The organism is Floridaenema aerugineum BLCC-F46 (assembly GCF_041929345.1).
Lineage (GTDB): Bacteria > Cyanobacteriota > Cyanobacteriia > Cyanobacteriales > Aerosakkonemataceae > Floridanema > Floridanema aerugineum.
In genome coordinates, this window is the sequence record NZ_JBHFNQ010000145.1 from 1 (window position 1) to 40,906 (window position 40,906).

Here is a 40,906-nt window from a genome sequence, read left to right on the forward strand (position 1 = left end):
ATGGTACTAGTGGTTGCTTAGAGTCCCGGGACATTTCACCCTGATAACTCAGGTCATTGATTCTTGAGGGTTAAAGTAAAATAATTGTTAACTATTTTAGCTTATAAATGACTACAAATTAAGTGAAGTTTTACAATACCTGCGTCTGAAGGGCGACCTGGCCCAGGTGAAATCACTATTGCTTTATAGTGACCATCTTTCACTTTTTCTTTCACCTCTTCTACAGTAATTTGATCGTTACGAATAACATCAATTACAGGGTTAGCTGTTCCGAGTTTAAGAACGCTAAAACACTGAGAAACGTTGTAGGTAAAGCTGTCATAATTATCAATAAGTAAAATTCTAGCCATTGCACTACCTTTAGCTTACTAATAGTCCAGATAGAATAATTCCCGCTTGGATTTTGACTTGATCGGCTAGGGAAAGAGTTTTGATTGTGGTAATTTTGTCTATGCGATCGCAAGCGTTATTAAATGTTTCCTCATAGTATGAAATAGCTGACTGGATACACTCCGAATTTTCGCCAAATTCAGAGTAAAGTCGAAGCATCATAGCAGCTATTTCAGCTTCTAGCATCAAAGGTCGAATACGAACTTCGAGCAAGTCTTTGATTAAAGTCGGACATCCCCTGACTTTGTGGCAATCTTGGCGATCGCCTGCTATATTTCCTAGCAACCATTTAGTTTTTTCTTGGTAAAACTCCATCAGTGGTGAGGAAAAATTAGAGGCTGATAGACAAGAAAGCAAATTCATTCGTTGCTTGGCACTTTTTTCTTCAAAATAAACAAGTTTGCGTTTGAGGACTTCCCGATCGCAAGCCACAGGAATATAATCAGCCAAAGGAGTTAAATCATCGAGTCCCATCACTTGAAAGTAAGGTAGCTCAGATACTAAAGACATCGGACATTGACATTCGCTTTCAACTAATTGAAATGAGTTAAGCTTAAATTTCTTAATGCGTTCTGGATCTCCTCCTGCCAACATTTTTTCCCGCATCACTTCAAAGCGGGGAATCCCATAAAATCCAGGTTCGATAAATTCAAAACCATCCATACCATTATCGTTGTCTTCGTACAAAGATAAACTTTGTTGATGGGTAACTGCACCCAATGTTTCAGAAATAGCGGTTGGTGGTTTTTCACTGACTAAAAACATCGCTCCCGGAAAGATATTAGCTGAGTGGAGAGTAACGTAATAACTAATTTTTGGAAAGCGACGATAAAATTTAGCAATGGCTTCTGGTTCGGGACGGCATTCTTGTGCGGTTTCAGGAGTAGGAATACCATGCTCGACATCTTCCGAACGATTATCTCGATAGTAATGTCGCAGGTAGTCGCGGTAAGTAGGACGATCGAGTTTTAGCCATTCCCAATTTTTTAACGTACCATCGGGGTTAGCTTGTGGAATAAAGGCAAAAGAGTAATTTTCTAGGATGGGTTGAAAGTCAGGTTGGGATGCGATCGCTTCTGCTAGTCTTAGGATTGTAGTTGTGCCGATCGCTTCTTCAGCATGACAGTTACCTGTAGCAGCGATGATAGGTTTGTTATTTGTATCGCCTATCAGCAATGCGTAAAGAGGATGGCGATCGCGAGAATGACCGATTTCTTCAATGCGGATGCGATCGGGATTATGGTTACAAATTGTTTGTAATTGTGACAATATTTGGTCAGGATGACAGTGAGATACACCGTCACTGTTAACCAGTTGTAATAGTTCTAGAACTTCGTGACGAATTAGAATGTTAGACATAGTTACTACTTCTTTTATTAATTTTTACTTATTGAAGTTTTTTTTGCCGATCTCAAGTTGAAAAATACCGAAAATAATTAAGATCGCACCCATAATTCTAATCATCCATATTGAAATGGTAGGAAGTTCACCAAACAATCCCGGTTGAAGCCGATCGCCAATAATAGTAATCGGGTATGCCAGAATAACTTGGGCTGATAATATTAATAGAACTACAGATACTGCCTGAGTTCCCTTTAAGTAAAGTTTCAGCCCTATAGCAACAAAGACAAAAAACATAGTGGTAATAACCCAAGGTAGATGAATCATTCCCTGTTGAATCGTTGCTACAAGCAAACTAAAATATCCACGCGGCAAAGAAACTGCGATCGCAAGGATAGTGCCAGTTAGAGCAAGCCAGAAAAAACGCCAAATGAAAAGGTTGACACTATCGCTAGCACGAACTCCCTTTTGTTCAATTATTTCTGAAAATGCACCTAAACCATTAGAAACAACAACGACATAGAAAAGACCTATAGCTGTTACTGATAGCGACCCACTAAAACCAGCCATCATACCACCTGTAATGGTGACAATCGATGGCAGAAAAAGGTATTTCCAGTCTGCTTGTCCTGTGGATAGGTCGTACAAAATTGTGTAGACAATAGTAAGACTGGAAAGTGCTACTATGACGCTAGGATCGCCAAGTTGATTGCCTAGCAAAATAAAAAGTGTACTACCTGCTGATATACTCCCAGATATGAATGCAGACCAGTGCATCTGGCGGTTGTTAAAGACAATCTTTCTAAACTTATCATCGATGAGTTTTCTCCCTAAAATTAATGAGAAGAATGTTCCAGCTATTACACCAGTCCAACCGCCAATAATGAGGTAAGCAAATGCCGCAGTTAACTTATCGGGAGCAGTAATAAGATTATGTACGGTGAAGTTATCTAAACCTCTGAAAATAGCCGTACAAAATGCGGCAAGCAATCCAACAGCGAGGACGTTACTTCTTAAACCTCGCATAATTATAAACCTACACGCTGTTTTGCGATCGCCAAAGTCTGTTTAGCAATTGGCTCTACCCGCTCCCTACCTTTTTGCAAAACAACATCTACTAAACTGGGATTACTAGCCAACTCGTTGTATTTTTCTCGAATTGGTTTTAAATCCTCAACCAACAATTCTGTCAATTCCTTTTTCAGTGCTGCTGCACCCTTGCCTTCAAAGTTAGCTTCAACTGCTTCCTTTTCCTTACCGGATAAAACTTGATAGATACTTAACAGATTAAAAACTTCATGGCGATTTTCGTCAAAGCTTAATGTAGGATTCGGGTCGGTTTTCGCCCGTTTAATTTTGCGATTAATCTCATCTGGACTATCTAACAAGTAGATACAACTGTCTCGATTTTCATCTGACTTTGACATCTTCTTTGTGCCATCTGTCAGGCGTAACCAAAATCATAAGTAATTAATTTTGGCTTGTCAGATTCAGAGTCAAAACCTAAATCTGCCAGAATTTTTCGCAAGTCGTCTGGTCGAATTTCAATAGCAGCATTTCGTCCGACTGTTTGCAGATAGACAACATCTCGATCGAAAACCGACTCATCAAGAATTACTCTTTCTATATTCCCTTTGGCAACAAGGGAAAGAGCATCTACTACTCCACCAGGGTTGTATGTAACTGGCGATGATTCTAGTAACTTCTCTAGTACTGATAAATCCAGTAATGCTTCCTCAGATCCCAGGTTGTCTTCGCAGACAAAAATTAAGGCTCGGTGACTGCTTTCTAAAATAAACGTTCTAATCTGCTTGGAGCGATCGAATTCGTATACAACATTGTGAGAATAGTTTTTCTCTCTGAGTAGAGCGGCATCTGTCATATTTAAGAATACACAATAATTTGTTACATTTGGCTGTCTGAATTACTAGAGTAGCGTTGTCGTAAGCTAAAATAGTTAACCTTTTGGCTCACTATTTGGCGCAATCATTTAGCTCATTTGTCTCACTGTTTGGCTCTTCAAACTGATGTATAATTCAAATTGATCGCAATTGTGCTATGGGAATAAAATGGCTGGCTTACTCAGAGCATCTGAAGAGGGGCTAAAAATAATTGATATAGCCAGACGTAATCCGGGTTGGAACAAAACAGATCAAATGTGGTGTAAAGCTGCCTTGACTTCTAAAGCAACCTTAAAACGGTTTTGGGGGCGGAAACATATTAGGCGAGAAACATTTATTGATATTTGTAAAGCAGTAGGAATTAATAATTGGGAAGATATTATTGAACGTAGCGATATTCAGAAAACAGAATTACTACTAGCATCTGCGATCGCAGATTTACCCATACTTTGTGAAAAAAATACCAACTTCGCACTTCCAGAAAACCTACCCCCTGTGAGAAATTGGGTAGGTAGCACCAGAGAAATTGAAGCGATAAAAAAACACCTTTTCAATCCAAACATTATCGGAATTTCTATTGTTGGATTACCTGGAATCGGCAAAAGCACTCTTGCCAGTCAACTTGTTCGCCAATTGCAAGGAGAAACTACACCTTTTGTCGCCGCTGCATGGCAAACTTTACAAACAAGTGGTGATATACCCCCGAATTTTCTCGTATTTATAGATTCCCTCTTCAGTGTCCTTTCCGGTACAGATTCCACGATCGCTCTATCCCAACCAAATTATTGTCATCAAAAAATCGAGCAATTCATAAAACTGGTAAAAGAAAAACCTTGTCTGATTGTCTTTGATAGTGTCGAAACAATCTTAAAAACTGGTTTAGCACAAACGACTGGCTATTTTGATGAAACATACACAGAATATGCCTGGTTATTTAAACAACTATTAGACACCGAACATCAAAGCAAATTGTTATTCATCAGTCGGGAAAGCTTGGCAGAATTACCCCCAACTGTTACCCGTGAAATTGTGCTGACTGGATTAGATCGAGATACCGGAATTGCACTATTGCAATCTTTTAATCTAACTGACACACCGCAAGAATTAGAACCTAACCTCCCTAACTCTTTTCCTTCATCGAAAGGAGGAGAGGTTTCAGAATTAGCTGAACTTAGCGATCGCTATCAAGGACACCCTAAAGCGTTGCAACTCATTGCCAACTTAATTTGTAATAATGAGGAATATCAGGGAAACGTCGGCAAATTTTTGCAAGATAGAGACTGGTTGCTCATTCAAGAAATTGACAATTTCCTTGAGCAAATATTTCAGCGCCTCAGCGAGTTAGAAAGAAATTGTATTAGCCGACTTTCTGTTTACCGAACTTCAGAATTTAACCTAAACTATAATGCTATTGCGGCTCAAATGCCAGAGGTAAGCCGATATGAACTTAAAGAAAACATCCTCCGTGCCCTCAAACGTCGGCAATTACTTTATTATCACCCAGTAAAACAATGCTATCAAATTCATCCCATCATTCAAGAAAAAGCATATCGAATATTATCTCAAAACTACGAACATCTCCTTAAGGCTCATAGACAAGCCTACCATTACTTTTTAAAATTTCCTCTTAAACCAGAAACCGAATGGCAAAATATTGAAGATATTAAACCCCTAATTCAAGCACACTATCATGCTTGTCAAGCAGAAGACTGGGAAAAAGCAGCACAGATTGTTTCAGGTGTGTGTGAATATTTGCGCCAATGGGGTTATGAAGTAGATCAAAACGCTATTTGTTTTTTAGGTAATATTTCAGAAACACTGGTTAGCGATACCCAAACACAACAAATACTTGGCAGCAAACCATCGACATTGGACTAAATATGCAGTTTAACCGAGACTTACACTCTATCCCAATACTGCTCGGTTAAGTATTTTTTGCCTTTGTAGGGGCGAAGCATTCGGGCAAAAAATCTAGGTTTCTACCCATAAATTTTGACCCGAATGCTTCGCCCCTACCCAAAACTCTATCCAAAAAGGATTTCATATCATGTCCGTTGAATTACCCACAATAAAAACTCACCACGTTGTTGCGTAGGGACACGGCATCATAAATATTTTGGACAAACAGATAAAGTTAATTATGCCGTGTCCCTACTCCTAATTATGGGTAATAAAACGGACATGATATCATCGTAATTCCGCACGAAGTCTATTTTCCTGATGATTCTTTCTGTTTCTAAGTAGTTTGCTCGATTTCAGTTACTAATTTTTGCCCAACTTTCGGTTCAGTTCCCGCAATTATTCGTTGAATATTGCTGCGGTGTCGCCAAATTACATACACACCTCCAGCTAAGGAAAATATTAAATATGGCAGTGGTTGTTTAAACAAAATCATGAATAGGGAAACTGCGATCGCACCCGCAATCGAACTAATAGAAACGATGCGAGTAATTGCCACCACAAAAGCAAAAACCCCCAAAGTTGCTAACCCTACTTGCCAGGACATTGCTAACAGAATGCCCAAACTTGTCGCCACTGATTTCCCACCTTTAAACTTCAACCAAACGGGTAAACTGTGACCGATGACAGCGAATAATCCGGCTAAAGTAACTAACCAAGGTAAAGGTAAACTTTCGTTGTTAGTAAAAGGATAAATCCAGTTGGCTAGATCGATCGCCAAAGCACCCTTCAACGCATCCACTAACAATACAACAATTGCAGGCCCTTTCCCCAAAGTTCGCAGCACATTTGTTGCCCCAATAGAACCGGAACCTTCCTCACGAATATCAATGCCTTTCAACAATTTAGCAGCTAAAAAACCAGTGGGAAAAGAACCCAACAAATAAGCCACTAACAACAACCCAATACTAATAGTTATCCCCACCACAATCACCTTTTTTAAAATCACAAATTTTCATACTTATTGGGTAAAGGCAACTTTATTCCCTTACCCAATCCCTAATCCCTAGTCCCCAGTTATCATCCTTCGGGTGCGTCAGACTGTAAAATTTGGGCAAGTCACAGGAATTTTTAGTTCTGACGCACCCTACAAACCTTACCCAATCCCTAATCCCCAATCCCCAGTCCCTAACTAATACCGATCGGAAGAATAGCTAGGAGATTGTGGATCGGGTGCAAAAGCTAACCAAAGGGGAAATTGCAGCACAGAAAGATTAATTTTATCTTCTGTTTCGTCAATAATAATTAACGGCAAATCTCCTTCTTTAACTATCCTTTCTGCTTTGATTGCCAGAGGTTCTGGCGCTTCAAATAATACCAAACCTTGATCGGGCCCAAAATCGCCGCGAGAGATGCCTAAACAGTCTTGTAAACCGCGTCGCCATTCTCCTAAACGTTCGGGACTATTTGCCAAAATTAAAGTGCGGAGGCGATCGTCATACAGATCTGTTAAAACCGAAACGATCGACGAAGCAACCAAGATATTTTGTAAGCGAGTTCCTAGCGATCGCAACGCACCTTTTCCACCTTGAGTAAAGAACCATTGAGAAGCTCTTTCTGCATGAACTGGTTCAAAAGTGCGGCGCAATTGCCAAGGTGGGCCATAATAATCTGGACGAGTGCGATACTGATCTAATAATTGGCGAATTCTCCTTGCTTGATCCTCAAAACCTTGTTCCGCAAATTGAAGATTTACAGAGGTGCTTTTTGCAGGTTTCGCCTCTTTAACTTCCACCATTTCTGATTCATCAGTTTGGGGAACTAAATCTAATTGTTCCGCCGCCGTTGCTAAATCTTGTAAACTCCCGACTAAATAATCTTTAAAACCTTGAACGCGAATTGCTAAATCTTGGGAAACACCTGCAAAAGTCGTTTTCATTTCATTGCGAATGCGTTCTTGGCGGCGTTCCAATTGTTCTACTGCTAATTGTAAAGTTTGTCGTCGTTGTTCTAAATCTCGCAAACTTTCTTGCACTACCCGACTCATAGCAGTTTGCATTTCTGCTATTTGTTGCGTATAGTCACCTTGCAAACTAGCAATCTGTTGTTTGAGCATCCGTTCTTGCTGCTGCAATTGAGCTACTCTTTGTTCCCAGGTATTTACTTCATTTTCTGGTGATGAGTTATTCAATATTACCACTGGATTCAAATCAGTTGTGGGAATTTGCAATGGTGTGGGAATAGCTTCTACTGTGGTAGTTTCCTTTGGGGCATCTGCCCAAGGATCGATATTCGCTTCTGAGTCTGATTTTTGCAAAGGGGATGAGTCTGAATTCATTTAAAGTAATAACAAATAACAACTAATTCCGGGGACAGCGCTGTTCTAAACAGGTTTGTAGCATTTGAGGATCGAAAATAATCGGCAAAAAGTGAATGCTTTTAACTTCTTTAAAGTAGAACAAAATTGGTACAGGAGGCCAAAATATCCGCCAATTTTGCCATTCGGAGTAAGGAAAGTTGCGAATCAATTTTTGAGAGCGATATACTTCTAAAGCTGTTGGGGTAAATTTTAGCCGAATGGTGACAGTTTGGAACAAAAGGAACAAGCCAAAAATCGCAATTACCAAACTCAGCCAAGGTAGCACGACGATCAATGGTATTGCGCCCAAAACTAAAACTAAAGGTATGGTGTAGCTGGGAGCTAATTCAACTGTTTGTTGCGATCCGATCGGAGTAGCCGTAGTCACCGTCTTTCCTTCCTAACTTACAAACACAAACCACTACTATTTTAAATCGTCAGTATCTCACAAACCGCACTGCCTGTTCCTTGGAACTTTCCCAGTCGTAGGGGCAATTCATGAATTGCCCCTACCCTAGTCCCCTGACTCACAAACCTTGTAAAACCGCACTGCCTGTTCCTTGGAACATTACCCAACTCAAAAAGAAATTGCTAATAAAGATTGCTAGCAAAGCAGTTACTACAGCAGTTGTGGTTGATTGTCCCACACCTTTTGCACCCCCGGAAGTAGTTAAACCCCAACTACAACCGATCACGGCAATTAAAGCGCCAAAGCAAAAAGCTTTAATCTCGGCACTACAAACATCCCAAACGGAGAGGAAGTTCCGCACTGAATCTAAAAATACTGATTGCGAGATCCCATATATACTACTAGAAATGATTAACCCGCCTAACAAGCCAGTGATTAAACTCATCAGCGTTAAAACTGGCAACATTAAGCAACAGGCGATCGCACGGGGAATCACTAAATAGTCGATCGGATCGGTTTTCAACATATACAGAGCGTCAATTTGCTCTGTGACTCTCATTGTGCCAATTTCCGCCGCAAAAGCTGAACCAATTCTCCCTGCTAATACTACAGCAGTCAGAATCGGCGCGAGTTCCCGGGCTAAGGCTAATGCTAATACTCCGCCGACGGTGTTACCTGCGCCCAAACTGATGAACTCTCGCGCCACCTGCACTGTAAACACCATCCCCACAAAAGCAGCTGTGATCAAGGCAATTAATAATGATTCTGGCCCAACTGTTGCCATTTGTTCTAAGGTGTTGCGCCGATGAATTTTACCCTTGAGTAAATGGACTATAACTTGTCCACCCAGGAAAATCGCCGCTACTAAACGCCGCCCCCATCTCTCTAAATCTGAATTAGAACTTGTTTCGCTCACTATATTCTTCTCTGTTCCGCTTTAAAGCAATAGCCCAAATATTGTCGGTCTGATCCCCCCTAACCCCCCGAACCCAAGGGGGGAAACCAATTCACAGTTCTCCTTACCCAAGAGGGAAAACCGATTCACAGTCCTCCTTACCCAAGGGAAAAACCGTTTCAAAGTCCCCCTTAGTAAGGGGGATAATGGGGGATCGAAAATGTTTAAGCTCATAACTAGCAACTGGCTTTATTACAAAACTTGTGATTTACCCTACGATTTCTTAAGGAAGATTTAAGATTTTTAAACTTTGGGTGCAAATCTGGGTATAGCGCTTATTGTATATATTGGCAAGGTAAATCAATCAACTTGCCCTGACCCAGTTCATTTGCAGTGTTATTTCAGAGCATGAGTATTTTACCGAAGTTCTTTCGCTTGCTGCTGACGACTGCTTTCAGCTTTGTTGCTCCAGTATTTCTGATTGGTGCAATCTTAGTTGGTCTGTCTTTGGTGGGTTTCGTTCCCGGTTTTGAGATTCTTTGTCAGTCTGGGATAGAGGGACTGGCGAGGTTTCTGGAAATTTTTGGTGATGGTTCTCCGATGGATGGCGTTTTGGCGATCGGGTTTGCTTTCGCTGTCGTAGGGGCAATTTTTGATACCTACGCTTCCTACAGGTATCAAACACTGCGAGGAAATTAAACAGTCCTCAGCTTTACCCTGAGCAAATTCCAGACTCGGTGATTTTTGGTGGGATTAACACCTGTGGAATTTTACGCGAAATTTGTTTTTCATTATGCCAGTTCTTTATCTCACACAACTTCCTCAATCCCCAATCCCCTCCTCCCCAAAACAGCTATTCCAAAGTAGTTTCTTGTCCAGCTAATTCTTTAGCGGCTTCTTTCACTTGCACAAGATCTAAATGCAATTCTTGAGCAATTCTCTCCACGCTCAATCCTAATTCTAATAACAGAGGAACCGTTTCTAATTTCCCTTCTGTCTTAGCTTCTTGATAAAGTTTGCTTTGTTTTAAGTTGCTTAATTCAAACATTTTCGTTAACTCCTGAATTCCCAATAGTGGGAATTTATATGCTAAAATTGTTGTCAATAAATCCGCCAAGTTTGCTTGTTCTTTACTGGGATTTAGTTGCTGGATTTGATGAATTAAATACTCGGCTCTCTGTTGGGCTTTAGCTTCATCTTCCACCAGTAATTTTAACATTCCCAAACCCAAAGATTGATTAGCAATCAGTCCTAATTCATCTAAGTACAAACGCTTGATATGGTCACTTTCTACTAACCATTGATAAGGTCTTGGGACTACTGATTCAATCAGGCGACGGGGATAAACCGCCACAGCAAACCAATCTCTGTTAGATTTATTCTGTTCTAAATAAAGAAAGATTTGCGTAAAAAATCGATAATAAAAATCTTCATCGAATTGAGATTGTACGCCAACAAAATAAATTGGTTGACGGGTGCGTTTAGCGGGAATAAATATGCCATCAATTCTTTGATTTGTATCTTTAATTTCCACAGATTGAAACTCATAGCCGCTGGTTTCTATTTGCGGATGTCCAATCAGTTCAAAAAAGACACTAGGAAAATTTTGCAATAGGTGATAAAAGAGGCTGTTTGTTTTCATGGACTTTTATTTTCGCAGATCGAGAGTCGATCGCGCCATCTCAACTTCGACAAGTTATTTGTACCCTTAACCAACAGTAACAGCAGTAGGTTCCAATTGAGCAACCAATTTCAAGCTGTATTCAGCTTCAAAAGAATCCTTCTTATAATTTAAACTCCAAAGTTCTAAGGCGCAATCATCATCAGGGAAAGTCGGGAAAAGTTTTAAGCGAAATTCTGCCAAATATGGAATATACTCACACTCCAAGCGACTAATAGCACCAATTTGTCTTCTATCTAATGCTACCGATATTCGCAGGAAAGCACTTAACTGACTCACCATTAGGCGATATTCTTTTGTCGGTAAATTCCGAAAGTTTTCATGTTTTTTCTTCGGGGCGCTTTTTCGGTGATACCGAGCTAAATTAGCAATTAGTTCGATTTCAGTTTCCGTGTAACCAAGTAACTCACTATAGCGAATTAAATAGTATGAATGCTTGTGGTGTGCTGAATGACTAACATAATGTCCGCTATTATGTAAAATCGCAGCAGCCCAAAGTAATTCTCTTTCTAATTCTCCCCAATTATGTAATTTACCTTTGGTTTGAGCGAAGATACTGAGCGCAAATTCTGCAACTCTTTGACTATGTGTTAAATCAACTCGATATTTTTGAGCAGATTGGAAAACGCTGCGTTCTCTAACTGAACTTTGATAGCGCAACCGATCTTCAATTAAACCATGAGTGAGCATCCAATCAACTATGACACCTTCCCGCAAACTTCGCTCACAAATAGTAATACTTTCTGCGCCTAATAAAGACATAGCTTCTTGTAAAATTAAAGCGCCCGCTAAAATAATTTCCGATCGCCGATCGGACATTCCCGGTATAGCTGCGCGTTCTGTATTATTCATTTTGCGGAGGCGATTTACAGTTTCTTGTAAATCTTTTAAACTGAATTGATAACCATTTAACGGATTAGGAATCATGCCCAATTTTTCGCGGGCGTGAATCATGGCTAAAGTTTCGATTGTTCCTGAAGTGCCTACTAAACGGGGAGATTCACCAGGTTTTAAATTAGCTTTTAAATCATCCACTGCTCTTTCTAACATTACCCGAATGTAAGCTTGCAGGTAATAAAATTCCGAGTTACTAATCGGATCGGTGCTAATAAATTCGGCGCTAAGTCTGACAGCACCAACTTTGGTACTACTAAGCGATCGCGGTTCCTGACTATCTCCTAAAATTAATTCAGTAGAACCGCCCCCAATATCAATAATAATGTGAGGTTGGTTATTAAATTCCATCCCCGACAAAACGCCTAAATAAATCCTTCTCGCTTCTTCTTGTCCAGAAATTAGATCAACAACTAACCCAGTTTCCGTTTCTACTTGCTTGAGAAAATCTCGCCCATTAGGTGCTTCGCGTACCGCACTAGTCGCCACAGCAATAATTTGTTCTGCATTCAAAGTTTTGGCAAGTTCTCGACAACGATGTAAAGTCGAAATTGCCCTTTCCATAGCTTCCGGTTTTAAGTTGTGGGTATCGGGATCGCGATCGCCTAACCTTACTGTATCTTTTTCCCGTTCAATAATCATAAAAGCTGGTAGTTCCGGGATAATTCGCACCACTACCATGTGAATCGAATTTGTCCCAATATCAATAGCAGCGAGAATGCGATTTTTTGCCCCAGTAGCACTAGGAACATTTACCTGATTTTCCATCACAGGATTTCCCATAAAAATTGTATTTAGGGTGACAGCCTTCACCCCCTCCCTTCAGGAATAATATCAGCTTTTCTTGTCCTTTCCCGGCAATGGATAAAAGCCTTATAAATTCCTTTAGGACTTGCTAATCAATTGGTCATACTCTGCGTGTGTCCCAATCCAAAACCAAGAAATGCCGTTCGCTGTACACTTTTAGGTAAAGCATTGTAACATTGCCAAAACCGTCGAGTTGTGTACTGCATCAAATTTCTCGGCAATGTCCAGCTTCAAACTCTGCGATCGCCTCTTGCGCTAATGCCTCTAATTTACCCTCTGCAATGTCCTGCTCTAGCTGTTCGTCCCAGCGTTCATAATCTAAGTCGAACAACCATTTTTTCAGCTGCTCAAATTCATTAGATGGCAGTGAGAGAATTGCCGCTTTAGTTTGTTCTAGGTTTGACATAGCCAATTTTACCGTCTCTGCTTTTGATCGAATTATAGCTACCAAATATTTTCGGAAATGAAAGTAATAAATAAAGTAATGAAGATAGGGGATTTTCATTGCTCCAAAATTCTATATTGTGCGATATATAACGCCATTTTTTTTTAATATCGTCAACAAGTATAACAACAACAACATAACAGAAAGAGGTATATATCTTGTATAATTGAGTTAGAAAAATAACAGGTAAAGTATTGATATCGTAGTCAAACTATGCTCACTCAAGACACACAGCAAACCTTTCCCGGCGCTACCATAATTCGACTACTGAGATGGGATAAACCAGCGGGACGTTTAATTTTAATGATACCTGCACTGTGGGCAGTATTTTTAGCAGCTAGGGGCACACCACCAGCGCCACTCGTCGGCGTAATAGTCTTAGGGAGTTTAGCTACAAGTGCAGCTGGTTGTGTTGTGAATGATTTGTGGGATCGTGATATCGATCCGCAAGTGGAAAGAACTAAAGAACGTCCCTTAGCTTCTCGTGCTTTATCAATTCGCACTGGAATTGCGATCGTCATTATCGCTTTATGTTGTGCAGGTGTGTTAGCACTTTATCTAAATCCTTTAAGTTTTTGGTTATGCGTCGCCGCAATTCCCGTAATTATTTTTTACCCTACAGCTAAACGAGTGTTTCCGATTCCCCAATTAGTGTTATCAATTGCTTGGGGTTTTGCCGTATTAATTAGTTGGAGTGCAGCACTAGGAAGTTTAGAATTTGATACTTGGTTGCTTTGGGGTGCAACAGTGTTTTGGACATTGGGATTTGATACGGTTTATGCCATGAGTGACAAAGAAGACGATCGCCGAATCGGTATTAATTCCAGTGCGTTGTTTTTTGGTCAATTTGCACCAGAAGCAGTGGGAATTTTCTTTTTTGGCACTGCTTTTTTGCTAGCTTGGTTAGGGATAGATATGCAGCTGCATTTCAGCTTTTGGCTAGCTTTTGTCGCCGCCGTAGTTGGCTGGATTTGGCATTATTCCCAATTACGCAACGCCGATTTACCAAAACCCGTTTATGGGCAAATCTTTCGCCAAAACGTCTGGATTGGGTTTGGATTACTTGCCGGAATGATTGGCGGATTGATTTTTAATATTTAACTCAGATCTTGCTTTACTTTTGGAGGTAGAACCTCCCTCTCCCTCGTTCCCCGGTTCTACCTGGGAACGAGAAACTCCAGGCTCCGCTCAGGAGTGCTCTTATCTCAGTTTAATGTAAGTTGCTAGTTATGACTTTAGGACTTACGCACGAAGAGGTCAGAAACCGGTTTCTTCGTAAATTTTTTGTTACCAAACCCTTGATTTTCCATAGAAATCGGGTTTCTGGGCTACAGTTCATAAAACTGCAATATGCGGCAAATTCCGAGTGACTAAATGCAACTCGTTAATAGTAAAGCCATAACCATTATTTTCTGGTACATATAAGGTGATTCTGCTAATATTAGCGGTTTTACTCAGGACACCGATAAATGGTGCTGAGTCATTACCAGGATTGTCACTGTTACCGCAAACACTGAATTTGCCTAAACTTTTACCACTGCGATCGAAAGCTTCAATTACTCCGGTGAAAGCCCCAAAAAATGCCCTTTGAATTTGCGTACCCACACCAAAAATAGGGGTAGCAAAATCAATTGTAATCGCACTGTCAGAAAACTCTAAAAACAGTAATTTGTCTCCTGATGGAAATTTTCCTTTGATTCCGCTACCTTCGTCAAGGCGCAGAAAATTTCCGCTAGAACTTACTTTTAGTTGGACTCCATTGCGAGAATGAACCCGCAAAGGACTGGAAAGAAAATCAAATTCTTTACCGAATTCTTGCCAATCTACTATATCGTTTGCTCTTAATTTGGCACGAGTTGTAACTAACTTTATTGCCGAATTTTTTGCCATTAATTCTTTATAACTATTCCTCTTATTTATTCGATTATTTGCTGTAATGGTTTCTATGGTATTACTCATATACATTTTACTGATTCCCCTAGAGTTAAGCGTTTGATTGAGTAGATGTTAACGGAGTACGATCGCCAACATTTAGGCTAGTAGGAGCTACTCAGGCAATTTGTAACTCGAACAGACCGAACAAGAGCGAAAAAATTACTGAGTAATTCTACTCTGATTTTTGTTGCTTATACTTAACTTACGTAAGTTTATCTATAAACTCAAGCACTTCTCCGTAATTTTACATAAACTTTATAACTATCTCATCTGAGATGTTTAACTTGCGATCTACCAAAAGATAAACTAGACAAGGTTTCCAGCCAATTCCCCCGGGCAGGGGCTGTTTAAAGTTTATGTAAATACACGCAGCCCTTAGTTAACTGTACGGACAAAGAATAATAGTAAAAGTAACTAACACAGTGTAGCATAAATAACTGTGTGGTGAAAAAAAAGCTGGTTAGGTAGGAGCCTGATGCCTTGGATTTCTCTTGTACTGAAGTAAAAATTATTCTTTAGGTGATTCTACGGAATCTTTGGCTCTGACTTCCTGAATTTGTTCAACTTGAAACACGAGAGTAAAAGGTCTGCCCATTTCTTTAGAAAGGAAATTTTCTACCAGGTGAACTTGGTTGGGAGAAATCTGGTTGTTACTTCGCACTGTCAAGTAAACTCTTGGTGGCTGGGCTGACCAGTCAACGTTGGTGTGTTTCAGTTCCACCATTTGACCCACCGTAATAGTACGGTTAAGGAGAATCGACTTGATCGTGTGGTGAAGTTGGGCTTGTCTGAGGAGTTGAAAAAAACTGATTCCCAAAGGGATCAGTAAAATGCTAGCCATACCTAAAGTCCAATTGAAAGCATGGTTGTACTTAGCATAACCAGCACCGATAAACACCAACATACAAGCAAGGACGATGCCCAAAAGATTGGTGAGATAAAGTAAGAAAGCGCCCCAACTATAATTCCAAATTCCTTGAGATAAACTTAAGCCAACTACACAGATGGGGGGCATTAAGGCAACGGCGATCGCAGTTCCGGCGAAAGCATCACTAATTTTTGGTCTTACCTTAGCAAAACCACTGATCGCACCAGCGGTTACAGCCACTCCCAAATCCAGTAAAGTGGGTTCAGTGCGAGCCAAAACTTCCGAGCCAAATTCAGGCAAAGCAATTACACGCCCGATCGACCATGAGACTAGGGTAGAAAATAAAGTGGCAATGGCGATCGATTTAATCGCTTCGCCCAATAACTGTGGATCTCCTTCCAACGCGCCAAAAGCTGCTCCCCGCAACGGCATCATTAATGGTGCAACAATCATCGCCCCAATAATTACAGCTGCACTATTGCTAACTAAGCCAAAGGTAGCGATCAAACAAGCACCTATGGTCAGAATCATAAAGTTAAAATTTAGTTGGGAATCTTCCAGCAACTCCTGCCGCATTTGTTTGACAGTATCTATAGATATTTTTGCCATTTGAAAAACTTAGAGATTGTGATGAGAAAAACTATTATTGGTGTCATGGGCCCAGGCAATAACGCCACAAACCTTGATTTAGAAAATGCTTATCAGCTAGGAAAATTAATTGCCCAAGCTGGATGGGTATTGCTCACAGGGGGAAGAAATGAAGGTGTAATGGATGCTGCCAGTAAAGGTGCAAAAGCCGCCAATGGTTTAACCGTCGGTATTCTTCCTTCCTCTGATATTACCACTGCTTCTCTTGCTGTAGATATTGCTATTGTTACCGATTTAGGAAATGCGCGAAATAATATTAATGTGCTTTCCAGCGATGTGATTATTGCTTGTGGTATGGGTGCTGGAACTGCTTCCGAAATTGCTTTAGCTTTGAAAGCAAATAAAAAAGTAATTTTGTTAAATAATGATGAGAATAGTCAAGATTTTTTTCAAAGTTTAGCTAAAAATCAAGTGGCGATCGCGCAAAATCCGGCTTCAGCTATTGAGTTAGTAACTCAGTTCTTGGCAGATGCTTCTATTTAAAAACCAGGCTCTTCCCTAGTTTGGATTTATGCCAAGTAACTTAGAAACCCGGTTTCGCAGAAGTTACCGGGTTTCTATAATGCAATGCAAGAAGTTTAGTAATTACCAACCAGCTTGAGGGCCCGCCCAAGCTTGTTTGACGGTGCTGCCAAAAACGATCGGCTGATCTTCAAGTTTAGCTGCGATCGTCTTACCCTGAATATTAACTGCCCATAATTGACGTTTTTCGTCGCCTAATTCCCCGGCTTGGAAAATCACATCTTTTGGGTTAGCTTTACTCCAACCTAGCAAAATTGCTTGACCATACTCGGCAGCATTGCTAGGAGAAATTGTATTACTCCTACCAGTATTGCGATCCCAAACTACTGCATAGTCAGAAGCATCACTGGCGCTGAGGCTACCTTCAAACTGACGCGCCAAAAGTCGATCGCCACTTGCCGACCAAGAAACCGGAATTAAAATAGTCACAATCCCAGGCATATCCCCAGCTTCTTTGGCTTTGTTCGGATTGTTCGCTAAAGGAGAACTAGCCGTCACCACTCGCAACTGTTTAGTTTGTAAATTCTCCACAAACATCACACTGCTAACATGACTCTGATAGAGTTCCGGCTTGACTCGCAGTTGCACCCGACTGTAAGCTGCATACTTACCATCTGGCGAAATCACTGAGGGAGTGCGGTAGAAGCGAACTCCCGAACCTTTAGTAGAACTCACCTGTTCGTGAGTTGACATCACCCAATTCCAAGGTACAGGATAGGGACTTTCCAAAGGATCGACCTGAGCTTGAGATGGTTCTGTTACTGGCACAGTTGGGCGAACTGCGGGAACAGTTTTTTGATTAGGTACTTGCTCGGTAACAGCTTTTACTTGTACTACCCTTTTAGCAGAAGCCGATAAATTTCCCGCAACTAAAGCGGAAGCGATAACTAGCACAGTTGTCAGGGTCAACTGGCGTGGTTTGATTAGATACAGACCGATATTCAGTGGACGTTTAAACATTGATAATTCTCTTGAGAGCGCTTCTAGTGTAAGGAGGAACGGCCAAAGGAACGGTTGAGCATATTCTATACATATCTGGACAAATTGCTAGAGTAGGTGGGAATTTATTTATGGTTTTTCAGATACCTTCCCTGGTTGTTTTACGGGTTAAATAGAACTTACTTCTTTAGGTCACTTGACAAAAAAGGCTCAACAGGAGTAAGTTTTTTTGGCTCCCGATAAACTTATGAAAATCAATATGGGGCGATTTTTCTTAGTTTTTCTGTTTAGACTTTTATTGTTGGTGGTAGGAGGTGGTTTCGCTGCCCTGTTGGGTGTGGCATTAGCTACTGTTTATCCTGCATCAACGCCGCAAAAACCTTTGGTAGCTAAAGTACCGGAATTAATTCCAGGGATGGATACTGATGAGAGTAGTAATAATCCTAACCTTGCTGCTCAACCCCAGACAAAGGCGCAATTGACAAAGGCGCAAAGGAAGCAACTGGAAACAGAGTTACAACTCTTGGAAAGACAGTTAAAGACGACGAGCGATCGCGCTAAACTAGAACCCAGAATTAAAGCAATTCGGCAACAATTGCGGGTAAACTTAGCTCAACTCCCAAGCGCTAGTCAATTAGCTTTATCTACCCAACCGCTGATTAATCGAGAGACTCTGGTGGGAAAATTTCCTGCGGATGTTTTGTTTGAAGATAACCAAAGTTTTCTATTAACTGAGGGAAAACCAGTTTTGGATAAGTTGGTTGATGAGTTAAAAAATTATTCAGGGGCAACGGTTGCGATCGGCGTGCATACTGATAGTGTGGGTGAACCTAGTAACAATCTGGCGTTATCCTTTCGCCAAGCGGAAGCGATCGTGCAATATCTCGACTCTACCTTGGATAAATCCTATACCTGGATACCTGTAGGTTACGGCGAAACTAATCCTTTAATTAACGATGAAAATCAAACAAATCTGCAATTTAACCGACGGGTAGAAATTAAAGTATCCCCCAAATAAGTTTGAGATTTTCGATTTCCTTTTGTCCCTGTTCCCTGTTCCCTTTACTTATTAATGAAAATCATCTTTTTTGGCACACCTGAATTCGCGGTTCCAACTCTGGAAAAACTGTTAAATCATCCAGAGTTTGAAGTTTTAGCTGTAGTTACTCAACCGGATAAACGTCGCGGTAGAGGTAATCAATTAATACCTTCTCCGGTGAAAGAGTTAGCTTTAACTCATCAATTACCAGTTTGGCAACCAGCCAGAATTAAAAAAGATGAAGAAACTCTGGCTTTATTGCAAGAAACAGCAGCCGATGTTTTCGTGGTGGTAGCTTACGGGCAAATACTTTCTGTGCAAATTTTAGATATGCCCAAAATTGGTTGTGTAAATGTTCACGGTTCCATTTTGCCTAAATATCGAGGTGCTGCCCCAATTCAATGGTGTCTGTATCATGGGGAAAAGGAAACGGGTATTACTACCATGTTGATGGATGCGGGGATGGATACTGGTGCCATGTTGTTAAAAGCAAAGACACCGATCGCATTATTAGATAATTCCCTAGATTTAGCTAAAACTTTATCTCAAATCGGGGCAGATTTACTAATAGAAACTCTGTTAAAATTGCAGCGTCAAGAGATTGAACCGATTCCTCAAGATGATTCCATAGCTACTTATGCTTCGTTGATTAAAAAGCCGGATTATGCGATCGATTGGTCTAGGCAAGCGATCGCATTACACAACCAAATTAGAGGATTTTATCCTGATTGTGTAGCAACTTTACGGGGAAATTCGCTCAAAATTACAGCTACTGCACCTCTTGGCTCCGAGTATTGGGCAGATTTACCCCCATCCTTGGAAGTGTTAGAAAAAGATTGGGATAATTTATCTTCATATCTTGGTAAGCCGGGGGAAGTCGTAAGTCTTGCCAAGGGAATTGGCCCCATCATTCAAACTGGAGAAGGACTTTTGCTACTTCGAGAAGTTCAAATGGCTGGCAAACGTCCCCAGTCAGGATGGGATTTTGTGAACGGAACTCGTTTAACAGTGGGAGAGGTGTTAGAAAATGGTCAGTGATGGAACTTTATTGAGTAGCGGGGAATGATTCATAATGGCGACAGCGATCGCATGGCCCCTCTGGATTAACTGCACAACGCATAATTTCCGAATGTGCGTTAAACCGACAACTAGCGTCTCCCACTACCCAGCGACCTTTGTACAAACTTCTATCAGCCGTACTTGGCGCTGATTGGACATAAAGGGCAATTTTATGGAGTTCATAGCCACCTAGTTTATATTGGTAGCGGTGACTGCGTTCTAAAACAGCGTAAGTTTGACCTTCTAAATTGAGATAGTTTCCGGGTTGAGGTGTCCAGTCGAGGTTAATTTTACCCAGAGAACGACGTGGATACGTCAGAATCACCTCAGTTGGTAATGAATCTGGTTCCATAACTGAGTTCAGATGTGTTTTGTACTACATCTGTGATGTTATCGCATATCTTTACTAATCGTGAAGCGTAAAGCCCCCGTTTTGTAAACGGGGGATATGAGCGAATGGCTGAATTTATTCAGCCGTAAAATAGTACAATTGATATCATGAAAACTCTGAACGAGACAGGTAAAATTGCTGGATTTGATTTCGGTTTGAAGACATTCCTCACTTTGTTTGACGGGTCAAAGTTTGAAAAAATTTCCTCACCTGAATTCTTTAAGTGTTCGCTTAAAAGGAATTGCTCTTAAACTGTAGTTGATTCTACGCGCAGACCGATCGCACAATTTCTACCAGCTTGCTTTGCTTGATAAAGGGCTTTGTCTGCTGCTTCAATTAACTTTGCAGGCCAATATCGATGATTGGGAACTATGGTAGTAATTCCGATACTGATAGTAACATACTGACTAATTGGGGAACTTCCATGAGAAAGCTTTAACCCGATGACGTTTTTCCTGATAGTTTCTGCTACATGATATGCGCCATCAAGGGGAGTACGAGGTAGAACGATCGCAAATTCTTCGCCTCCGTAACGTGCGACTAAATCTGCTGGTCTTCTTACTGCTTTACGAATGGCGATCGCTACTTCTTGTAAACAAAAATCTCCGGCTTGATGTCCATAAGTATCATTATATTTTTTGAAAAAATCCACGTCGCAGAGAATCAAAGATAAAGGCGCTTGTTCTCTTTCTAGTCTGCGCCATTCCTTAGCTAAATATTCATCAAATCGCCGCCGATTTGCCAATTCAGTTAAACTATCTGATGAAGCTAACCGAGATAATTCTTGGTTTGCTGCTTGCAATTTTTGGTAAAGTTCTGCTTGTTGAATGGCGATCGTTAATTGATTAGCTAATTCTTTGATTAAATCTACTTCTAATGATTGCCATTTTCTAGTTGATTGGCAATAATGCACCATCAGAACACCCCATAACTTTTTCCCTTGGCGAATCGGCACTTCTAAGCAAGATTTTACTTGCCACTTTTGCAGTAATACTTGATGAGAACAGCAAGAATCTCCCGTACACCAATTATCTATTTTTCTAATTCCATCCTGTTGATATAAACAGCAACAATCCTGATTTAAATAAGAAATTGGCATCTTTAATCCCAAGATACTTTGGCAATCATCTGCTCTTGATTCTACGGTAATTATTCCTGAATTAAGATTTTGATTTTCTTCATCACTATTATATTGAACTCGACAAACGATCGCTCGATCTGCTTGCAAAAAATGGCGTACTTCTGTTACCGCCGTGTGGAGAACTTCATTTAAGTTTAAAGAACTGCGAATCTGTTGCGTAATTCCCGCCATTAACCTTTCTTTTTCTATCTGTAAATGCAAAGCTAATTCGGCTTTTTTTCCTTCGCTAATATCTTGCCCTGTTCCCAAAATTTGTTGGGGTTTTCCCTCAGATGTTCTGGTAAAAATTACTTCTCGACAATGAAACCAGCGCCATTCTCCCGAATTATGACTTATCCGATAATCAATTTCAATTATATCTCCTTCTTGCGCCCGATCGAATTTGGCAAAGTGTGCTGGAAACTGCTCTAAATCTTCTGGGTGAATCAATTGGGCAAATTTATTTACATCTATTGCTTGAATTTCTTCAATACTATATCCCAACAATATATTGACTTGTTCATTAACATAAAATATTTGTTGATTAACTAAATCATATATATATAAAATATAGGGAGCAGTATCAGCTACTTTTTGAATAAAATGTTGGCTTATAAGCAGTTCTTCTTCTACCTTTTTGCGCTCGCTAATTTCTTCTAAAGCGCGATCGCGCATAGTCCGATACTCTTGGATGCGTTGGGTTAAATCAGTGACATCTTCGATGACAAATAAGGCATAAAATGGTTTTTTAAGAGGGCGATCGCCAATTTCTTCACTCTGTTTCTCCTGAGCATTTACCGCTGGTACAGGTGTTACCGTAGTATGCTGAATTCGCCACCTACCATCTGATAACTGACAAGGAATAATTGATTTATGTAATTGGGAAGAAAAGATCGTCGGTGGACCTCCAGAGAAAATTTCTTGGAGTCTAAAAATGTATTTTGGTTGATCTAAATGGGGAAAATAAATACTAATATTTTTTCCTAAAATCTCACGGCGAGGAATTCCCGTCCAATTTTCTAAACAGCGGTTCCAAAACACGACGTTGAAATCTTCTCGCAGAATGCAAACTCCTTCGGGAACGCGATCGAGAATCCCAAATTCTTTTTGAACTAATTCTAGCTCGTTCATAATATTTCCCCAAAATTTAGATCGATCGCTTTGAGTAGAGTATCTAAAGAACCGACGGTAAACATTAAAATAATGTCTCCAGAAATCTGTAATTGCTCAATTATAAAACAGGTATGGGCTAACAGAATTTTCGTATTTTCATCAATATCTGCAAAAATGGGAAAGTTATTTACTTTATTTTCACTATAAGCAGGTAAAGAATAATCCAAATGCTCTATTAACGCATTACTTAAAGAACCCATTATCCCATTGAGAACAATATTGCCCACTTCCAGCAAAGCTCCAATTTTCACCACATCCAAATCAGGAGTTCCGGGAGCTTCTCCTGTCAGAACTGATACTAAATGAGCCGCACTTTCTGAGGGAAACACTAATTCAGCCGTACCACTAAATGAGCCAGAAAAACTTAACTGTACTGTCGCCAATAAACTATTATCAAATTGGCTTTTCAATTCTACTTTTAACTCTTCAGGAGATAGCAATCTCACCTCTGGAATATGTAGGCGAATGGGAGAATCGAGCATATCATTTAATACCCCAGCTGCTCGACCTACACCAATATTAACTAATTCCTGTAAAGCGTCTATATGACTAAGTGTTAGTTTCATAACTCTCTTGTTGGGGTGAAATTTCCAATGCTTTCTTAATCCAATGGCGCAGTTCGTCTGGCTTGACCATTTTATGTATAACTGTCATTGCTCCTAGTTCCAAACATTCTACTCGCGTAGTTTCTTGAATATCAGCGGTAATCACAATTGTGGGAATCTTAAATTCTTGCTGACGCATTACTTTCAGAAATTCCACTCCTCCCATTTGAGGCATTAAAATATCTACTAAAATGCAGTCTGGTCGCTGTTGCTGTTTCAGAAGTATTTCCAACCCTTCGAACCCATTTTTAGCTTCCCAGATTGTATGACCTTCAGGTTGTAAAATTCTCCGAAGCACTTGACGGCTCAGTGCTGCGTCTTCGATCACTAGTATTGTTGCCACTCCCGATTCTCCCCAATTCTCTTTTCTACTTTAAATTTTAGTTTTTATTAGCCAAAAGATTACATTTTTTTCCCAAGCTTAAAGAATAAATAACAATTAATTTTCCTAGAGTTACTTTATGTTATTGTTACAGACTACATGAGCCTACCTCAAGTTAATTAAAAATATATTATAGGGACAAATAATAAAATTCTGGTAAAAATGTAACTATTTCCCCGATTTTTTTTATATTTACTGATGAGTCAAACAAAAAATTAACAGAGGGACAAAGCAATTAGAGAAACTGTTTTGTCCCTGAATTATGGATTTTGGTAGTTAATCTTTACTTTGATGATCTTTGGCATTACCAGTCAGATCGGGAAATACTTCTTTTACTGCTGGATGTACTAACTGGTGATTTTGGACATTTAAGCCTTTAGCCAAAAAAGGATCGGTTTCCAAAGCTTTTAAGCCTTGATTAGCTAGTTTGAGGACGTAGGGTAAGGTACTATTGTTCAGGGCTTGAGTAGCAGTCCAAGGAACGGCTCCGGGCATATTGGGTACGCCGTAATGGACTACGCCTTCTTCTAGGTAGGTAGGTTGGGTGTGGGAAGTGGGATGTAAGGTTTCCACACAACCGCCTTGATCGACTGCGACATCGACGATGACTGAGCCGTGACGCATTTGTTTTACGAAGTTACGGGAGACAAGAATGGGGGCGCGTTTCCCTGTAACTAAAACTGCACCGATGAGTAAGTCTGTATCGATGACATTTTTCTCGATCGTACTAGGACTACTGTAAATGTATTCGACTCTGGAGCCATATAAAGTTTCTAAATAAGCTAAACGTTCTACATTCACGTCAAAAATTTGCACTCGCGCACCCATTCCTACGGCGATGCGTGCTGCTTCTGTACCGACTACGCCACCGCCTAAAATCATTACTTTTCCAGGTCTAACGCCGGGAACGCCACCTAAGAGAACGCCTCGTCCTCCTTGTTGGCGTTCGAGATATCTGGCTCCGAATTGTACTGCTAAACGTCCGGCGATAATGCTCATGGGTGTGAGCAGGGGAAGTTTACCGTTGGGTAATTCTACTGTTTCGTAAGCGATCGCACTAATCCCACTATCAATTAATGCTTCGGTTAAAGTGCGATCGGCTGCTAAATGTAGATAAGTAAACAATAATTGTTCTTTTTGCAAAAATTGATACTCACTCGCAAGTGGCTCTTTAACTTTAACTACCAGTTCTCGATCCCAAGCTTCTTTTGCTGTATCAACAATCAAAGCTCCAGCTTGAATGTATTTTTCATCCTCAAAACCCGCACCCGCACCCGCTTGTGTCTCTACAAAAATGAAGTGTCCTGCTTCATGCAGCACTCGCACGCTACTCGGACTTAAACCAACTCGAAATTCCTGATCTTTTGTTTCTTTGGGAACGCCGATTTCCATTTGTTACCTCTATACTTGCCCATGCTTTTAGCTTATAGCTAAGCCACAAGAAACGGGAAAATCACAAATCTCAAATTTGTTTGCCAAACCTGGATTATTATATAAATGTAAAGATTTATTACTAAGTGAGAGAAGGTTTGACAGATTATGGGTAGAGGCTTTGAACCAACAGTGACACAACCGCAACCAACCACAACTCCTAAACTAGAGGAGCCAAAATTTGGGTTTAATGAATATGCAGAACGCTTGAATGGTAGAGCCGCAATGATTGGTTTTGCTCTGACTTTGCTGATTGAGTATGTTACGGGTCAAGGGTTATTATCCTGGTTAGGGCTGTATTAAAGTCGCAATTGTAGTTTTTTCGGAAATTTTCCTGAAAAATATGCCTTCAGGAAGCAAATGTCATAGAAGATGAAGTAGGGGTGTAGGGAAGGTAAATTTTTGCTACTCCCCGACTTCATGCAAGTGAGGGATAGGAACCTGAATGGTAAAACGCTAAGATTGAAGCAAAAGTAGATTACATAGTTGACTGATTACTTATGATGAATGCTGCTTATGTTAGGTATTTGAGGTCAGCCTACCGTAGAGAACCGATTGTTAGTTTTATGATTACTATTGGGGCGGTGGATGCTGTGATTGGTGGAGTTGGCGATCGGGTATCGTTGCTCACGTTTGGTATGGGTACGATAGCATTGGCGATCGCCTTACGTTGGTTAATGTTTCAGCGTCGTCCAGCAGAAATTCCCACCGAAGCACCCCAAATTTATCTCCCACCCACACCTTCCCAATCTCAGTTACCTAACTTAAATGTGACAAACAAAAAACGTCCGCCACGCTCTTAAGCTGCTAATTTAAAGTTGCTAGTTGAGGAAGCAGGGTTGAAGACGGAAATAGAGAATTTCTCCTGCTTACGAATCGCTGAATCTAATGACCTAAAATCATGACGAAAACTATTTTAGGCAAACTGCACAAAATTGGAGAAGTAGCGTCTTTTACTGGATTACCAGTAAAAACAATTCGTTATTACGAAGAACTTGGTTTACTATCGCCAGTAGTGACACGCGCTTCATCGGGATATCGATTGTTTGATTCTCAAGTACTCAAGCGACTGGACTTTATTAAACGTGCTCAGTCTTTGGGGATGAGTTTAAAAGAGATTCAGGAATTTTTGGAAATTCACGATCGCGGGGAGTTACCCTGTCACGAAGTTAAACAACATATTCAATCGAAACTAAAAGCGATCGATCGACAAATTGCAGCGTTGGAGACTTTGCGCTCGGAATTACTTGAGCTTCTCTCTGACTGGAAAGAACCAAAATCTGATGATGTAGATGAGATAATCTGCCCTAATATTCAATCACATTTGGATGAAACTTCCGAACATTGTCACTAAACTCTTGCAAGTAGGATGTGCAGTTTTAGCTAGTCTTAGCTGCTACACAATTTTTCTAGATAAAACTGGGGCAAACATTAATACCATTGCCGAAAAACTGCCTCCCCCTCCTGCTCCACTAATTCCTAATCCTCCTTTGCCAAACACAGAAAGTCCTTGGCAAAGAGTGAGAATTATACATAATATTAAAGCTCATTGGGGGCCTATTTACGCTCTTACTTTCAGTCCAGATGGCACATATCTTGCTAGTGGCGGAACTGATATTGATACCAAAATTCGCTTGTGGAATCCGATAAAGGGTAATAAAATTCGCACAATTAATGCTCATAGTAACCGAGTTTTGGCATTAGCAATTACTCCCGATAACCTTACCATTGCTAGCGGTAGTGAAGATGCTACTCTGAATATTTGGAGCTTAAAGAATGGCAAATTAAGCCGGAGTTTAACTCATGAATTTAACAATATTCTATCTTTAGCAATTACTCCCGATGGACAAACTTTAGTCACAGGTGGATTGGATGGAATCAAATTAATTGATTTAAAAACCGAAAGGTTACTTTATAATCGCGTACCTTTATCACAACCAATAGTTTACGCTGTGGCACTTAGCCCGAATGGACAAATTTTAGCAACTGGAGGTAGGGATAAAACAATTCAATTGTGGAATATTCAAACTAGTCAATTTCTGGGTACTATACCCGGACATCAAGGCGCGATTACTTCTTTAGCTTTTTCACCAGATGGTAATACTTTGGTGAGTAGCAGTTATGACCATACAGTTAAAGTTTGGAACCTCGTAAATCGTAGGTCTTTTACACTTGTTGGTCATCAAAATATCGTTAATTCTGTTGCGGTGCATCCTGATGGGAGGACTGTAGCTAGTGCGGGTAGGGATGGGGTAAGAATTTGGGATTTACAAAGCGGACGGCAGATTCGATCGATCATGATAGACACAGACTGGGTACAAACTGTCGCTTTTAGTCCTGATGGCAATTTCCTGGCAACTGGCGCATTTGATGGCAAACTCAAGATTTGGGAGCGGATTAATCAGAATTTTCCTGTAGAATTGGGACAAAAAAAAGCGGGAGGAAATTAATTTCTCCTCCCTGAGCATTTTTCTGATTTGATTTTTGTTTTTGATTTGGTTTTTGGTCTTCGGACTGTTCTTTGAGTTTCTTGCGTAACATTTGTTGTTGCTTCTTCAGTTGTCTCGCTCTGGCAGAACCGCCTCTACCTTTGTCGTTTCTTCCCTCTTTTCGGGGAGATTCCCAACGCTTGAGTTGTCGAGCCATTGTTGTTGCCTTTGATTTAGTTTTCTTTCCTTTACTTATTATAGCAATTCTTTGTGTTTGATGGTGCGTTACGCTTCGCAGCGATCGCATTATTGGTAAACAAACGATTTTAAGCTTTTCGATCGGGTTTGCAATCGACAAAGCCGATCGCATGAGGATCAAGATAGCCTGCGATCGCCATTTCAATCACCGCTTCAACGGGATAATCAATTTCAACAGCACGCGCAACGATCGCATTTCTGATCCGGTCTGGTAACTGCTCTAAAATAATTTGTCCAGCCTTGGGTGAAAGTTGCTCGTACTCCTTCGTTTCTTGCATCATCCATCTACTCCATCGGGATCTGAGCATTGTAGGGCGGTTCTGTCGCTCTCAGGAGCGCAGCCTCTATTTCCGATAATAAAGCTGGATTCCCCCAACGATCCAGTATGTAAAAAGTAATTCTCACATCAGTTGGTGGATAACGATCGAGCCATGCCCAGAAAAAGGCTTTATGTCCACCGTTAAAACGAGTTGCTAAGTTATTTGTCTTGCCAATATACAAAACGCCTTCAATGCGGTGACGAACTGCATAAACTCCAGGACGCTTTGGCAATGAATCAAACTCACGAGTCATTTCAATCCCTTGCTCAAAGTCTGAAAAAGCAAGATAGTTCAAGATTTCGGTTGCATTCATTGCCGGACGATCGCTCCTCGCTGTGGGTTGATTTGAAGTATGAAACGCAACAATTAGTCACCAATCTCCTTAATTTTCTGTCAATTCGTAAATTTCATCGAAGCAGAAACGACGCACTAAGTCGGTTAATCCTTCGATTAATAATTGATGAGATGAGGGTATTTGGGTAATTAGTTGGTTAATTTTTTCGGCATCTACTTCTAGGGATGCTTGGTGCAGTTCTGCTAGCCATTCTGATGGCATAATTGATAAGTCTGAGGGTTTAAGATCTTTGCCGCTGATAGTTTCTTCGGGAGTTTGATTTTCTGATTCTTCGGCGTAAATGAAGCGAACTCCGATGTGTTCTGTGAGTTTATCAAAAATTACTTGTTCCCGGAAAGGTTTGCTGACAAAATCATCGCAACCTGCGGCTAAAATGGTGGTTCTTTGTTCTTCAAAGGCGCTTGCAGTTAGGGCAATAATTTTAGTAAAAGTAGTGCTACTATTGGCTTTTTTTCTAATTTGCCGAGTGGCTTCGTAACCATCCATAATCGGCATTCGCATATCCATCCAAATTAGGTGAGGTTGCCAGTTTTCCCAAATTGCGATCGCTTCTTGTCCATTGTTAGCGGTGCGAACTTCAAAACCTATACTTCCTAATAGTTGAGCAATTATATCTCGGTTTTCTGCGCGATCGTCTACGACTAAAATCCGATAAAGGGGTTGATTTGGTGCTATCTTAAGTACTCGTCTATTAGTTAATAATGGTGCTACTTCTGAGGGGTCTGCTAAAGTAATTTTAATGTCAAAGCTGAAGATTGAACCTACTCCTAAAATACTATTAACCTGAATATCACCTCCCATTAAACGAATGAATTGACGGCTAATAGTTAACCCTAAACCTGTACCTTCTCTAGCTTGAGTTCCACTAGTCGTTTGGACAAAAGGTTGAAATAAACTTTCTATTTCTTCTGGGGCAATGCCTCTACCTGTGTCTTGCACTTCAAAGTAAACAGTAAATTGTTCTGGGTTGTTTTTTGTTGATAATTCTTGGTTTGTTATATTTGCAGAAGCGCGGAGAGTTACTTCTCCTTTTTCGGTAAATTTGACGGCATTACTTAATAAGTTGATCAGCACTTGTCGGAGCTTACCTTCGTCTGTGAAAACGTACTGAGGTAAATTTTCAGCAATATCAAATTGGAGAGACAATTGCTTGGCTTCGGCACGAACTAGGAACATTTGTTGCAAGGTTTGTAGCAACCGATGTAAATCGAAAGCTAGGGAATTTAAAACAGTTCTTCCCGCTTCAATTTTGGACATTTCTAACACATCATTAATTAAGGTTAGTAAATGTTCGCCACTGCGGTTAATTGTGGCGAGAGATGCTTTTTGACGTGCAGTTAAAGCGGCATCTCTTTCCATTAATTGAGCAAATCCTAAAATTGCATTTAACGGGGTACGCAGTTCATGACTCATATTTGCTAAAAAAGTGCTTTTAGCATTGTTAGCAGCTTCAGCGGCTTCTTTAGCAACTCTTAAAGCTTCTTCGGCTTTATGTCTAGCGATCCCAATAGCTGTAATTTCTCCGACTAATTTGAGCAAACTAATATCATCTTCGCTCCAATTTTTGGCATAGTTAACTACATCTGCACCTAAAAATCCGATGACTTTACTAGAGTGAACTAAGGGGGCAACTATTAAAGATTGAATTAATTGAGTTTGCAACATTGCTTTTTCTGCTGTTGCTTCGGGAGGAAGGTCTGAAATTGAGGAAATTTGAACTACTTGACCGTGAAAAATTTTGCTAGAAAACCAAGGCAAAGTATTAGGATTTGACGATCTGAGATAACTAGCTAATGGTTGAATTCCCTCTGCATACCATTCACCGATTAGGGAAATTTGTTTTTGATTTTCTGATAATTCAAAGATGCAACTACGTTCTACTTCTAGGAATTTGGCGATCGCTTTTAATGTAAAATTAAGTGCTGTGTTCACATCTTGGTCGATAAACTGACGAGAAATACAACTAACTAAACTTTCTCTTTTCGCCCGACTTTCTATTGCTTCTTCTGCTTGTTTGCGCTCTAATTCTGCACCAGCACGGGCGGCAAAAATTCGTAAAATTAGCTCTCTTCCAGGGTCATTTTCCATTGGTTTAACATCCATTACTGCTAAATGACCCAAGATTTCACCTGATGAATTAGTTAAGGGAATTCCTAAGTAACTTTCAGCGCCAATAGTAGCTAAATCTCGATCGTTAGGAAACAATTTTTTTATATTTTGTGGATAGTAGCAAGTTTGTCCTAATAAAATACTCTCACAAGGCGTTCCCCGCCAGTTATATTCAAAGTTTTCTTTTAATCTGTTTTCTGCCCAAATTGCTAAAGTACGAACTTTAGTTTTAGTTTCATTGGCAAATTCAGTTACTAAGGAGTAACGAACTCTTAATACAGAAGCGAGATAACGCACACAGGAATTAAAGAAATCGCCGCCTGTTTTTGCCGCTGTTCCTTCAACAATTAATCGTAAAGCTTGTTCTCTATGTTTGCGATCGGTAATATCTTCGGAAATACATAATAAGTGAGTAATCCGGTTTTGACTATCAAACAGCGGGAATTTTAAAATTCTGCTTAAAATTTTCTCTTGATTAGCAGTAGTAATTTCCATTTCTGGATCTTCTAATAATGTACCTTGTTCTACTACTGTTAAATCCTGTTGCCGGAAAAAGTCTGCTGATTTTTGGGGAATTAATTCATGATCGTTAAAACCAAGTCCTTGTTCTTTGGTAAAGCCTAAAATCTTTTCGGCGTTTTTGTTAATTAATACGTAGCGAAAATCATTATTATTATCTTTGGCAAATAGCCCTAAAGGAATGTTATTAATAATGGTATCTAAAAATTGTTGAGATTGTTTTACTTCTTCTTCTAATCGTTTGCGATCGCTAATATCCACAATCATAAACTCTAAGCAAGATTCTTCAGCATTAATTCGTGCTGAAAATAAGCCCCAACTAATTCCTCCATCTTGGCGATATAATTGAATTTCAAAATTGCGAAGTTCGCCATTTTGTTCCATTTGGGATATCATCCAAGTACGATCGTTGGGATTAACATGAAATTCCCCAGCACGACGTTTACCAATTAATTCTTTTGCCGACTTATAACCGATAATTTCCGCACAGGGTTGATTAGCATCCAAAAACAATCCATCTGATAACCGAGAACGTCCAATTCCTACTAATGAATTCTCAAAAATATGGCGATATTTTAGTTCGCTACGTCGCAATGCTTCTTCTGATTGTTTGCGATCGGTAATATCCGTTACTACACCTTCTAAACAATTTTCTTCTACATTTAACCGGACAGAACATAATAACCAAAGTATTGTACCATCGCGACGGCGAAATTGAACTTCATAGTTGTGCAATTGACCGTTTTGTAATACTTGATTGACAGCGAATTGGCGATCGCCTTCATGAATATAAAAATCCCTAGTATATTTCTTTTTAATTACCTGATCGGGAGAATCATATCCTGTTAGTTCAATAAACTTTTGATTAGCATCTAAAATTAATCCATCTTCAATTCTGGTTAAAAGAATTCCTACTTGAGAGTTTTCAAACAACCGCCGAAATCTTAATTCACTGCGGCGCAATGCTGCTTCTGCTTGTTTACGTTCGGTGATATTTTTAGAAAAGCTGAAATCTAATCCTTTGCCATCAAATTCTAAATAATAAGCAGAGACTTCTATTGGAATTAAATCTCCCGTCTTGGAACGGATAATAGATTCAAAAGTTAGACTTCCTTTCTCTTTAAGTTCTTGCCAATGTTCGGGCCAAATTTCTTTAGGATAGTTAGGATCGATATCATGAACTGTTAATCCCAGTAATTCTTCTCTAGGAAATCCCAATAACCGACAAGAAGCTTGATTAACATAATAAATCCTTCCCTCTTCATCGCAACAACCAACATTATCAGAAATTTGATCTAAAGCAAACTGACTAAACCTTAATCTTTCTTCAGTTTTCTTCTGTTCTGTAATGTCGCGAAAACTCCAAACTCGACCAATAATTTCCTGATCTTTCCATTGCGGTTGAGAATAACGTTCAAAAATTCGATCGTCTTTAAACTCGACAAAATCTAAAGCTACTGCTTCTGGATGATTAATAAATAAATCCCAAATCTTCGCAATAAAATCTTCGGGATCTTTGGTTTGTTGCGCTAAAAATTGCAATCTTTCATCTTCTCTTCCCGGTAGTAATAACTCTTCTGGCATTCCCCACATTTGTAAAAATTTCTGATTATAAATTGGGGCATTGCGGGAACGATTTACTACTAAAATTCCATCAGCAGTTGATTCTAAAGTCGCTTGTAATAAAGATAAATATTCTTGCTGTTCTTGTGACTGATTGGTTGACTGAGTTTGGGGAGTGACATCTTCAATTACTAAAATAACCGCCGGAATATTATTGCTTACTTCTACTAAATTACCGGAGATTTTTAAATTTAATTTATTATCATTTTGGATGAATTCATATACTGTGGTTTCATATTCCCCATTGATAATTTTTCTATCTGGATAAGCATCAGAAGTTAGGGGGTTTTCCGCTTGTTGTAAAGGTAATAATTCGCAGAAATTACTACCAACAATTGAAGCACTTGCTTTGATGAGGCGAGTAAAAGCAGAATTACACCATTCTATTTGGTGATTTTGGTCTAAAAAAACAACTGCATCTGCGATCGCATTTAGCGCCACTTCCATTTTACTAATAGTTGCTTGCAGTTGATTTGGCGACTTTGACTTTCTGTTGCCCATATTTTAGGTTCCCCATTAAAAAGTCAATCGATATTAGATCTTAGACTTTAGATTTTAAAATGGCAAATCTCAAATAATTACACTTTATCCCAATATAAAGGTAGGGACACGGCATGATTAAAATTTTACTTTACACCAAGATATTTATGATGCCGTGTCCCTACTGGCAACTTGATAAAGGGATTGCAGCGTCATTCCCTCAGTCGGATATTCTACAATTGCAAAATTACAACTTACTTGAAAACGACTACCATCCGGTGCAGTGAACACTTGTTGTCGCAGAGTAGTTAAAATATCAGTTAGGCGATCGCCAACTTCCGACTTACTTAAACCAGGCATTCCCACCACAAATTCCCCATTTCCCCAATAACCTAAAACCTCATCACCGCGAAAAGTAGATTGAAACAATTGCCCCCATCTTTGTAACACCTGATTTCCCATATTATGCCCATACTGGATATTAATTTGGCGCAGTTGAGAAACACTAAAAATTGCCAAACAAACGGCATATTTATTTACCTCTGCTTGCTTGAGCAAAGTTGACAAATCTCGACTAGATTTTATCTGATTTAAAACCCCAGTTTGCGGATCTTTAGTCGAAAGAGTTTGTAGTAAACGATTACGTTCCAAACGATTAGTAATTCTGGTTAATAATTCCACCGCCACTACAGGTTTAACCAAATAATCATCTGCACCAGCAGCAAACACTTGTTGAATAATATTTACATCTCGATGAGCAGTCAAAAACAAAATTGGTAACTCTTGCCAATTTGGATCGCTACGCACCGCCTGACAAAGTTCAATCCCACTAATATTCGGCATCTCCACATCTAAAATTAGTAAATTTGGAGAAACATCTTTTAACACTTCCCAAAATTTTAGAGGATCGTCTAAACCCGTGATTCGCATTCCCCAAGGTGACAACATCGGCGGTAAAGTTGCCAGAAAAATTGGGTCGTCATCTACTACTAATAAATTAACAGTTTGACGACGACTTTGCTGTAATATTTGCGAAGCTAAATCCCAAATTTGACTAGCTGTTACAGGTTTTGTTAAAAATCCTTTGCCTCCAGAACGCGCCACTGTGATTCTGTCTACCAAACAATCTCCAGCAGCAAGGACAATTACAGGAACTACTGGCGTGCGTTGCGCCAAATCTGTTAATAACTCCAAGCTTTTCTTCCGTTTTCCTACCTCATCAATACTCAACACTACTAAGTCAGGAGATCTTTTTTGTAACCAATCTTTAGCTGCTTCTAAAGTTGTTACTTGTAACCAATTTTCCCCGGTTGATTGCGTTATTTCTCGCAAACTTTCACCGAGTTCCGGGTTAGGATCGATTAATAATAATCGCGTATCGGTTGAGGGAGTTTTCAGAGAAGCAGGAGGTTTTAGTTGCGAAACTTCTGCTTTGCTTTGTCCTTGTCCCCTGTCTTTAATCCCATTACCTAAATCTTCAATCAGTGACAAAACTTTGGTTTCGAGAAGTAACCGATCGGACTCCAAAATTTGTTCTATTTCTTTAGCAATTTTGGTTCCAGATTCCCATTCAAACATTCCCAAAACGCCAGCTAATTTATGCGCTTCTTTGCTTGCTGCAAGGCGCAAATCATCAGCTATTTGTCCGGTTTTAATAGCTGTTGCTGCTGTTTGTAAAACCTCTAAGCGTTCTGCCATTAACCCCTGATATTTTTGCCACATTACCTCCATCGCTTGATTAAATTGTTCTTCTACCGATGGGGAAGTATTTATTTTTGAATCGGCAGTTTTAGATTTGGAATTTTCAATGTTTGCCTGTTCTGGGTTGAGGCGATATCCTAAACCATAAACGTTTTCAATCCAATTTCCTGCGCCTGTATTTCGCATTTTTTGGCGCAATCCTTTAATATGTGCTTTAACGCTTTCTTCTAGTGGTGGATCGTCGAATGACCAAAGATGTTCGACAATATTGGCGCGACTGAATACTCGTGAGGGATTTCTTAAAAATAACTCTAAAAGGTTGTATTCTTTTGGGGTTAATGCTAAAACTTTTTCTTGAAAAGTTACCTGGCAACTACTAGGATCTAACTTGAGTTCTCCTACTTGTAAAACTGGTGTGTGGGGAACTTCTCCTCGCCGCAATAATGCTCTGACTCTGGCGTGGAGTTCGGCTAAATCTAAGGGTTTAATTAAGTAGTCGTCTGCACCTGCGTCTAACCCACGAATCCGATCGCTATTAGCATCCTTAGCCGTCATTAATAAAATCGGAGTGCTGCAACCAGAAGCACGCAATTTACTACATAAACTAATACCATCTAATTTCGGCAATCCCACATCCATTAAAATTAAATTATATGGCGTACTTTGGACATATTCCCAGCCTAATTCTCCATCTGCGATCGCATCTACCAAATAGTGCTGACTGGTGAGAGAATCTAAAAGCACATTTGTTAGCATTTCGTCATCTTCAATCAACAAAATTCTCATTAGTGGTTAAGGGAAAATACAATTAACAATTAACACTGAAAAATACAAGGTTTATCTATTCCAATGATCAAATTGTGCCAAATTCCTGCCCCTTTGCAACCCGGAGATTTACTACAAGTAATCGCGCCTAGTGGTGCATTGCGCGAAATGTCAGCGTTTGAAAAAGGTGTAGAAATTTGGCGAAAGCAGGGCTACCAAGTCCAAATCTGCGACGGCATCACCGAACGTTGGGGATACTTAGCTGGTCAAGACCAACATCGCCGCTATCAATTAAAAGAAGCATGGTTTAACCCAAATGTCAAGGGTATTCTCTGCGCTAGAGGCGGTTTTGGCAGCACTCGGTTGCTGGAGGATTGGAGTTGGGGAGATGGGGAAAATATTCCCTCCACCTCCCAGTCCCGTAGGACAGGCATCTTGCCTGTCATCCCCAGTCCCGTAGGACAGGCATCTTGCCTGTCATCCCCAATCAAATGGTTAATCGGATTTTCTGATGTGACGGCGCTACTTTGGAGTTTGGGAAAAGTGGGGATTTCTGGCGTACATGGGCCGATGTTAACTACGATCGCTTCTGAGCCAGAATGGTCAATTGAAAGGTTGTTTGATTGGGTAGAAGGACGTTGCCTCAAACCCTTATCCGGTGTAGGTTGGGGGGGAGGGAAAGTTAGCGGGGTTTTACTTCCTGCTAATTTAACAGTTGCGACTCATTTGTTAGGTACACCGCTGCAACCGGAATTCGACGGGGTAATTTTAGCTTTGGAAGATGTCACCGAATTTCCCTACCGCATTGACCGACAATTAACTCAATGGCGGATGAGTGGAATTTTCCAAAAAGTCAAAGGCATTGCTTTAGGCAGATTCAGCCGTTGTGAAGCGCCACCCAATATTCCCAGTTTAGCGATCGAAGAAGTATTGCGCGATCGTCTCTCTGACCTCGGCATCCCCATTGTTTCCGATCTACCCTTCGGTCATGACGGCCCCAATGCTACCTTACCTGTAGGAATTTTAGCTCAACTAGACGCAGATAAAGGAGTTTTGAGTTTTGGGGACTGGGGTGTTGGCAATTCATGAATTGCCCCAACGACTGGAGACAAGGGGACTTTTGGGACAACCCGTTACAGCGTAGGGGTAATTCATGAATTACCCCTACGCTCTAACCGCGGAGTATGTCAATTCTCTTGAACAATGAGGACAGAACAGGGAGAATGGTGAACTACGTAATTGCTGATGCTGCCCATGAGTAATTCGCCCAAGCCGGAAAGACCGCGACGACCCATAATAATTAAATCGGCATCCCAATTTTTTGCTAAGTGGCAAATTACTCGACCGGGGCCACCATAATTAAGAGTATATTCAGTCGGAACTCCGGCATCAGCGGCTTCTTTAGCCCAGGATTCTAATAAAGTTAAGTATTTTTTGCGAGAAAGCTCTTTTTCTTTCAGGTAACTTTCTACTTGCTCCACCATTGCAGCGTGATATTCTAAGGCAGAAATTTGTTGTGAGGCAATTTCTGCCAGACCAATTTCTTCGTCTGTGAGGACGTGCAGCAGCATTAAGGTAGCGTTATTCTGTTTTCCTAGAGACAGTGCTGAATTAAATACTTTTTGGCTAATTTCTGAACTGTCCATTGCTACCAGAATTTTCTTATACATATAAACTCCTTTTAGTTTGTAAACTTTTTAGGACTTATGCAACTGGCACAATTAGTAGGGTGCGTCAGAGGCGGAAATCCTCATTATGTCGAGCTATAACTTCCTCTGACGCACCCTACAAGTTTATTTGGATGTGACTTATACATATAAACTCCTTTTAGTTTGTAAACTTTGTTATCGAGGGGAATTTTCTCAAACCAAAGCTTTTTGCTTTGAGTTTCCAGATTTAGCTATTTTTAGTGGCTCAAATTTTAACATTGAAAAGCTTTATCTGATAGATATTGAATTTGCATATTTTAATTTTAATAGATGAGGTGTGGGGGAAAGGTTTGTAAATCTAGAAGAAACAAAAAGAAATGCGAATAAATGTGTTGATGAATGATAAGCTAACGAATGCACTTAAAAAACTAATATAGGACGAATTTAGATGGCTGGGTCAACCCAGGTTCCTTATCTGTTGCGGGCGGCGCGGGGCGAAGTGTTGTCACGTCCGCCTGTGTGGATGATGCGACAAGCTGGACGCTATATGAAAGCTTATCGCGAGTTACGAGATAAGTATCCCTCGTTTCGCGATCGCTCAGAAAATGTAGATTTAGCAGTGGAAATTTCCCTGCAACCTTTCCGTGCTTTCCAACCCGATGGAGTAATTTTATTTTCGGATATTTTAACTCCACTGCCCGGAATTGGCATACCTTTCGATATCATAGAAAGCCGAGGGCCAGTAATCGATCCTCCGGTTCGCAGCTTAGAACAGGTGAAAAACCTCAAACCCTTAGAACCAGAAGTTTCTTTGCCGTTTATTCGGGAAATTTTACAGATTTTACGGCAAGAAGTGGGTAATCAGGCGACGGTTTTGGGTTTTGTCGGTGCGCCTTGGACTTTGGCGGCTTATGCTATTGAGGGCAAGTCTTCCAAGGATTACACAATTATTAAGAGTATGGCTTTTACTGAGCCAAGCTTGTTACATGAATTCTTGGGTAAATTGGCAGATGCGATCGCCATTTATGTAAGATATCAGATTGACAGCGGTGCCCAAGTTGTGCAAATGTTTGATTCTTGGGCTGGGCAATTAAGTCCCCAGGATTATGAAACTTTTGCCATGCCTTATCAACGGCGTGTGGTAGAACAAGTTAAGGCGACACACCCCGATACGCCAATGATTCTTTATATTAATGGCAGTGCGGGAATTCTCGATCGCATGAGCAAGTCTGGTGTAGATATCGTCAGTGTAGACTGGACGGTGGATATGGCAGAAGCAAGAGCAAGATTGGGCGAAAATATCGGAGTGCAGGGCAATATTGACCCTTGCGTTTTGTATGGTTCTCAGGACTTTATCCGCGATCGAATCTTAGATACAATTCGCAAAGCTGGTAAAAAAGGTCATATCCTTAATTTGGGTCACGGCGTTTTACCAACTACTCCCGAAGAAAATGTCGCTTTCTTCTTTGAAACTGCCAAGCAAGCTGATAAATTGCTCACCATTCATGCCTGAAGTTCTGCATTAAAATTGGGGCATTGATATAGAAGATAGAATTTCAGAGGTGATAGGTGATAGGTGATTCTCTAGCAGGAGAGACTAACAACCCAGACAAACAGGAAAACCTAGAGTTGAATTCTCCTGAAATTTCTGTAGCAGAATCTAATGTCTCAAAAGCATCTGAGGCAATAACTTCAGATGCTAGTTTAGAGAGTTTAGTAACTGAGGAAATTCAGGAAACAGGAGAGTCAATTTCTCCCGACATCCTGGTAGTCCAATCAAAGTCGATCGAAATTCAATCAGCCCCAGAGTTGACATTTTATGCAACTTCCGAAACCGGGGAAATTCAGGAAACAGGAGAGTCAAATTATCCCGAAATTCCGGTAGTCGAATCGGAGTCGATCGAAATTCAAGAAGCCCCAGATTTGACTTCTGCTGAAACAAACGAAACTGTGGAAATTCAAGAAACCGGAGAGTCAAGTGATCCCGAAATTCCGCAGGTTGAATCGGAGGCGATCGAAATTCAAGAAGCCCCAGATTTGACTGATTCTGCAACTTCCCAAACAGGGGAAATTCAAGAAACCGGAGAGTCAAGTGATCCCGAAATTCCGCAGGCTGAATTTGAAACAAGAGAAATTCAGGAAAAACCGGAATTGAAAGTTGCCCCAACAGCTAAAGTGGCTGAGGCAATTAACTCTTCTGTTGGATCGCCTTTGCCTCTCACCTCTGAAACTGCACCAACTAAACCAAATAAAGATTGTTTACGAATTTTAATTACTGGTGCTAGCGGCTGCATTGGTCAATATATTGCCGAAACACTAATTAAAGAAACAAATCACGAATTGTTTCTCTTGGTAAGAGATCCCAAAAAATTAATAATTGACTGCAATTATCGATCGGGGATAAATATTGTCCAAGGGGATATGAAATATATTTCTCGCTTGGCAAAATTGATAAAAACAATGGATTGTGCAATTTTAACCGCAGCCGCTTGGGGTGGTCAGCAAGAAGCGTTAGATGTTAATGTTTTTAAAACCCTACAATTGCTGAATTACCTCGATCCCAAAGTTTGCCAACAGGTAATTTATTTCTCCACAGCTAGCCTTTTGGATAGACACAATCACTTACTTAAAGAAGCTAGGGAATTAGGCACTGAGTATATCCGTTCCAAGTACGAAGGATTAACGAGAATATCAAAATTACCAATTGCCGATCGCGTTACCACCCTATTTCCTACCCTAGTTTTAGGAGGAGATGAAAGACATCCTTATTCGCATATTTCCTCTGGTTTACCTGGGTTGAAAAAATGGATTAATTCCATCAGATTTTTCAAAGCTGACGGCAGTTTCCACTTCATTCATGCTCAAGATATTGCCCAAGTAGTTTTCTACTTGGTGAAAAATCCCCCAAGTCGAGAACAAAAAAACTGGTTTGTGTTAGGAAATCAACCAACAACTGTCAATCAAGCAGTGGAAGAAGCTTGTGAATATCTGCGAAAACCTATTTTCTTCCGGCTAAATTTATCTCCTTGGTTGGCTGATATTTTGATTTGGTTGTTTCGCATTCAAATGGCAGCTTGGGATAGATTTTGTTTGGAATATCGCCATTTTACCTACACAAATCCGATTAATCCAGCTACCTTTGGTTTACCAGTGTATTGTTCCACTATTAAAGATGTGCTAAAAACCAGCGGCATTGGTGAACCCCGTAAAATTGCACCTAACTCAGTGAACTATAACTCAGACAAAACTGTGGAAAACCGACTAAAAGATTACAGACAAGCGTTTGAGGATAAAGAGCAATAAAGCTATTTTGTAGTAACTACTAACGCAAGTTGCTAGTTATAATAATTGAGATTAAGATTAGTACGTTGTTGGGGGGTTTGGGGGGTGTAATAAGGGAAATAGAAGCAAAGAACCACAAACAAAATCTTTGTTTTTATCCTTTTTAAAAAAAAAAAAACAATATAAAAATACGCCCACCATTTTTTGGGGTGGGCTTTCTCGTTTTTTTATTCTTTTTTACCCCCCAATCCCCCCCCACAACGTACTAATCTTAATCTCAATT

At 40.2% G+C, this 40,906-nt stretch carries 38 protein-coding genes and 1 pseudogene; 13 read left to right on the top strand and 26 right to left on the bottom strand.

Translation table 11 applies throughout. The features are described from left to right. Positions 1-134: 134 nt before the first annotated feature. The 5 genes and pseudogenes from ACE1CC_RS18975 to ACE1CC_RS18995 all read right to left on the bottom strand — a co-directional run. Positions 135-350: pseudogene (locus ACE1CC_RS18975) on the bottom strand (glutamine amidotransferase-related protein); the annotation flags it as partial. Positions 351-360: 10 nt separating this feature from the next. Then, positions 361-1,749, bottom strand: coding sequence for a M14 family zinc carboxypeptidase (locus ACE1CC_RS18980; protein ID WP_413271997.1), 1,389 nt, complete (start codon positions 1,747-1,749; stop codon positions 361-363). Between the two features lie 24 nt (positions 1,750-1,773). Then, the gene (locus ACE1CC_RS18985) at positions 1,774-2,757 is read right to left on the bottom strand and encodes a hypothetical protein (RefSeq protein WP_413271998.1); all 984 of its coding nucleotides are present in this window, start codon (positions 2,755-2,757) and stop codon (positions 1,774-1,776) included. Between the two features lie 2 nt (positions 2,758-2,759). After that, the gene (locus tag ACE1CC_RS18990) at positions 2,760-3,158 is read right to left on the bottom strand and encodes a tryptophan--tRNA ligase (protein WP_413271999.1); all 399 of its coding nucleotides are present in this window, start codon (positions 3,156-3,158) and stop codon (positions 2,760-2,762) included. A 17-nt stretch (positions 3,159-3,175) separates the two neighbouring features. Then, on the bottom strand, positions 3,176-3,613 hold the full coding sequence (locus ACE1CC_RS18995) for a YbaK/EbsC family protein (protein ID WP_413272000.1): 438 nt from the start codon (positions 3,611-3,613) through the stop codon (positions 3,176-3,178). A 187-nt stretch (positions 3,614-3,800) separates the two neighbouring features. Here ACE1CC_RS18995 and ACE1CC_RS19000 point away from each other — a divergent pair, with 187 nt between their 5' ends. Further along, positions 3,801-5,510 carry an NB-ARC domain-containing protein gene (locus ACE1CC_RS19000; RefSeq protein ID WP_413272001.1) on the top strand — a complete coding sequence of 570 codons (1,710 nt, stop codon included), beginning with the start codon at positions 3,801-3,803 and terminating at the stop codon, positions 5,508-5,510. Positions 5,511-5,868: 358 nt separating this feature from the next. Here the strand turns inward: ACE1CC_RS19000 and plsY are convergent, their stop codons facing one another. The 4 genes from plsY to ACE1CC_RS19020 all read right to left on the bottom strand — a co-directional run bounded on the left by plsY (position 5,869) and on the right by ACE1CC_RS19020 (position 9,215). Beyond that, the gene (gene plsY, locus ACE1CC_RS19005) at positions 5,869-6,522 is read right to left on the bottom strand and encodes a glycerol-3-phosphate 1-O-acyltransferase PlsY (protein ID WP_459563881.1); all 654 of its coding nucleotides are present in this window, start codon (positions 6,520-6,522) and stop codon (positions 5,869-5,871) included. A gap of 201 nt (positions 6,523-6,723) precedes the next feature. After that, a complete protein-coding gene (locus tag ACE1CC_RS19010) occupies positions 6,724-7,869 on the bottom strand; it encodes a DUF3086 domain-containing protein (RefSeq protein WP_413272003.1) in 1,146 nt (381 codons plus the stop codon). A 22-nt stretch (positions 7,870-7,891) separates the two neighbouring features. Next, entirely contained in the window at positions 7,892-8,278 is a 387-nt protein-coding gene (locus tag ACE1CC_RS19015) for a DUF3119 family protein (RefSeq protein WP_413272004.1), read from the bottom strand. Positions 8,279-8,417: 139 nt separating this feature from the next. Further along, positions 8,418-9,215: an MlaE family lipid ABC transporter permease subunit gene (locus ACE1CC_RS19020; protein ID WP_413272005.1), complete on the bottom strand. Its 798-nt coding sequence runs from the start codon at positions 9,213-9,215 to the stop codon at positions 8,418-8,420. A 387-nt stretch (positions 9,216-9,602) separates the two neighbouring features. Here ACE1CC_RS19020 and ACE1CC_RS19025 point away from each other — a divergent pair, with 387 nt between their 5' ends. Next, entirely contained in the window at positions 9,603-9,893 is a 291-nt protein-coding gene (locus ACE1CC_RS19025; RefSeq protein WP_413272006.1) for a hypothetical protein, read from the top strand. 154 nt (positions 9,894-10,047) lie between these two features. Here ACE1CC_RS19025 and ACE1CC_RS19030 read toward each other — a convergent pair whose 3' ends face one another. From ACE1CC_RS19030 to ACE1CC_RS19040, 3 genes are all read right to left on the bottom strand, one after another. Further along, on the bottom strand, positions 10,048-10,836 hold the full coding sequence (locus ACE1CC_RS19030; RefSeq protein WP_413272007.1) for an Rpn family recombination-promoting nuclease/putative transposase: 789 nt from the start codon (positions 10,834-10,836) through the stop codon (positions 10,048-10,050). A gap of 66 nt (positions 10,837-10,902) precedes the next feature. Further along, positions 10,903-12,552 carry a Ppx/GppA phosphatase family protein gene (locus ACE1CC_RS19035; protein ID WP_459563880.1) on the bottom strand — a complete coding sequence of 550 codons (1,650 nt, stop codon included), beginning with the start codon at positions 12,550-12,552 and terminating at the stop codon, positions 10,903-10,905. Positions 12,553-12,781: 229 nt separating this feature from the next. Next, a complete protein-coding gene (locus tag ACE1CC_RS19040) occupies positions 12,782-12,982 on the bottom strand; it encodes a hypothetical protein (protein WP_413272008.1) in 201 nt (66 codons plus the stop codon). Positions 12,983-13,234: 252 nt separating this feature from the next. Between ACE1CC_RS19040 and ACE1CC_RS19045 the strand changes: the two genes are divergently transcribed. Beyond that, positions 13,235-14,122 carry a 4-hydroxybenzoate solanesyltransferase gene (locus tag ACE1CC_RS19045; RefSeq protein ID WP_413272009.1) on the top strand — a complete coding sequence of 296 codons (888 nt, stop codon included), beginning with the start codon at positions 13,235-13,237 and terminating at the stop codon, positions 14,120-14,122. A gap of 234 nt (positions 14,123-14,356) precedes the next feature. Here ACE1CC_RS19045 and ACE1CC_RS19050 read toward each other — a convergent pair whose 3' ends face one another. Continuing rightward, positions 14,357-14,980: a hypothetical protein gene (locus tag ACE1CC_RS19050; protein WP_413272010.1), complete on the bottom strand. Its 624-nt coding sequence runs from the start codon at positions 14,978-14,980 to the stop codon at positions 14,357-14,359. Positions 14,981-15,464: 484 nt separating this feature from the next. Beyond that, positions 15,465-16,433 (bottom strand): DUF389 domain-containing protein, encoded by a 969-nt coding sequence (locus ACE1CC_RS19055; RefSeq protein WP_413272011.1) that lies wholly within the window; start codon positions 16,431-16,433, stop codon positions 15,465-15,467. 21 nt (positions 16,434-16,454) lie between these two features. On the opposite strand from ACE1CC_RS19055, the gene ACE1CC_RS19060 reads away from it, so the two are divergent. Beyond that, positions 16,455-16,955 carry a TIGR00725 family protein gene (locus ACE1CC_RS19060; protein ID WP_413272012.1) on the top strand — a complete coding sequence of 167 codons (501 nt, stop codon included), beginning with the start codon at positions 16,455-16,457 and terminating at the stop codon, positions 16,953-16,955. 102 nt (positions 16,956-17,057) lie between these two features. Here ACE1CC_RS19060 and ACE1CC_RS19065 read toward each other — a convergent pair whose 3' ends face one another. After that, positions 17,058-17,954 (bottom strand): hypothetical protein, encoded by an 897-nt coding sequence (locus ACE1CC_RS19065; protein WP_413272013.1) that lies wholly within the window; start codon positions 17,952-17,954, stop codon positions 17,058-17,060. 226 nt (positions 17,955-18,180) lie between these two features. Between ACE1CC_RS19065 and ACE1CC_RS19070 the strand changes: the two genes are divergently transcribed. Continuing rightward, positions 18,181-18,951: an OmpA family protein gene (locus tag ACE1CC_RS19070; RefSeq protein ID WP_413272014.1), complete on the top strand. Its 771-nt coding sequence runs from the start codon at positions 18,181-18,183 to the stop codon at positions 18,949-18,951. A 54-nt stretch (positions 18,952-19,005) separates the two neighbouring features. Further along, positions 19,006-20,010, top strand: a complete 1,005-nt coding sequence (fmt, locus tag ACE1CC_RS19075) for a methionyl-tRNA formyltransferase (protein WP_413272015.1) — start codon at positions 19,006-19,008, stop codon at positions 20,008-20,010. A 7-nt stretch (positions 20,011-20,017) separates the two neighbouring features. Here the strand turns inward: fmt and ACE1CC_RS19080 are convergent, their stop codons facing one another. The 5 genes from ACE1CC_RS19080 to ald form a co-directional block, all read right to left on the bottom strand. After that, positions 20,018-20,383, bottom strand: coding sequence for a DUF6464 family protein (locus ACE1CC_RS19080; protein ID WP_413272016.1), 366 nt, complete (start codon positions 20,381-20,383; stop codon positions 20,018-20,020). A 286-nt stretch (positions 20,384-20,669) separates the two neighbouring features. Beyond that, a complete protein-coding gene (locus tag ACE1CC_RS19085) occupies positions 20,670-22,673 on the bottom strand; it encodes a diguanylate cyclase domain-containing protein (RefSeq protein ID WP_413272017.1) in 2,004 nt (667 codons plus the stop codon). Next, on the bottom strand, positions 22,670-23,281 hold the full coding sequence (locus tag ACE1CC_RS19090) for a chemotaxis protein CheC (RefSeq protein WP_413272018.1): 612 nt from the start codon (positions 23,279-23,281) through the stop codon (positions 22,670-22,672). Before ACE1CC_RS19090 ends, ACE1CC_RS19085 begins: the two co-directional genes overlap by 4 nt. Continuing rightward, on the bottom strand, positions 23,265-23,663 hold the full coding sequence (locus ACE1CC_RS19095; protein WP_413272019.1) for a response regulator: 399 nt from the start codon (positions 23,661-23,663) through the stop codon (positions 23,265-23,267). Before ACE1CC_RS19095 ends, ACE1CC_RS19090 begins: the two co-directional genes overlap by 17 nt. Positions 23,664-23,978: 315 nt before the next feature. After that, entirely contained in the window at positions 23,979-25,094 is a 1,116-nt protein-coding gene (gene ald, locus ACE1CC_RS19100; RefSeq protein WP_413272020.1) for an alanine dehydrogenase, read from the bottom strand. Between the two features lie 147 nt (positions 25,095-25,241). Here ald and ACE1CC_RS19105 point away from each other — a divergent pair, with 147 nt between their 5' ends. The 4 genes from ACE1CC_RS19105 to ACE1CC_RS19120 all read left to right on the top strand — a co-directional run bounded on the left by ACE1CC_RS19105 (position 25,242) and on the right by ACE1CC_RS19120 (position 27,583). Next, positions 25,242-25,436, top strand: coding sequence for a hypothetical protein (locus ACE1CC_RS19105; RefSeq protein ID WP_413272021.1), 195 nt, complete (start codon positions 25,242-25,244; stop codon positions 25,434-25,436). A gap of 200 nt (positions 25,437-25,636) precedes the next feature. Then, the gene (locus tag ACE1CC_RS19110; RefSeq protein WP_459563882.1) at positions 25,637-25,936 is read left to right on the top strand and encodes a hypothetical protein; all 300 of its coding nucleotides are present in this window, start codon (positions 25,637-25,639) and stop codon (positions 25,934-25,936) included. Positions 25,937-26,034: 98 nt separating this feature from the next. Further along, entirely contained in the window at positions 26,035-26,487 is a 453-nt protein-coding gene (locus ACE1CC_RS19115; protein WP_413266006.1) for a heavy metal-responsive transcriptional regulator, read from the top strand. Then, positions 26,462-27,583, top strand: a complete 1,122-nt coding sequence (locus tag ACE1CC_RS19120; protein ID WP_413272023.1) for a WD40 repeat domain-containing protein — start codon at positions 26,462-26,464, stop codon at positions 27,581-27,583. Before ACE1CC_RS19115 ends, ACE1CC_RS19120 begins: the two co-directional genes overlap by 26 nt. On the opposite strand, the gene ACE1CC_RS19125 is transcribed toward ACE1CC_RS19120, so the two are convergent. From ACE1CC_RS19125 to ACE1CC_RS19145, 5 genes are all read right to left on the bottom strand, one after another. Next, positions 27,531-27,920, bottom strand: a complete 390-nt coding sequence (locus ACE1CC_RS19125; RefSeq protein WP_413272024.1) for a hypothetical protein — start codon at positions 27,918-27,920, stop codon at positions 27,531-27,533. The two genes, ACE1CC_RS19120 and ACE1CC_RS19125, sit on opposite strands and share 53 nt — an antisense overlap. Beyond that, complete coding sequence (locus ACE1CC_RS19130; RefSeq protein WP_413272025.1) at positions 27,889-28,101, bottom strand: hypothetical protein; 213 nt, start codon at positions 28,099-28,101, stop codon at positions 27,889-27,891. Before ACE1CC_RS19130 ends, ACE1CC_RS19125 begins: the two co-directional genes overlap by 32 nt. Before the next feature lie 4 nt (positions 28,102-28,105). Continuing rightward, positions 28,106-28,453 carry a GIY-YIG nuclease family protein gene (locus ACE1CC_RS19135; RefSeq protein WP_413272026.1) on the bottom strand — a complete coding sequence of 116 codons (348 nt, stop codon included), beginning with the start codon at positions 28,451-28,453 and terminating at the stop codon, positions 28,106-28,108. A 69-nt stretch (positions 28,454-28,522) separates the two neighbouring features. Then, on the bottom strand, positions 28,523-33,247 hold the full coding sequence (locus ACE1CC_RS19140) for a PAS domain S-box protein (protein ID WP_413272027.1): 4,725 nt from the start codon (positions 33,245-33,247) through the stop codon (positions 28,523-28,525). A gap of 144 nt (positions 33,248-33,391) precedes the next feature. After that, positions 33,392-35,713 carry a response regulator gene (locus tag ACE1CC_RS19145; protein ID WP_413272028.1) on the bottom strand — a complete coding sequence of 774 codons (2,322 nt, stop codon included), beginning with the start codon at positions 35,711-35,713 and terminating at the stop codon, positions 33,392-33,394. 63 nt (positions 35,714-35,776) lie between these two features. On the opposite strand from ACE1CC_RS19145, the gene ACE1CC_RS19150 reads away from it, so the two are divergent. Next, the gene (locus ACE1CC_RS19150; protein WP_413272029.1) at positions 35,777-36,781 is read left to right on the top strand and encodes a S66 peptidase family protein; all 1,005 of its coding nucleotides are present in this window, start codon (positions 35,777-35,779) and stop codon (positions 36,779-36,781) included. Between the two features lie 98 nt (positions 36,782-36,879). Here the strand turns inward: ACE1CC_RS19150 and ACE1CC_RS19155 are convergent, their stop codons facing one another. Beyond that, the gene (locus tag ACE1CC_RS19155) at positions 36,880-37,362 is read right to left on the bottom strand and encodes a universal stress protein (protein ID WP_413272030.1); all 483 of its coding nucleotides are present in this window, start codon (positions 37,360-37,362) and stop codon (positions 36,880-36,882) included. A 427-nt stretch (positions 37,363-37,789) separates the two neighbouring features. Here ACE1CC_RS19155 and hemE point away from each other — a divergent pair, with 427 nt between their 5' ends. Beyond that, positions 37,790-38,854, top strand: a complete 1,065-nt coding sequence (gene hemE / locus ACE1CC_RS19160; RefSeq protein ID WP_413272031.1) for a uroporphyrinogen decarboxylase — start codon at positions 37,790-37,792, stop codon at positions 38,852-38,854. A gap of 56 nt (positions 38,855-38,910) precedes the next feature. Next, positions 38,911-40,644, top strand: coding sequence for an NAD-dependent epimerase/dehydratase family protein (locus ACE1CC_RS19165; RefSeq protein WP_413272032.1), 1,734 nt, complete (start codon positions 38,911-38,913; stop codon positions 40,642-40,644). The last annotated feature ends 262 nt before the right edge of the window (positions 40,645-40,906 follow it).

Coding starts and splice junctions, on each gene's coding strand:
- ACE1CC_RS18980 (WP_413271997.1), bottom strand. CDS start 1,749: ATGTCTAACATTCTAATTCGTCACGAAGTTCTAGAACTATTACAACTG.
- ACE1CC_RS18985 (WP_413271998.1), bottom strand. CDS start 2,757: ATGCGAGGTTTAAGAAGTAACGTCCTCGCTGTTGGATTGCTTGCCGCA.
- ACE1CC_RS18990 (WP_413271999.1), bottom strand. CDS start 3,158: ATGTCAAAGTCAGATGAAAATCGAGACAGTTGTATCTACTTGTTAGAT.
- ACE1CC_RS18995 (WP_413272000.1), bottom strand. CDS start 3,613: ATGACAGATGCCGCTCTACTCAGAGAGAAAAACTATTCTCACAATGTT.
- ACE1CC_RS19000 (WP_413272001.1), top strand. CDS start 3,801: ATGGCTGGCTTACTCAGAGCATCTGAAGAGGGGCTAAAAATAATTGAT.
- ACE1CC_RS19010 (WP_413272003.1), bottom strand. CDS start 7,869: ATGAATTCAGACTCATCCCCTTTGCAAAAATCAGACTCAGAAGCGAAT.
- ACE1CC_RS19025 (WP_413272006.1), top strand. CDS start 9,603: ATGAGTATTTTACCGAAGTTCTTTCGCTTGCTGCTGACGACTGCTTTC.
- ACE1CC_RS19030 (WP_413272007.1), bottom strand. CDS start 10,836: ATGAAAACAAACAGCCTCTTTTATCACCTATTGCAAAATTTTCCTAGT.
- ACE1CC_RS19035 (WP_459563880.1), bottom strand. CDS start 12,552: ATGGGAAATCCTGTGATGGAAAATCAGGTAAATGTTCCTAGTGCTACT.
- ACE1CC_RS19040 (WP_413272008.1), bottom strand. CDS start 12,982: ATGTCAAACCTAGAACAAACTAAAGCGGCAATTCTCTCACTGCCATCT.
- ACE1CC_RS19045 (WP_413272009.1), top strand. CDS start 13,235: ATGCTCACTCAAGACACACAGCAAACCTTTCCCGGCGCTACCATAATT.
- ACE1CC_RS19050 (WP_413272010.1), bottom strand. CDS start 14,980: ATGAGTAATACCATAGAAACCATTACAGCAAATAATCGAATAAATAAG.
- ACE1CC_RS19055 (WP_413272011.1), bottom strand. CDS start 16,433: ATGGCAAAAATATCTATAGATACTGTCAAACAAATGCGGCAGGAGTTG.
- ACE1CC_RS19060 (WP_413272012.1), top strand. CDS start 16,455: ATGAGAAAAACTATTATTGGTGTCATGGGCCCAGGCAATAACGCCACA.
- ACE1CC_RS19065 (WP_413272013.1), bottom strand. CDS start 17,954: ATGTTTAAACGTCCACTGAATATCGGTCTGTATCTAATCAAACCACGC.
- ACE1CC_RS19070 (WP_413272014.1), top strand. CDS start 18,181: ATGAAAATCAATATGGGGCGATTTTTCTTAGTTTTTCTGTTTAGACTT.
- fmt (WP_413272015.1), top strand. CDS start 19,006: ATGAAAATCATCTTTTTTGGCACACCTGAATTCGCGGTTCCAACTCTG.
- ACE1CC_RS19080 (WP_413272016.1), bottom strand. CDS start 20,383: ATGGAACCAGATTCATTACCAACTGAGGTGATTCTGACGTATCCACGT.
- ACE1CC_RS19085 (WP_413272017.1), bottom strand. CDS start 22,673: ATGAACGAGCTAGAATTAGTTCAAAAAGAATTTGGGATTCTCGATCGC.
- ACE1CC_RS19090 (WP_413272018.1), bottom strand. CDS start 23,281: ATGAAACTAACACTTAGTCATATAGACGCTTTACAGGAATTAGTTAAT.
- ald (WP_413272020.1), bottom strand. CDS start 25,094: ATGGAAATCGGCGTTCCCAAAGAAACAAAAGATCAGGAATTTCGAGTT.
- ACE1CC_RS19105 (WP_413272021.1), top strand. CDS start 25,242: ATGGGTAGAGGCTTTGAACCAACAGTGACACAACCGCAACCAACCACA.
- ACE1CC_RS19110 (WP_459563882.1), top strand. CDS start 25,637: ATGAATGCTGCTTATGTTAGGTATTTGAGGTCAGCCTACCGTAGAGAA.
- ACE1CC_RS19115 (WP_413266006.1), top strand. CDS start 26,035: ATGACGAAAACTATTTTAGGCAAACTGCACAAAATTGGAGAAGTAGCG.
- ACE1CC_RS19120 (WP_413272023.1), top strand. CDS start 26,462: ATGAAACTTCCGAACATTGTCACTAAACTCTTGCAAGTAGGATGTGCA.
- ACE1CC_RS19130 (WP_413272025.1), bottom strand. CDS start 28,101: ATGATGCAAGAAACGAAGGAGTACGAGCAACTTTCACCCAAGGCTGGA.
- ACE1CC_RS19135 (WP_413272026.1), bottom strand. CDS start 28,453: ATGAATGCAACCGAAATCTTGAACTATCTTGCTTTTTCAGACTTTGAG.
- ACE1CC_RS19140 (WP_413272027.1), bottom strand. CDS start 33,247: ATGGGCAACAGAAAGTCAAAGTCGCCAAATCAACTGCAAGCAACTATT.
- ACE1CC_RS19145 (WP_413272028.1), bottom strand. CDS start 35,713: ATGAGAATTTTGTTGATTGAAGATGACGAAATGCTAACAAATGTGCTT.
- ACE1CC_RS19150 (WP_413272029.1), top strand. CDS start 35,777: ATGATCAAATTGTGCCAAATTCCTGCCCCTTTGCAACCCGGAGATTTA.
- ACE1CC_RS19155 (WP_413272030.1), bottom strand. CDS start 37,362: ATGTATAAGAAAATTCTGGTAGCAATGGACAGTTCAGAAATTAGCCAA.
- hemE (WP_413272031.1), top strand. CDS start 37,790: ATGGCTGGGTCAACCCAGGTTCCTTATCTGTTGCGGGCGGCGCGGGGC.